The sequence below is a fragment of the Glycomyces sp. NPDC048151 genome, from assembly GCF_043202775.1.
Lineage (GTDB): Bacteria > Actinomycetota > Actinomycetes > Mycobacteriales > Micromonosporaceae > Glycomyces.
The window spans coordinates 169325-225711 of the sequence record NZ_JBIDBB010000001.1 but is presented as its reverse complement, the minus strand read 5'-3'; the positions used below and the strand labels follow the sequence as shown (position 1 = coordinate 225711).

Below are 56387 nucleotides of genomic sequence, written 5' to 3'. Positions count from 1 at the left end.
GGCGACTTCCTCACCGAGCAGGACGCCACCGTGGCCGCGACGCTCCAGGAACTGGGCCTGGCATGACCGTCGAGACCGAAGCGGCGGTCGAGGAGGTCGCGGCCCCGAAACGGGACCTGGCGCAGCTGTGGGTGTGCGGGTTCCTGACGGTGCTCGGCGTCCTCGTGATCGTCGACGCCTCCCGCCTCGGCGGGTTCTCCGCGTCGAACGACCCGATCGGCCCCAAGCCGGTGCCGATCATCCTCGGCGTGCTGCTCATCGTCGTCGCCGCCTTTTATGCGCTCGACGCGCTGCGCGGCGGCCACGGCGAGGACGAGGGCAAGCACGCGGGCGACAGGTACGACTGGAAGACCGTCGGCCTGCTGTGCGCGGTGTTCATCGCGAACGCGCTGCTCATCGACTGGCTCGGCTGGGTCATCTCCGGTTCGCTCCTGTTCTGGGGCGCGGCGATCGTGCTCGGCTCGCGCCGGTACTTCCTGACGCTCGCGGCGGCGGTCGTGCTCGGCCTGGCCACGTTCTACGGGTTCGCGATCGGCCTGGGCCTCGGCCTGCCGGCCGGCGTGCTCCAGGGAATCCTGTAGGGGGGCCGGGATGGACAACCTCAATGCGCTTATCGACGGCTTCGGGGCGATCCTGACGCCGCAGAACCTGCTCATCGCGCTCATCGGCGTCACGATCGGCACGGCCGTCTCCATGCTCCCGGGCATGGGCACGGCGATGGCGATCGCGCTGCTGCTGCCGATCACGTACGGCATGGAGCCGACCCAGGCGTTCATCATGTTCGGCGGGATCTTCTACGGCGGCATGTACGGCGGCTCGACGACGGCGATCCTGCTGAACACGCCGGGGCAGTCGTCCTCGGTGGTCACCGTGCTCGAGGGCTTCAAGATGGCGAAGAACGGGCGCGGCGGGCAGGCCCTCGCGACCGCCGCCATCGGCTCGTTCGTGGCCGGGACGATCGCGACGATCGCGCTCGTGTTCGTCACCCCGATCACCGTCGAGTTCGCGATCGGCCTCGGCGCGCCCGAGTACTTCGCGATCATGATGCTGGCGCTCATCGCGACGGCTTCGGTGCTCGGGTCCTCGCGCATCCGCGGCTTCGCGTCGCTCCTGGTCGGCCTGGTCATCGGCACCATCGGGATCGACGCGGTGACCGGCCAGCAGCGCCTCACCTACGGCGTCCCGGAGCTGGCGAACGGCATCGACGTGGTCGTGCTCGCGGTGGGCGCGTTCGCGGTCGGCGAAGCGCTGTGGACGGCCGCGCGCCGCCGCAACGGGAACGACGAGATCGTGCCCGTCGGCCGGGTGTGGATGGGCAAGAGCGACTGGAAGCGCTCGTGGGGGCCGTGGCTGCGCGGCTCCGCGCTGGGCTTCCCGTTCGGCGCGGTCCCCGCGGGCGGCGCCGAGGTGCCGACGTTCCTGTCCTATGTGACCGAACGGCGGCTCTCGAAGCACAAGGAGGAGTTCGGGAACGGCGCGATCGAGGGCGTCGCGGGCCCGGAGGCGGCGAACAACGCCTCGGCGGCCGGGACGCTCGTGCCGATGCTCGCGCTCGGCCTGCCGTGCAACGCGACGGCGGCGGTCATGCTGGCGGCGTTCCAGACGTACGGCATCCAGCCGGGCCCGCTCCTGTTCGAGAAGGAGTCGGCGCTGGTGTGGACGCTCATCGCCGGGCTCTTCGTGGGCAACGCGATGCTGCTGGTGCTGAACATGCCGCTCATCCCGATGTGGGTGAAGCTGCTGCGCATCCCCAAGCCGTACCTGTTCGCGGGCATTCTGTTCTTCGCGTCGATGGGCGCGTACGCGACCAGCGGCCAGGCGTTCGAGCTGTACGTCCTGCTCGCGCTGGGCCTGCTCGGGTTCGGCATGCGGCGCTTCGGGATCCCGATGCTGCCGATGATCGTGGGCGTGATCCTCGGCCCGATGGCCGAGCGGCAGGCGCGCATGGCGCTCCAGCTCTCCGGCGGCGACCTGTCCGGCCTCATCGGCGGGCCGGTGTCGTGGACGGTGTACGGGATCGTGGCCGTGATCGCGCTGTGGCCCTTGGTGTCGCTGCTCCGCCGCCGGGCCGCGCGGGACCGCGAGGCCGTCACTGCTTGATCGCCAGAGGGGGAGGTGCGGGCCGGGGGCTTCCGGCCCGCACCTCGTTTCGCTACTTCAGGACGGCCTTCTGCAGCATCTCGGCCGGGCCGGTCGTGAAGCGGCGCAGCCACAGGCTCGAGCCGACGAGCAGGACGGCGCTGATGCCGGACCAGAGCGCGAGGACCAGCCACGGGCTGTGGTCGAACCGCGCGGCGAGGCCGAGGCCCCAGCCGTAGCAGAGCGCCGAGGCGAGCACGTTCTGCAGGATGTACCCGCTGAGGGCGGTGCGGCCGAGGCTCTCGAAGGCGCCCATGACGGTCCCGCGCCGCACCTTCTCCACGATGAACCCGACCAGGCCGATGTAGCCGAGCATGACCACGGGCGCGGCGACGTACCGCTCCAGGAAGAACAGCCCGTCGGGCCCGGCCATGACCGCGATGTTGAGCGGGACGCCGATGCCCAGGCCCCACACCAGGAGGCGGCGGCGGATGCGGCTGCCGGTCTGGTCGCCGCCGAAGGCCCCGGCGCGGAAGAGCTTGACGCCCAGCATGAACAGGAACACCAGGAGCGGGAAGGTGACGACCGGTTCGATGCGGAACGCGAGGGCGTTGTCGATCCGGAACTGCACCTGCTCCCACCAGGTCCCGGAGGCGTAGAGCGCCTCGACCTCGGGGTCGGACTGCTGCTCCAGGCCGGGCCCGGCAGTCAACGCGGCGGTGATGAGCCCCATGATCACCAGGTGCAGGCCGAGCGCGGTCCACATGACCGCGCTCTGTGCCCGTTGCGAGCGCCGGAGCATCCAGGCGACGAGGATCGCCGTGACGGCGTAGCCCATGAGCACGTCCCACGCAAAGACGAGGACGAAGTGGACGGTGCCTTCGGCGAAGAGGAACAGGGCCCGCCAGTGGTAGCGGCCCGGCCAGCGGTTCCCGCGCTTCTCGGCCGACCGGAACTGGATGGCGAGGCCCACGCCGAAGAGGACGGTGAGCATCGACAGGAACTTGCCGTTGGTGAGCAGCTCGAAGAGCGCGCCGACGAACGAGTCGTCGGTGGTCGCCCCGGAGGAGCTGAGCAGCGGCCCCGCCTCCCCCGCGGGTGAGGCGAAGATCCAGATGTTCGTGCCGAGCGTGCCGAGGATCGCGACGCCGCGCAGGACGTCGAGCAGCGGCATGCGCTTCGAAGCGGGCTTGGTCTCGGCGGTCTGGACCGCCGCGGTAGAGGTGTGCATGTATCCAGGTTCGCGTGCGGCGGGCCCGAAAGAATCCTTCCGCAGCATGGACTTTCACCCGCCGTGGGGGCGACCGGAGAGGGAACCCCGGCCGCCCCGAAAGTGGGAGGCTCAGGCCGCCACTGCGACTTTGGTGGCAGGCGCGGCGCGCTTTCCGCGCTTGGGCTTCCGGTCGAGCCACCACTGGGCGATCATCAGGTTGACGATCCAGCTCGTCCAGATCGAGGCGACGGCCGCGTCCTCGATGAGCGCGTCCATGTCGCCGCCGTAGTAGCCGTCGAGGAACGGCATGAGCCCGAACAGGAAGACCACCAGCCACACCCGGTTGACCACAATCGACGTGCACAGGGCGAAGCTGCGGATCATCCAGCGCCGGTGCTCCTGGAAGCGCCGCCGCCGGGCCGCGACGAGACCGGCGAAGGTGCAGAGGAACCACAGCGAGGCGCCGATGAGATTGCCGATCTTCCCGGGCGGGCCGATCACCGACATGACGGCGACGATCATCGCGAAGACGCCCGAGGGCACGACGCCCGCGAACACGTAGAGGCGGCCGGAGATGCGGTGGACCTTCGGGTGGTGCTGGCGCAGCCACGGCCAGACCTGGAGTGAGCAGGTGATGATCGCGATGGAGCCGAACAGGATGTGCCCGGTGAGCATCAGGTAGTGCGTCTCGGGGAAGGCCTCCTGGAGTTCGACGAGCGAATCGCCGGTGTCGAACGTGAGGTAGCTCGGCAGCCTGGCGGCCACGAACAGGCCCACGATCACGAACAGCGGGACGATCCACGGGCGGCGGTACCACTTCGGTTTCGCCTGCGCGGGAGGGGTTTCGGGTGCGGGTGCGAGGAGGGTCGGCTCGGCCATGGGGGTGGTCTCCGATCTGGGTTTCCGATCGATGCGTATGCGATACGCTAATTAGCGTACTACATACGCAAGCCTGAGGCGTGCCGGCTTTCGGCGGCGCGACGTAGGCTCCGGTGCACGGGACGCGAGCGGAAGGAACGCACCAGTGGGGAAGACCGACTACGACCTGCTCTGGGGCGAGGCGACCCGGCCCGGACGCGGACGCCCCGCCGGGCTCAGCCGCGAGCGCATCGTCGCCGAGGCCGTCGCCATCGCCGACGCCGAAGGCCTGCAGAAGGTCTCGATGAAGCACCTCGCCGAACGCCTCGGCAGCGGCGTCATGTCCCTGTACCGCCACGTCCCCGGCAAGGACGAGCTCGTCATCCTCATGTACGACTCCCTCATGACAGGGCCGCTCGTCCTCCCCGAAGCCGACAACTGGCGGGACCTCCTGCGCCACTGGGGATTCGGCGTACGCGAGCTCTTCACCACCCACCCGTGGGCGCTCGCCGTCGCGACCTCCGAGCGGTCCATGGGCCCGGGCGAGGCCGGCTGGGTCGACGCCGTCATCGGCCGCCTCACCGCCGTCGGCCTCCCCGCCGGACTGGGGCTCATCAGCGTGCTCACCGTCGACTGCTTCATCCTCGGCGCGGTCCGCCCCGAGATCGACAACGCGACCGACGAGGACACCGAGTACTTCAAGTTCCTGGCCGACCCGGCTATGCGCGAGCGCTACCCCAACCTCGCCCGCCTCGCCGACCCCGCCGCCACCCCCGCGAGCGAGATGGCCGACCACTTCGCGTTCGGGCTCGAACGGATCCTCGACGGCCTCGAACGCCACTTCGAATCGCAGCGCTGACCCCGCCGTCCGCGACTTCCCCGCTGTTCGGGCGTGTCGGACCGGGCTTCGCCGTCGACTCCCTCAGCATTGCTGGCATGGAACCATCGATCACCAGACGTACCGCTCTGACAGCACTCGCCGCAGGCGCCGCCGCGGCGGCCGACCCCGCGGGGCTCGTCCCGGGACGGACCGCCGAGGCGGCCGGGACCGACGGCTGGGTCCTGGCCGGCGAGCCGGCGACGAGGGAAGGCGACCCGGAGGCCGACCGGCTGATCGAGTCCCTCTACGCCGACAACCAGGTCGAGCAGTTGAACGCGGCGTTCAAGACCTGGACCCGCAACGACCAGCCCGTCCCCGACGGAGCGCCCGCCGAGGCCGCCGAGTTCCTCCAGGCCCACGCCGTGCTCACCGCTGAGGAACAGGCCATCACCGACGGCTTCACCGGCAGCGAGCTCGCGAAGTTCGTGCAGGCCAACATGGAGGCGCTCAGCGTCGCCGAGGGCTGCGGCGGCCTCTTCACCGCCCTCGCCGACCCGCTGCTGGCCAAGTCCGTCTACTACGCGAAGTTCGACCTCGTCGCCGACATCGGGCGCCGCTTCTCCCGCACCTTCAACACCCTGTGGGACGGACTCGGCGACGGCAACTGGGCTCCGGAGGGGAACGCCGTCGTCAGCCTCGGCAAGCTCCGGCTCGTCCACGCCGCCGCCCGCCACATGGCACTGCGCCACGGCTGGGACGCCGAGACCGACGGGACGCCGATCAGCCAGCGGCTCAAGACCGAAGAGATCATGTACGTCACGATGTACAACGTGGGGCTCGCCGCGAAGAACGGCGTCGACATGACCCGCACCCAGATCGACGAACTCGCCTCCATGTCGTGGGTGGCCGGGCGGCTGCTCGGCATCGATCCGAAGTACAACCCGCGCACCTACGAGCAGTCCGAGGCGGTCATCGCCGACTCCCGCGCCTACCGCGGCTGGTCCGCCGAAGGCAAAGAGCTGGCGCACAACATGCTCGAGTGGATGGACCGGAAGTTCTTCCCGGGCGCGGGCGCCATCGGCGGGTCGCTCGTCAAGCACTTCGACGAAGAGGTCGCCGACATCCTGGAGATCAAGACGAACCCGGTGACCGACGCCGGGGTGCGGACCCTCGCGCCGCTCATGACCCAGTCCGCGCACCAGGTGCAACTCCAGTACCCGCTGCTCGTCCCGTTGCACGCCAAAATGTTCGACATCGCCTCGAAGATGACCGCGTGGTACGCCGTCGACTTCCGCGACTACGACCTGCAGCTCCCGACCGGCAGGCCCGCGACCGCCTCGGGCACGGCATAGCGAAACGGGGGCCGGTCCTTGTGCGGACCGGCCCCCGGTATTTCAGGAGAGAATAAAGCTTCTATGCGGGCTGCAGCGCGGGCTCGCCCTTGCGGGCGGGCTCGTCCTGGCCACCGAACGCCGACTCGGCGTCGAGCGGGACCGGCTTGGCGTCGTAGACCTCGCGGTCGAGGATCTTCTCCGACTTCGCCACGATCACCGGCACCACCATCTGCCCGGTCACGTTCGTGGCCGTGCGGATCATGTCCATGATCGGGTCGATCGCCAGCAGCAGGCCGACGCCCTCCAGCGGCAGGCCCAGCGTCGACAGCGTCAGAGTCAGCATCACGGTCGCGCCGGTCAGGCCCGCCGTCGCGGCCGAGCCGATCACCGAGACGAACGCGATGAGCAGGTAGTCCTGGATGCCCAGCGGCACGTCGTACACCTGCGCCACGAAGATCGCGGCGATCGCCGGGTAGATCGCGGCGCAACCGTCCATCTTCGTCGTCGCGCCGAACGGCGACGCGAACGCCGCGTAGTCGCGCGAGACGCCCAGGCGCTCGGTCACGATCCGCTGCGCCAGCGGCAGCGTGCCGACCGACGAGCGCGACACGAACGCGAACTGCACCGCGGGCCACGCCTTGCGGTAGAACTGCACCGGCGAGACCTTCGCGACCAGGCGCAGCAGCACCGGGTAGACCACGAGCATCACGATGAGCGCGCCCACGTAGATGTCGATGCTGAACACCGCGAGCGGCTCCAGCAGGTCCCAGCCGTACGCGAACACCGAGTTGCCGATGAGCGCCGCGGTGCCGATGGGCGCCAGGCGGATCACCCACCACAGGGCCTTCTGGATCAGAGCCAGCGCGGAGGCGTTGAACTTCAGGAACGGCTCGGCCTTGTCGCCGAGCTTCGCGGCGGCCGCGCCGACCACGATCGCGAGGAACACGATCTGGAGGACGTTGACGTTCACGAACGCGTCGACGACGTTCGTGGGGATGATCCCGGTGAGGAAGTCCGTCCACGAGCCGGTGGTCTCCGGTGCGGCGGCCGCGCTGGTGAGGGTCACGCCCTCGCCGGGGTTGGTGGTGAGGCCGATCGCGAGGCCGATGGCGACGGCGATGGCCGAGGTGAGCGCGAACCAGCCGAGGGTCTTGGCGACCAGGCGGCCGGCGTTCGCGAGGTTGCGCAGGTTCGCGATCGAGGCGACGATCGCGGTGAACACGAGGAACGGGACGATCAGGAACAGCAGCTGTACGAACAGCGTGCCGATCGTCTCGAGGGTGGTGCCGAGCCAGGCCACGGACCATTCGCGGGCGACGTACCCGAGGACGAGGCCGAGCGCGAGGCCGATCAGGAGCTGCCAGGCGAAGGAGATCTTGAAGCGCTTGCGCTGCTTCGTGTCGTTTGCTGCCGCGGTTGCGGACATGGGGAACCTCTTTTTCGAGGACAGCACGCGGCGGGCACCGCCGTGCTGCGGGAATTACCAGGGAAACGCTGGGGTGGGCTCAAGGCCAGCGGAGAAGAAGGGAGTCATCGGCGAGCCCGCCGGTGAAGAGGTTCGTGCTAACGACAGAGCACGGTCGACACGCGGCAGAAGTCGAGGTGACGCCTGCGTGTCAGGTGCTGGTTCGTGATCGTGTAGCGCATCGCCAGCCAACGGTAGCGGTTCTCGCATATCGGGCGCAAGGGTCCGTGAGGGACCGCATACGCGGCCGCGCGTGGGAATAAAGCCCCGACCTGCGACTAGATTCGGGGAGTGCCCGAGAATCCGCGTCCGCCGCTGCGCTCCATGCTTCGCGGCGTCTCCGTGCCCGCCCTGCTCGCGGTGTCGGCGGGCGGCGCGATCGGGGCGGTCGCGAGATACGGCCTCAACGTGGCCTTCCCCTTCCATCCTGGCGAGTTCGACGTAGCGACGTTCATCGCGAACACGGTGGGCGGCCTGCTCATCGGCATCCTCATGGTCACCATCACCGAGGTCGCGCCGGGCCTGAACCGGATCCGGCCGTTCGTCGGCGTGGGGATCCTCGGCGGCTTCACCACATTCTCGGCGTACATCGTCGACATCGGCCAGGCGGCGAACGCCGGGGCCACCGCGCTCGCTGTGGTGTTCGCGTTCGCCACGATGGCGGCGGCGCTGTTCGCGGCGGCTTTCGGGATGTACGCGACGCGGCGGCTGCTGGTGCGGGGCCGCTCATGACCCTGCTCCTCGTCGCCGTGGGAGCGGCGGTCGGCGCTCCGGCGCGATTCCTCACCGACCTCGTGGTCGCGCACTACGCGGGCCGGTATCTGCCGTGGGGCACGTTGGTAGTGAACGTGTTCGGCTCAGGCCTCGCGGTGTTCCTGGTGGTCGCGATCGCCGATCCGACGTGGTCGGCACTGCTCGTGACAGGCTTCTGCGGGGCGCTCACCACATACTCGACGCTCTCCTACGAAACACTCCGCCTCGTCGAGGACGGCCGCTGGCACCACGCCCTCTGGAACGTGGCCGCAAACCTCGCAGGCGGCCTGGGCGCCGGCCTACTCGGCTTCGCCCTCGCCCGCCTCGTGACCGGCTGACCGTCGCACCGCACCAGCGGCTTCGCCTTCACCCACCTCCCCATTAGCCGACCACCGAAAACTCCTCGCAAAGTTATCCACAGGCTGGCTCGCAGAGTTATCCACAGGCAGAAAAATAGTTCTTGGCAGGCGTTGCCGGACATGTGATTGTTGATAGATAAAAAACGGTCGTTCCGCCGGTGGTGGTGGAAGTGCGGAGCGGAGACCTGGTCCTGGCAGGACTGGCGGCGATGTGGGAACCCCGGGGGCCGCCCCCGAAGACCGCGCGGGAGTGCACTCCCGCGCGGCTCCTGCCAGGACACCTCGCGAGGAAGCACGCGGGCGCACCGGCACCCAGCCGATGCGCCCGACAACACACGCGAGCCAAGCGCCCACCACCCCGCGCGCACGCAGCCCGCCTCCCGCTCCGCCGCTTTATTAGTCGTCCGAACCTCCCGACCGGCTCCTTACTGGTCAGCCGCCCTCCCGCTCCGCCCCTTGCGGGTCAGCCGAACCTCCCGACCCGCCCCATGCTGACCGACCCCTTGCCGGCCGTCCGCACCTCCTGCTCCACCCCTTGCTGGTCGGCCCCACCTCCCGACCCACCCTTCCCCCTCTATATCCGGCCCTTCCCTCCGATCCCGACACGCGCCGCCGCCAAATGCGCGCTTCCAGCACGCCCATGCCCGACGATCGAGGTCCTGCCAAAGCTGCCGGTCGGGCCCGGGATCCCCCGGGCCCGGCTGGCGCGACTCGAAGGGGACCCCTGATGCCTGGCTCCCGCGTGTACGCGCGCCTCCGATCCGCCCGCTCCCGCCGCCCGGCTGCGTTCGTCGCTGCCGCCGTGGCCCTGCCGCTCCTGGCCTCCTCGGCCCCTGCGGCGCAAGCGAACCCGGACGAGGGCGCCGCGCAGGTCTGGCTCGTCGAACTCACCGAGGGCGCGGGCGCCTCGGCCCTGGACGCCGCGGCCCGTGGCCTCGACTACGAAGTGCGCCATGACTTCTCGCGTGTCTGGAACGGCGTTTCAGTCGAGACCGACCCGGCGACCGCCCGCCGCCTCGAACGCCTCGACCTCGTCGAGGACGTCTGGTCCGATGTCCTCCTCATGGGTCCCGCCACGACCACCGACGACGGTCCGCAACCCGAACTGGCCCAGGCGATCCAGACGACCCGTGCCGCCGACGCGCACGAGCGCGGCATCACCGGCGAGGGCGTCAAGGTCGGCGTCATCGACACCGGCATCGACTACACCCACCCCGACCTCGGCGGCTGTTTCGGCTCCGGCTGCCGGGTCGCGTACGGCACCGACTTCGTCGGCGACGACTTCGACTCCGACGACCCCGAGCACTCCGAGCCCGCCCCCGACGCCGACCCGGCGGACTGCGGCGGCCACGGCACGCACGTCGCGGGCATCGTGGGCGCGGACGGCCAGGTCACCGGCGTCGCGCCCGACGTCGAATTCGGGGCCTACAAGGTGTTCGGCTGCAACGGTTCCACAAGCTCCGAGGTCATCATGCAGGCGCTCGAAGCGGCGCTCGTGGACGGCATGGACGTCGTGAACCTCTCGCTCGGGCAGTCATTCCAGTGGCCCGGCTACCCGACCGCCGTCGCCGCCGACAAGCTCGTCGAAGAAGGCGTCACCGTCGTCGCGTCGATGGGCAACGACGGTGAGGCCGGGGTCTACTCCGGTTCCGCGCCGAGCCTCGGCTCCGACGTGATCGCCGTGGCCTCGACCGACAACCCGAAGCAGCGCATGGACGCCGCGTTCGTCCCGGCCCTGGACCGCAGCGTCGGCTACCGCACCATCGACGACAGCGCCGAGCCGACCGGCACGACCGACCCGCTCGTGTGGCTCGGCCGCGCCTGCGCCGACGACCCCTCCGAAGGCGATGTCGCCGGGAAGACCGCGCTCATCATCCGAGGAACCTGCACGTTCAAGGAGAAGTACGCGCGAGCGGTCGCTGAGGGCGCGACGGCGGTCGTCATCTACAACGACCGCTCGGGTCCCTTCGGCGGCAGCGGCATCGAGGACGGCCCCGTCCCGGCGCTCGCCCTCACCGACGCCGACGGCGAGGACCTGCACGACCTCGCCGCCATCGGCAAGGCCCCGACCTTGGAGTTCACGGGCGAGACCGTCCTGGTCGACCTCCCGCGCGGCGGCTTCGCGTCCTCCTTCACCGCTTACGGTCCCGCGCCGGACCTCGCGTTCAAACCGGACGTCACGGCTCCCGGCGGCGGCATCTGGTCCACGGTGCCCGTCGCGGACGGCTCGTACGAGTCCCTTTCCGGCACTTCGATGTCGTCCCCGCACGTGGCCGGAGCGGCCGCGCTCCTGCTCAACGCCGAGCCGAACCTGGGACCGCGCGACGTCCGCACTCGGCTCGCCAACTCCGCCAAGCCCGTTACCTGGGGCGAGAACCCGGACCTCGGCGAGCTCGAAGCGGCGCACCGGCAGGGGACCGGCGTCATCGACGTGATCGACGCCCTCGACGCGGAGGCATGCCTCTTCCCGACGGGCGTGAACACCGGCGACGGCACGGCTCCGCGCACTTTCGAGCTCCAGCTCAAATCGCACGACACCGAAACGCGCACGTACGAGCTCACCCATCGGTCCACGATCGCGACCACGGGCGACGACCGCGCACCTGGCTTCGTCGCGGCCGAACCGGAAGTGACCTTCGCGCCGAAGACCCTCGACCTGTACCCGGGCCAGACGGCGACAGTGCAGGTCACAGTGACGCCGAGCGCCGACCTCCCCGAGGGCAGCGTCTTCGGCGGCCGCATCACGGCCCGCCCGACCGGCGACGGCGGCGAGTCGCTGACCGCCGCCTACTCCGGCTACCAGGGCGACTACCTGGCGATTCCCGTTCTCGAACACCCCGAGTTCCCGCGCCTGGCGGCCATCGTCGGGCAGGACCCGGAGACGCACCAGTTCGACTACCGGGACCTCGAAGAGGGCGAGACCTTCAGCCTCGCCGAAGGCCCCAGCCTCGCCGCGCTCGTCTTCCTCGGCCACCAGGTGTCCGCGATGGAGGTCAGCGCCGAGAACACCGCCACCGGCGAAGTCGTCGCATGGGAACGCGAGCAGTACCTTCAGCGCTCGCCCGGACCGAACGATGCCATGGGCATCCACCTTGAAGACCTCGCCGAACAGCGGCCCGCAGCTTTCAAGCCGGGCGAGTGGACGCTTCACGTGAAGGTCCTCAAGGCCCTGGGCGACGAGTCGAACCCGGACCACTGGGAGCACTGGGACTCGCCAGCGTTCACCCTCACCGAGTAAATAGCGCCGACACGGACATGGGCGGCACCGCATCGCGGTGCCGCCCATGTCGTTTCCAGCGGGTCTACCTATCGGATGGTCCAGAGCTGGTTGCTGGCCGTGCCGCAGCTCCAGAGGATGATCTGGGTGCCGTTGGCGGTCCCCCTGGCGTTCGCGTCCAGGCACAACCCGTTGTGGGCGTTGCTGATGGTGCCGTTGGCGTTGACGTTCCAGCGCTGGTTCGCGCCGCCGGTGCAGTCCCAGACCGCCGCCTTGGTGCCATTGGCCGTGCCCCAGCCGGCCGCTTCGAGACACTTGTTGCCCACCTTCAGCTCACCCGCCGAAGTGCGAGTGAACTGCTGGTTGCCACCGCCGTTGCAGTCCCACAGCTGGGCCTGCGTCCCGTTCGCCGCCGGGCTGTTGGGCACGTCCACGCACCGGTTCGAACCGACGCCGACGATCGCGACCGTGCCGGTCGGCTGCCCGGAACCGAGGCCGCTCATGATGGCGTTGATCAGACCCGGCTGGGTCACCTGGTTCGTGCTCCGGTTGAACAGCCCGAACCCGTATTGCCCGTTGAATCCGTTGTCCCAGTAGATCGTCGCGGCCCCGTACTTCTTGGCGGTCGCGACCAGCATGCGTGCGAAGTCCTGGCGGTACTGGTTGTTCGCCGAGTCGTACGAGGTCTTGTCGATCGCCCCGTACTCGCCGACGACGACCGGGTACCCCTTGGAGACGAACGCGTCGTAGGTCAGCTTCAGCTGCGCGTCCATGTAGTCCTCCTGCCCCCAGGTCGATGTCTTCGACGGGTTGGTGGCGTTGGGGCCCCACTGCGTGATGTTGCCGTTCTCCTCGCCCGCGAAGTCCCACGGCGAGTAGTAGTGAACGGAGATCATGATGCGCTTCTCGCTACTGGGAACGACCGAGCTCCTGTAGTTGTCGCTCGGGATCACGAAGCCGTAGTTCCCCGTGGTGTAGTCGATGTTCGTGTTCCAGCCGGGCACGAGCAGCCAGCGCGAACCGTTGTTCCCACCGGTCTGGCGCACCGTGTCGACGAAGATCTGGTTGTAGGCGTTGATGTTCGAGTAGCAAGGCTGCGTCGGGGCGCCGTACTGGCCGTCGAAGTTCTCGTTCATCGACTCCAGGATCAGGCGCTGGTCGTAGTCGCGGAACCGCGTCGCGATCTGCTGCCAGGCGCTCTTGTACTTGGCCCTGATCGTGGTCTGGTCGGCCGCGTCGCAGATGAGCCACGCGCCGCCGACGCTCTTGTAGCCGTCGCCGTGCATGTTGATCACGACGTGCATGCCCCGGTCGTACGCGTAGTCGACGACCTGCTGGATCCTGTTGAGCCAGTTCGCATTGATCGTGTAGTTCGGGCCGGATCCGATGTGGTTCAGATAGGATACCGGGATCCGGATCGTGTCGAATCCAGCCGCCTGCACGCTGTCGATCAGCGCCTGCGTCACCGTGGGGTTGTTCCAGGCGGTCTCGCTCGGGACGCCGTTGCTGTTGGCCTCCAGGCTGTTGCCGAGGTTCCAGCCCGCGCCCATGTCGGCGATGATCTGCGTGGCGTTCCGCTGCGTCATCGTGTCGGCCTGTGCCGGGCTCGCGAGGCCGGTGACGGTCACCCCGACCGCCAACGCGACAGCCGCGAATACGGCCCTGAATCTTCCTGTTCTTGTCCCCACCGGCGAACCCCCAGGTAATCAGTTTGTTGGATCAACTAGAGAAACTATGATCCATCAAAACATCTAGAAATGTCAATAAAATCCTCAGGATCGCTCCAGGAGAACGGGGGTGTGCGGCCGGGCTGAGCCCGGCCGCACACGAGGTAAGCCCCTTCGTCAGCGACCGCAGGACCTGGTGATCGCGCCCCACACCCGGGCGGCATGTTCGGTGAGAGCCTGCTCGTTCGACAGAGCCCAGTCGGTGTGGAAGGGCTCAGCGATGACAAGTCTCGGGTTGGCGGTCTCGAGGTTGACGACGTGGCCGACGAGGTCCGGGTCGATGCCCTCGAAGGTCAGGCGGAAGCGGGGCTGGCCGACTACCAGGGAGAACCGCACGATCCGCTCATCGACGGTTTCGGTGGCGAGGACGGGAAGCCCGGCCAGGTCGATCGGCAGGGCGGTGTCGGGCGGATCGGTCCGGCGAACGGGGAGCGGAATGGCGTTGAGCGCCTTGATGTAGCGGGCGCGGATGCGGCGGGTGGTGTACCGGTCGGGGATCACGCCGCACCGCCGAGGATGAAGGTGGCGTTGGCGTCGAAGGCGTGTTCCCAGGTGGCCATGTAGGGACGCGGCGACGGACGCCTCGCCGCGCTGTTGCGGACGGCCCTGGCAAGGTCGTGCTCGGTGCGGGACTCGCGGGCGGCGATGACCTTGCGGGCGGCACGGGCACCGCCGACTGCGGCAGCGATCGCCGCACCGGGCCGGTACGCGGGTTCGGGAACCTTCACGGGAACCTTCACGGGGCCCGGTCCGGGATCAGGCACGGAAGGACGCGGCGGCTCGGTCACCGATCGACCGTCCCTTCGTGCCCGGGTCGTGCCCGCGGATTCGGCTCGGGACCGGAGCCCCGACCGGGCGACCAGACCTGCGCCGGGCTCAGCTGCGCGCGCCCGCGACTCGGCTTGCATCTGCGTCGGAATCGCTTGCACCGCAGCTGAATCGCTCCGAACTCGGCCCGGGTACAGCGGGGCAGGCATCGAAACGAGCCCGAGCGCGAACACCCACAACAGCCACCGCAGTCCCCAGGCGACGCGCTCTCGCAGGTAGGGCTTGTCAGGCTGGAAGTGCGCGGCCCTCAGCTGCGCGGACTGGACCATGAAGCGGTCGAAGGCGTCCTCACGGAGTTTCGAAAACCGGTACTCGCCCTCAGCGGTGCCTGCGGTCCCTGTCTGGCAGCCGCCGTATCCGCTGATCCAGCCCGTATCGCCCGGACCACCGCCGTCCGATTCGCCACGGTCCCAGGGACGTCGCGCCGAGCGAGCGTCGGCATCCGGGCTTGGGCTCTGCCGTCCCGCCCGCGCTCGCCAGGATCCTTGCGGCGTTTCAGGTTCGTCAGGCTCAGACGGCACCGGCCGTCCGCGCGAGCCCCACGGCGGCGGCCGATCGGACCCGCCCCGCTCGCCACTGCCATCCTCCGCAGCTCGTTCCTGGTCGTCTTGCGGCGCTGCGGGTTCGGGCCAATCGGCCGTGCCCGGGAACCATGCTCCCTTCGGCTGCACCCAGCCCTCGGCCGGGAGCGGGTCAGGCGTCTCATCCCTCCGGTGACGCCCCGTCCGCTCGTCCTTGTACCAGCCGGGCGACCCGAACGGGCCCGGGTCGTAAGGGTCGTGCGGCCGGTTGTTGTCGATGATCCACGTGTCACCCGGCTTGTGGCGCAGGTGCATCGGCTCGTACCGCGGGCTCCGCGGATCCGAGTCCGGCGCTTCGAGGTCGCAGCAGTCGGGGTTGTGCTGGTACCGGTACGCGCCGGGGCACATCGGGTCGGGTTCGCCGTCGGCGAGGAACAGCCGCCGCCCCGCCCAGTCGTAGTACCCGGCCTGCTCGCCCGAACCGGCGATCTCGCGCAGTGGCGCGCCTGGGCCGAGGTGATCATGCTGGTAGAACGGCTCTTGGACCAGGACCATGGCACGAGCCTGGTTCCGGACAGCCGTGAGTTGATGAGTTGCGCTACGCCTGTTTTCGCGTAGGGTGGAGTGCGCCATGGGAGGCTCGCCTTCCTTGGTTGGAAGGTGGGCCGCCACGATGTTTTGCGGCAATGGGGCGGCCCACCGACTGGATATTCACTTGGTTCTCCAACGTGCGATTCGCACGTGAGTTCAGGCTGACACAGCTTTTCGCGCATCTGCAAGCGCGACACACCCTCGTGTGCAAAAGCGTCTAGAAGCCCCCACCCTCCCCAGCGGTCTCCTGCTGTACCCACGCGTTAGGGCCGAGCCCGTTCGGACTCGGCCCTCACCTCGTTCACGCTCCTGCCGCAGCGCCTGTCAGATCATCCCGTCATATGAGCCAGGCGAGTCGAACCGCCGAGTTTCTCGCCCTGAAACGTCGAACGGCCGCAGGACCGCCTGACCGTTTCCGAACGGATCAATCGCCTCAGTGCTCTCTGATTCCTCTGGGGCGCGGAGCTCGCAGTGCTTGTGGTGATCGTTTTCTGGCAGAACCCCGCCGAGTGGCGGCCCGCAGACCGCGCTGCCTTCAGCACTGACGCACGCGACCTGTGAGTGGATGACGATCTGCCCCAGCATGTTGGAATACCAGACGTTCACACCGTCCGGGCGCGTGGCCTGCAGGTCCGCGATATTGCCGTCCGCGTCGTCTTGTTCGCCGTGGACGTCCCATCCGATCGAGGCCCAGTGGTCCTTGAGAACCGCAAAGTAGTCCACCGTCACTTGTTCGGTTCCGATCGTCTCCTCAGGGAGCGTATAGCTGATCTCGTAGGATTCACGGCCTTCCTCCGCACACTCCAACTGCAGGGTGCGACGTTCGTGAAAGCCGGGAAAGTCGGGTAGCCCGGCAATCGTCTCGGCAACGGCCTCGTCCATCCGCAGGAAGGCCTCGTCAAGGTTGAAATCAAGCTCAGGCAGGTCTGACGACATGTTGGAGCATCCTCCGAGTATCACAGCGGTCAAGGCGACAGTCACGACCGAAAAGGCCCTGGAGAGGGAACGGAAAGTCACGAGACCTCACTTCCGTTACCAGTGAAGATGAGCGCCATATTCTTCCTCGCAGGGTTGTTCTCGTCCCAGTAATTACTGTGGACGTCGACTGGATCGCCATCCATATTGTCGCTGTTGAAGGTGTTCCCCCCAAAACCATGCCAGTCCACGAACGCCCCGGCTCCTAGATCGACGTTGACACCGCTGTCGGTCGGGTCAGCTCCCAGCGCACTGGTCTCCGCAGCGAGATTGATCATGTCCAGGGGTGCGACAGTCGCGTAGAAGTTATCGGGGTCGATGCCGAGTTCGCTGGCGTTCTCCACGACCATACCGGGGCTCGCCAGGGCAACGATGTTGTCGGTTGCAAGACCATGTTCGCTAGCGGACTGACCGATGACCGTCGTCCCGTAGGAATGTCCCACAACGGTCGTATTCGTGCCATCGGGATCGGCATTGGTGGATTCAAGGCCGCTCATGAACGATGACAACGGGGCGGAGGCATCCTCGGCGTAAGACATGCTGGGAGAATTCAGAATCGGATTATCGGGGGCATCGTAGCCCAGCCACATCACTACTGCGGTTTCCCCGCTTCCTGGAATGTCGTTGGCGTCAAGCGCCATCGTCTCAGCACGATTCAGCAGGCCGCCGCTTGCGCCGTTCAAGTCGCCTCCTGTTCCCGGAACGTATACGGCGGTATTGTCTGCCGTGTCGGGGTTGCCGACAGAGACGATCGCTTTGCCGTCACCAGCGGAGTCAAAGCCCAGCAGATAGTAATCCTGACCGGTGGAGGCCGGTTCCGTGATCGCCTCCTGCAGGCTTGTCAGTCCGTCGCGACGGTCCCGTTCTGCTTCGAGCCGCTCGAGTTCATCGGTCAGCGCGTCGTACGAACTATTGAGGAATCTCGCGCCGTCGTTGAACTGATCGATCTCAGCTTGCAGCTCGGCAATATCCTCGTCAAGCGTTGGGCTGAAACGGTCGAGTTCCGCTTCCAGCAACTCCCTGTTCGCATAGTCGCGGGTGTCGGTGGGGACACCGTCTAGGCCGCCCAGCAGATCAGGATGATTCTCCAGCATGGCGATCTGCTCCTCACCACTCAAGGAGCTCCACCACTCGTTGATCTCCTCAGGAGAGGCGCCATCGTCGATAAGGCTCTGCAACGCCCCGACCTCTTCGGTCGCGAGCTGGTCAAGTGCAGCTTCCTCCACGGCGCTGAGGGTCTCCGCATACAGGGCTACAGCGGCCTTCAACGCTTCATCGGCCGCGGTCGCATCATCTAGGAGCGCCTGGATCTGCGACTGTATTCCGGAGGCGTACTCGACTGCGGCTGTGCCTTTCGCCGTGTCAGGTACGACCGAGCCGTCAGCGCTGAGACTGGCTTGCTCTTTGTCGATCATCCCTGCCAGCATGGTCAAGCCGTTCTGGCTCGCGAGGAAGACGGAACAAGCGTCCTCGATTGCGGCGGCCACGCGGCGAGCTTGGGCCGCACGTTCATCAAGGTCAGTTACGAACTCCTTGATTCGACTGCGGCCTGCTTCGGCGGAGTCACCGTCCCAGTTGTCCTCCTTGAGGTCGCCGGTGCGGTAGTCGTCGAGCGTTGCGAGATGGTCTTCGAGTTCCTTCGAGGCCTGGAGCCAAGCTTCGCTGACTGCCTGCAGCACGTTGAGGTCTGCGGCAACGAGTGCTTGATATGAGATCGGCATCAGCTTCACACCGCGATGTCGGGACCGTGCAGTGAAGGCACCGCGTCGGCTGGGTCGGGGGCGGGAAGCTCAGGGGCTGGGACACCCTCGGTGCGGGGGAACTCGTCCGCATACGCATCGAATGCCGAGGCGACATAGCCGTCCAGGTCAACCGTTTCCCTGACCGCGACTACCAGATAGCCAGCGAACTCTTCAAGCTCGAACCGGTGTTCAGGTATGAGCTCATCGCTCCATTTACTCACGGCCTCAAGCACTTCGACTACGCCAGTGAACTCGGCGGTATCGACCGCGCCGCCCAAGGCTCCAGCGCAATCTGTGACTTTCTTCATGGATCCGTGAAGATCCTCAGACAATGCGAACAAGTCCGTCGCAACCTTGTCGACCGCTTCAGGGTCGAGATTGAAGCCGCTGCTCACCGCTGCCCGCCTCGCACGACGACCCGCGCATGGACCAATGCTTCGGGAACCGCGCAAGAGAGCAGTCGGGGGCACGGGGGTAGCGCCATTTGTCGTCTCCGTGGAGTTAGGTGGGGTTTGGGATTCACGGTGACTGTATCGAACTGGAGAGTCACATGGGGTACACGGCTCGGATGTCGAGATCACGCGGCTGGCATTGCTATGTGAGCCATGCCGGAACTGGTCGCCCTGCCGCGGCGACCAGCCGGATCCCTTGCACGGCCTAGCGATCCTCCGCCAGTTCGAGTCGCTTGTTGCGCTTATTGGTTGCGGGTGACCTGGTCGCCCCACTGGCCGGGGCCGCCGGCGAGGATTACTGCGCCGGTTTCGAGGTCGGCGGTGGCGGCATCGGCTACGTGGGCGGCGAACTCTTCGACGGTGAGGAGGCTGCCTGCAGCCTCGCGGCGGTGTTCGATGGCGCCCGGTTGGGCCCGTTCGAGGAGGGTCGCGGTGATGGTGCCTTCGATCATGTCGCCGGAGACGGTCACGAAGTCGACGCCGTGCTCTGCGAAGGTCGGGACAAGCGCTTGGAGGGCCTCGCCACCGGCGTGCTTGGAGCGCGCGACGGGTGCGTAGACCGCAAGTGTCTCTTCGTAGGTGCCGTAGAAGTGCGCCTGGTGGCTGGTCACGTAGACGATGCGACCGCCGCGCGGCATGTACGTGAGTGCCTTGGTCGCGAGGTCCACTTGGGCGTCGCGGTTGAGGCGGAGCGCGTAGTCGGCGTCGACGTCCTTCTCGAGGCCGCCGGAGGCGTTGAGTACGAGTACGTCGAGGCGTTCGACGCCCGCGAGCATGGCGTCGACCTGCGCGGCGTCGGTGATGTCGGCTTGGACCGCCGTGCCCGTGGCCCCCCGCTCCTCGACGTCGGCGACGACCTTCTCGGCTCGCTTCGCCTTGTCCCTGTAGTTGACCAGGAGGTGCGCGCCCTCGTCAGCGAGGAGCCGGGCAGTGGCCGCCCCGATGCCCCTGGACGCGCCGGTGATGAGCACCGTCTTGCCTGCTAGCTGCCCCAACGACTCGCCCTTTCTCGAGGGAAATCGGGACAGCGTAATGAACCGTTCGCTTCGAGAGGCGCTGTTCGGGGCTACGAGGGAGTTCTGCCACAGCAACACCCTCTAGAAGCCCATGACCTCGACGCTTAGAAGGTAGCCACCTCAGGGTCATTCGTCGGGAAGCCCTCTGGCATCCCCCATAGGCCGAGATCATCGCTGTAAAGCGAGGCAAGGAAATCCACGACACCGACGTGGTACTCCGACCAGTCACCGTTTTCTCCCGAGACCACGATCGACCAGTCGTCAGGGGATTCCGACCAGGTTCGCCAGAAGAAGTAGTCGCCTACGTCTGACGACCCCCAGAGCAGCAGACCGCCGGGCTCCGGAAACGGCACATAATCTGCGGCGTAGCCTTCTCTGCGCCAATCATCAAGGATCACTGCGGCTCGTCGATGGTCCGTGACGAAACGCGACTCCTCACCAGGATGGGGCAGATGAAGAATAAGAAAATCCTCCAGAACGAGTGCCGGGTAAGCCTCCGCCAGAGCGCGGAAGTCAGAGGGAAGCTCTACCCCCAGCTCTTCGCGCAGTAGGTCCCAACGCACCTCACGCGGCTCGGCCGCGCGGAACTTCACCATCGCGGGGATCGCGGACTCCAAGCTCGAAATCGAACGGCTGACTCGATAAGGGGTGTTCGGCATGACTCTCCATTCAACGCATCGGCCCGGCGGATTACCGCCGGGCCGATATGTTTGCGCCGCTTAGCTCTCGCGGCGGTGGACTTGTTGGGCTCCGGTTTGGTCTCGGGGCATGATCGTGATCTGGTCGACGTTGACGTGGGCGGGTCGGGTTGCGACCCAACTGATCGTGTCGGCGATGTCGTCGGCGGTCAGGGGCGTCATGTTCGCGTAGACGGCGTCGGCGCGGGCCTGGTCGCCTTCGAAGCGGACCAGGCTGAACTCGGTCTCGACCATGCCGGGGTCGATCTCGCAGACGCGAACGGGCTGGCCGATCAGTTCGAGGCGCAGGACGCGGGTCACCGCGGCCTCGGCGTGCTTCGCGGCGTTGTAGCCGCCGCCACCCGGGTAGGGCTGGTGGGCCGCGATCGAGCCGATGACGACGACCTGGCCGTTGCCGGAGGCGACGAGCTTCGGCAAGAGCGCCTTGGTGACGCGGATGGTGCCGAGCACGTTCACGTCGTACATCTGCTGCCACAGTTCGAGGTCGGCCGTGGCGATCGAGTCGAGGCCGAGCGCGCCGCCCGCGTTGTTCACGAGCAGGTCGCAGCGGGAGACGACGGCGGCGAAGGCGGCCACCGAGTCCTCGTCGGTGACGTCCAGCGGCAGCGCGGTCCCGCCGCACTCGGCGGCGACCTCGGCGAGCTTGTCGGCCCGGCGCGCGCCCAGGATCACGTCGAACCCGGCTTTGGCGAGGGCCTTCGCGGTGGCCGCTCCGATGCCGCTGCTCGCTCCCGTGACTACTGCTACAGGTTTGGTGCTCATGGGGCCCGAGCCTACCCATTCGCGGAGCCCTCGTCCCACTCTGCGGCCTCGTCGGGGGCCCGGGCCGGTCAGCGGTCGTACCATCGGTTCCGACGCTGGTTCCGGCGCGGTGCGAACCGCTCCGGCTAAGAGGGAACCTGGTGGGAATCCAGGACTGCCCCGCAGCGGTGAGAGGGAACGAAACCCGCCATAAGCACTGGGCCCGGAACCCTGGGAAGCGGCGGGAATTAGGAGCCGGAGACGGCAGGCCCTCGAGTCCGAATACCTGCCCGCGTACCGCGCGCGACCGCGCGCGGTCCCGTTGTCGCAAGTTCGAGGGAACTGACACATGAAGACGATTTCCACCGTGCTCGGATATCCGCGTATCGGCCCGAACCGCGAGCTCAAGCGCGCGCTCGAAGGCCACTGGTCGGGCAGGCTCGACGCCGCCGGGCTGGAGGCCGCCGCGGCGGCCGTCCGCTCCGGGATGCTCGACGACCTCTCGGTGCTCGACGCGGTCCCGACCGGCACCTTCTCCTACTACGACCATGTGCTCGACACGATCTGCGCCGTCGACGCGCTCGCGCCGCGCCACCACCGCGACACCGAGCTGGCCTCGTACTTCGCCGCCGCGCGCGGGGACGAGGCCGCCGTGCCGCTCGAGATGACCAAGTGGTTCGACACGAACTACCACTACCTGGTCCCCGAGATCGGGCCTGCGACCGCGTTCGCGGCCAAGCCCGCCAAGGCCGTCGCCGAGTTCCTGGAGGCGAAGGAGCGCGGACTCGACGCCCGGCCGGTGCTCCTCGGCCCCGTCTCGTTCCTCCTGCTGGCCAAGGCGAGCGAGGACGCACCGGACGGCTTCGCACCGTTCGACCGGCTCGGCGACCTCGTCGCGGTCTATGCGGAGCTGCTTGCGGCCCTTCGGGACGCGGGGGCGGATCTCGTCCAGCTCGACGAGCCCGCGCTCTGCGGCGATCGCACCGAGGCTGAGCTGGCCGCTGTCTCCGACACCTACCGGCGTTTGAGCGCCGACACCCAGATCCTCATCGCGGGCGGTTACGGGCCGTTCGGCGAGTCGCTTCCGGTGCTCCTCGATGCCGGTGTGGAAGGTGTCGCGCTGGACCTCGTGCGAGGCCGCAGTGACCTCGATGCACTTGAGGCACTGGATGTTTCACGTGAAACATTTTTCCTGGCCGGAGTGGTCGACGGCCGCAACATCTGGCGCGCCGACCTTGCCAACGGCGCGGCCGACCTCGCACGGCTGCAGGCCATCAGCGACCGCGTCGGGGTCTCCTCGTCATCCTCGCTGCTGCACGTCCCGGTGGACTTGGACGCCGAGACCGAGCTTCCCTCGGCCCTGTTCGAGCGGCTTTCGTTCGCCCGACAGAAACTCCAGGAGATCAAGGCCATCGCCGACCCGGCAGGCTCCCGCGAGGCCCGTCCGGCGACCCCGGACGCCTGGCGCGACGAGGCCGTGCGCGAGCGCCTGGCCGCGCTCGGCGCGGACGCCGACCGCCGCGTGCCCTACGCCGACCGGCAAGCGGCCCAAGCCGAACGCGTCCCCCTGCCGCCGCTGCCGACGACCACCATCGGGTCGTTCCCGCAGACCGCCGAGCTGCGCAACGCCCGCGCCGCGCACCGCCGCGGGCTCATGATCGACGCCGACTACAAGGCCCGCATGAAGGCCGAGGTCGCGTCGGTGATCGCGGAGCAGGAGAAGCTCGGCCTTGATGTCTTGGTGCACGGCGAGCCCGAGCGCAACGACATGGTGCAGTACTTCGCCGAGCAGCTGCACGGCTTCGCGACCACCGCCGCGGGCTGGGTGCAGTCCTACGGTTCGCGCTGCGTGCGCCCGCCGGTGCTCTACGCCGACGTCACTCGCCAGGCGCCGATGACCGTCGAGTGGACCTCGTACGCGCAGTCGCTCACCGAGAAGCCGGTCAAGGGCATGCTCACCGGGCCGGTGACGATCCTCGCGTGGTCGTTCGTGCGCGACGACCAGCCGCTCGCCGACACCGCCGACCAGGTCGCGCTCGCACTGCGCGACGAGGTCGCCGACCTCGAAGCGGCCGGGACCGCGATCATCCAGGTCGACGAGCCCGCGCTGCGCGAGCTGCTGCCCGTGCGCGCCGCTTCCCGTGCGGCGTACCGGGACTGGGCGACCCGCTCGTTCCGCGTCGCCACCTCGGGCGTGCGGCCGGAGACCTCGATCCACACGCACCTGTGCTACTCAGAGTTCGGCGAGGTCATCGACGCGATCGCGGCGCTCGACGCCGACGTGACCTCGATCGAGGCGTCCCGCTCCAAGATGGAGGTCCTCGCCGACCTCGACCGCGCGAACTACCGCAGCGCGGTCGGACCGGGCGTGTGGGACATCCACTCCCCGCGCGTCCCGAAGCCCGAGGACATGGCCGAGGCGCTGCGCCTGGCCGTGGCCGCGCTCGGCCCCGAGCGCGTGTGGGCGAACCCGGACTGCGGCCTGAAGACCCGCCGGTATGAGGAAGTCCGCCCGTCGCTCGAAGGCCTGGTCGCCGCCGCCAAGTCGGTCCGCGAGCAGCTCGTCTAGAACGGGACGTGCCCGCCGCGACCCGGCTCCGGCGCTGTCGGGGGCCGGGCGCGGCGGGCACGTACCCTTGCATATGTGGCGATAGACAACTACCGCGTCCTGGCCGAACCGGAGTTCGGCACCATGTCGGGCCTGGCCAAGGCCAGCGCCGACTGGCGACGGCTCGCGCACAACATCGAGACCCTCGGTGCGATCGCCGGGGTGCCGATGATGGCGATGGTCAAGGCCGACGCGTACGGGCACGGCATGGTCCCGGCCGGGCGGGTCTCGGTCGAGGCCGGGGCGGCGAGCCTCGGGGTCGTGACCCTCAGGGAGGCATGGCAGCTCAAGCGCCTGCCGGACCTCGCGGACACCACGGTGATGGCGTTCTTCTTCGCCCCGGACCAGCCGGGCCTGGCCGAGGTGGTCGGCGCGGGGATCGAGCTCGGGGTGTCGTCGATGGCGCAGCTCGACGCGGTCGCCGCGGCGGCCGACAAGGCCGGGCGTCCGGCGCGGATCCACCTCAAGGGCGATACGGGCATGTCGCGAGGCGGCGTGGTCGAGCCCGAGTGGGCGTTCGTCGCCGAAGCGGCGGCGAAGCACCAGGCCGCGGGTTCGGTCGTCGTCGTCGGCGCGTGGAGCCACATGGCGTGCGCCGACGAGATCGGTCACCCGGCGAATATCGAGCAGAAGGCCGCGTTCGAGCGGTTCCTCGGCACGGTGGCCGCGTCGGGCCTGGAGCCGGAGGTGCGACACCTGGCGAACTCGGCGGCGCTCATCTCGGACCCGGAGACCAGGTACGACATGGTGCGTCCGGGGATCGCGTTGTACGGGTACAACCCGGTGCCGCAGTTCGCGGTCGACCTGCGGCCGGTGATCGAGGTGCGGTCGGTCGTCATGTCGGTGAAGCGCCTGCCCGCCGGTACGGGCATCTCGTACGGGCACACGGTGCACTTGGAGCGGGACGCGAACGTGGCGCTCGTGCCGCTCGGGTACGCGGACGGCGTGCCGCGGGCGGCCTCGGGCAAGGCGGAGGTGTACCTGGCGGGCAAGCGCCGCCGGGTTTTGGGCCGGATCTGCATGGACCAGTTCATGGTCGACTGCGGCGACGACGCGGTGAGGCCGGGTGAGCCGGTGGTCCTCATCGGCGCGGGCGAGCAGCATCCGGACGCGGACGACTGGTCGGCGTGGGCGGGGACGATCCCGAACGACGTGCTGACGGCGATCGGGTCGCGGGTGCCGCGCCTGTGGAACCGGGGCGTGGTTCCGCGCGGGGCCTGAGTACTGAACGCCGCGTCTACCGCGTTGCGGCGTTTGCGGGCAGAATGTCCGGGGGCTTGGTGTTCGAGAGCATTGCGAGGCCGCATGAGTGAGAAGCAGTCGCGCCGGTTGCGCGGGCTGGCCGTGGCCGGGGGCGTGACCGGCGGTGTGGCGGTCGGCGCCGCGCTGGCGTGGGGGGTGCCGCGGTATCTGGCGAGGCGGACGCGGGCGGCGTCGAACGATCCGTACGCGCATGAGCCGTTCGAGCTGCCGCCGCAGCGTTCGGTGTTCACGGTCGATTCGCACGGGGTGCCGATCCACGTGGAGACGGCCGGTCCTGAGGACGCGGATCTGACCGTGGTGTTCGTGCACGGCTATATGCAGGACATGGCGACGTTCTACTTCCAGCGGAAGGCGGTCGTCGAGGCGGAGCGGGCGGGGGTGTCGCTGCGGGCGGTGCTGTACGACCAGCCGGGGCACGGCCGCTCGGGCCCGCTTCCTCGTACAGAGTACGGAATAGCGGACCTCGCCGAGGTGCTGCACGACGTCCTGGCGGCGGTGGCCCCGCGGGGCCCGCTGGTGCTCGTCGGGCATTCCATGGGCGGCATGACGATCCAGGTGTACGCCCGCACATACGAGGCGGACTTCCGGGAGCGCGTGAAGGGCGTGGCGTTCCTCTCCTCCACTTCGGCGGGCCTGGACAAGGTGGCGACGAAGCCGATGCGGTCGCTGCAGCGGCTGCGGCGCACCGTGCTGCCGATGCTGCAGCAGGTCGCGGGGTGGACGCCGGATCTGATCGAGCGGTCGCGGCTGCTCGCGGGCGACCTGGGGTGGCTGCTGACGCGCAAGGCCGCGTTCGGGCACGTCGACCCGCCCGCGTCGCTGGTCACGCTGGTGGAGCGGATGAACCGGCGGACTTCGCTGCAGACCATCGTCGGTTACGCGCGAGCTATCCTCGATCACGACGAGACGGCGGTGTTGCCGCTGTTCGAGGGGCTTCCGGCGCTGGTGGTCGTCGGCGACGAGGACCTGCTGACGCCGCCGGAGCACTCCAGGCGGCTGGCGGCGGCGCTCGGGGGGTCGCGATTCGCGCTCATAGCCGAGGCGGCCCACTCACCGCAGCTGGAGTACCCTGGTGAGATCTCACAACTGTTGTTGGAGATGATCGACAAAGTCGTGGCTGAGATCGGCAGGGGTTCCGCCGTGTCCGCCGCCCCGGCGGCGCCGCCGTTCGCGCGCGACGCGGGACGGCAGCGCAGGTGGTCGCCGTTCTCCCGCCACCACGGGCACCGTCTCGAACCCTGACCGGGCGCCGCGCCGAGAGGCCGGCCCACCGATACGCACTTGGAGAGTGAAACGTGAGGCTCCAGCTCCAGACGGCCGCGGACACCCACGAGTTCGGGCTGCGCCTGGCCGCGGTCCTCCGCGCGGGCGACCTCGTGATCCTCACCGGCCCGCTCGGGGCCGGGAAGACGGCGCTGACGCAGGGCGTCGGCGCCGGTCTCGGCGTTGAGGGGCGGATCACCAGCCCCACGTTCGTGATCGCGCGCTCGCACCGCGCTGGTGCGGCGGGTGTGCCGCTGGTGCACGTCGACGCGTACCGGCTGGAGACCCTCGACGAGCTCGACGACCTCGACCTCGACACCGACGTGGAAGCGGCGGTGACCGTGGTGGAGTGGGGCGCGGGCCTGGCCGAGCGGCTCGCCGAGTCGCACCTGGAGATCGCGATCGAGCGGCGCGCCGACGAGGTGCGCGAGGTCGTCCTCCACGGGCGCGGCGGCGACTGGGCCGAGCGCCTGGCTTCGCTGGAGTCCCCGGTGGGTGCGGCCGCATGAGGGTCCTCGCACTCGACACGTCTACGGCCGCAGTGCAGGCCGCGCTCGTCGACCTCGACGACGACGAGCTGTTCCTGACTTCGTTCCGCCGTGAAGTGAACGCGCGCGGGCACGTGGAGAAGCTGGCGCCGTTCATCGAAGGGTGCCTGGCCGACGCGGGCCGCACCGTCAAGGACGTCGACGCGGTCGTCTCCGGGATCGGACCGGGACCGTTCACGGGACTGCGCGTGGGCATGGTCACCGCCGCGGCGTTCGCCGACGGCGCGGGCATCCCCGTCTACGGCGTCTGTTCCCTCGACGGCATCGGCGCGAACACTCGCGGCCGGGCCCTCGCGGCGACGGACGCGCGCCGCAAGGAGATCTACTGGGCCGTCTACGAAGACGGTGTGCGCGAAGGCGAACCGCAGGTGTGCAAGCCCGCGGAGCTCCCCGACACCAAGGCCGACTACGCGATCGGCGAGGGCGCGAGCCTGTACGCCGAGCAGCTGCCGATGGACGCCGAGGCCACCCCGATCTACCCTGACCTGGTGAAACTCGTCGAGCTCGCCGCTCCGCGCCTGCTCGCGGGCGCCCCGTCAGAGCAGTTGACGCCGCTGTACCTGCGCCGCCCGGACGCCCAGCCCGCCGCGAGCTAGCGTTTGCGGTGATGAACGACTTGCGGATCGACCGGCTGCGATGGTGGCACCTGCCCGCCGTCGCCGAGATGGAGACCGCGATCTTCGGGCCCGAGGCCTGGAGCGAGGGCCTGCTGTGGACCGAGCTCTCGGCCGGGAACGACTACCGCGCGGTCTTCGACGGCGACCGCGTCCTCGGCTACGCGGGCACCGCGACGCACGGGGACGAGATGTGGCTCAACAACATCGCCGTCGCCGCCGAGGCCCGCCGCCGGGGCGTCGCGCGGATGCTCATGGACGACCTGCTCGCGAGGGCGAGAGCGCACCAGGTGCAGTCGGTGTACCTGGAGGTCGCCGTCGACAACGTCCCGGCCCAGCGGCTGTACGACGGGTACGGTTTCTACGGCATCGGGGTGCGCAAGAACTACTACCAGCACACCGGCACGGATGCCGCCGTGATGAGGATGGACCTGTGAAGAACAACCCTGTGGTGATGGGCATCGAGACCTCGTGCGACGAGACCGGTGTCGGGATCGTGCGCGGCCACGAGCTGCTGGCCGACGCGGTGGCGTCGTCGGTCGACGAGCACGCCCGCTTCGGCGGCGTCGTGCCCGAGGTCGCGAGCCGCGCGCACCTTGAGGCCATGGTGCCCACGGTGCAGCGGGCCCTGGACGACGCCGGGCTGACATTGAACGACCTCGACGGCATCGCCGTCACCGCCGGTCCCGGCCTCGCCGGGGCGCTCATGGTCGGCGTCGGCGCGGCGAAGGCCTACTCGATCGCCACGGGCGTCCCGCTCTACGGCGTCAACCACCTCAGCGCGCACATCGCCGTCGACACGTTGGAGAACGGCCCGATCCCCGAGCCCGCGATCGGCCTGCTCGTCTCGGGCGGCCACTCCTCGATCTTGATGGTCGAGGACCTCGCGGGCAAGGTCACGCAGCTGGGCGCGAGCATCGACGACGCCGCGGGCGAGGCCTTCGACAAGGTCGCGCGCCTGCTCGGCCTCCCGTTCCCCGGCGGCCCGTACATCGACAAGGCCGCCAAGGAAGGCGACCGCGCGTTCGTGCGGTTCCCGCGCGGGCTCACCGCCGCGAAGGACATGGAGCGCCACCGCTACGACTTCTCCTTCTCCGGCTTGAAGACCGCCGTCGCCCGCTGGATCGAGGCGCAGCGCGCCGAAGGCAACAACGTGCCCGTCAACGACGTGGCCGCCGCGTTCCAGGAGGCGGTCTGCGACGTGCTCACCCAGAAGGCGATCCTCGCCGCCAAGGAGCACGGCGTCAACACGATCCTCCTCGGCGGCGGCGTCGCCGCGAACTCGCGCCTGCGCACCCTCGCGGTCGAACGCGCCGAGGACGCAGGCATCAACCTCCGCTACCCGCGCCCCAAGCTGTGCACCGACAACGGTGCCATGGTCGCCGCCCTCGGCTCGCACCTCGTCTCCGCCGGCGTGGCCCCTTCGATCATCGACTTCCCCGCGAGCTCCTCGATGGACGTGGAGATCGTGAGCCTCGCCAACCGGCTCTAGACCGCCTGGGCTGCAACCGGTTCGGGTGCCGCGCTGTTCGCGCGGCGGACCCCCGCGAGGTAGAGGATCGCGGCGGCGACCGCGAGGATCCAGGGGGAGACCACCAGGATCGCGGTGTTCGCCGCCGCCCAGGCCAGGAGGATCCAGCCGAGGAAGGCGGGCGGCACGAGGCCGCGGCGGTCCATCCACAGGGTCAGCAGGCCGAATGCGAGGAGGGGGACGCCGAAGCCGCCGATGCTGAGCCAGTAGGCGGACATGGCGGGGCTCATCGCGATGATGCCTTCCTCGGGGGACCACAGGCCCGCGCTGAACCAGGTGGCGGCGTGTTCCGGGGCGACCAGCGCGAGGCTGAGCACGGTGTGGCCGATGCCGAGGAAGACGAAGATCCGTCCGGCCCATTTGATCATGACGACCCCTTAATTACGGAACTGATAGTTTCAATACTCTTGGTTCCGTATCCTAAGGCCATGCCGGAAGCGAAGCAACCCGTGGGGCGGCCCCGGGACAGCCAGATCGATCACTCCATCGCCGCCGCGACGCGGGCGGTCCTGTCCGAGCGCGGATACAAGGGACTCACCGTCGACGCCGTGGCTTCGCGTGCGGGCGTGGGGAAGGCCGCGATCTACCGGCGGTTCGCGACCAAGCAGGAGATGATCTTCGCGGCCACCGTGCACGACATGGAGGAGCAGCCGCCGCCCGACTCGGGCTCGCTGCGCGGCGACCTGATAGCGATCTGCGAGGTCATCGCCGGGCAGCTCTCCACCGCGCCGCCGGACGTCCTGCACGGGCTGCTCGCCGACATCCACGGCGACAAGGGGCTCGGGGAGCGGTTCACCGGGACGTTCATCGAGCGCGAGCGGTTCGTGATCGACACGGTGCTGGCGCGGGCCGTCGAACGCGGCGAACTGGGCGCGCCGCCGGACCCCGCGATCGTTCACGCCCTGCTGCTCGGCCCGATCTTCTACTGGCTCCTCATCCTCATCGGCGACCGCCGCACCCTGCCCGAACTCGTGCGGACCACGGCGGCGGCGGTCGCCGACATCCTGACCGCTACCCGGTGAAGACCCGGCGGCCCGGCACGGCGAGCAGCAGCGCCGCCGCGACGAGCACGGCGGCGGCCCACAGCGGGCCCGTCGCGCCAGCGGCCAGCGCGAACCCCGCGAGGACCGGTCCGGCTGCGGCCCCGACGTTGAGGGCGGCGGTGGCGTAGGACCCTGCCATGGTCGGCGCGTCCGCCGCTTCGTAGAGGACGCGTGCGATCAGGGTGCTGCCGACGGCGAACGCCAACGCGCCCTGGGTGAACGCGAGCGGCAGCAGGGCGGCGGGGTGGGCGGCCCCGAGGGCGAGGGCGCACCAGCCGAGGAGCAGGAGCGGCCCTGCGATCGCGATGGTCCTGCCGGGTCGGCGGTCCGAGAACCGCCCGGCGACGGTGACGCCGGTGAACGAGCCTGCCCCGAACAGGACGAGGACGACCGGGACCCACAGTGCTCCGAGTCCGGCGGTGCCGGTGACGACGGGCGCGATGTAGGTGAACGCGCCGAACGTCGCGGCGTTCACGAGCGCGCCCAGGCACATCACGAGGATGAGGCGGGGCTGCCGCAGCGCGGTGAGCTCGGTCCGCAGTCGCGGCCCGTCCGTTTCAGGCGTGCTCGGGAGGCCCTTGAGCAGGCCGAGGGCGGCCGGGACGCAGAGCAGTGCGACGGCCCAGAACGTGGCGCGCCAGTCGGTGAGCGCGCCGAGGAGGGCGCCGCCGGGGACTCCGGCGATCGTGGCGATCGTCGTGCCGCCCAAGAGGACTGAGAGCGCGCGTCCCTTCTGGTCCTGTGCGACCAATGCGGCGGTGGCGGTGAGGGCGACGGCGAGGAACCCCGCGTTCGCGAAGGCGGCGACGATCCGGGTCGCGAACAGGACCGCGAAGTCCTCGGTGACCGCGCCCCAGACGTGCGCGGCCAGGAACAGGCTGAGGAACGCGAGCAGCGTCGGGCGGGTCGGCCAGCGCCGGGCGAGCGCGGCGGCGAGCGGCGCGCCGACGGCGAGCCCTGCGGCGAACGCGGTGGTGAGGAGGCCCGCGGTGCTGACGGGGACGCCGAGGTCTGCGGCGATGTCGGGGAGGAGTCCGGCGAGCATGAACTCCGAGGTGCCCATGGTGAAGACGGCTAGGGCGAGCAGGTAGACGGGTAGCGGCATCGGGTTTCTCCGTGGTGTCGAGCGATCTGTGGATACGTCTCGTCACCGCGGCCAGCGCCCCGGTATGCACCTGGTGGTTCAGGGGGCTGGCGGGTGACCGGCAGCCCCTGCCGTGTCCGATTCCGGATTCACCATGCGGGGACTGTATGCGCCCGGGCGCGGCGGGCGCAATCGCATTTGGCGCGGATTGTCGTGGGTGCGGTCTACGGTGAGCGGCATGGACGTGAACGAGTACTGGTGGGAGCCGCCGCTGGCGGGGACCGAGGAGGCGCACCTGGTCGGGGCGCTCGACCGGCTGCGGGTGACGTTCCGCTGGAAGGCCGACGACCTCGATTCGGCGGGGTTGAACACGCGGATCGGGGCGTCGGCGCTGACGCTGGGCGGGCTGTTGAAGCACCTTGCGCGCGTTGAGGACGTGACGTTCAACTGGAAGTTGCGCGGCCGCGCGCCGGGGCCGGAGTGGGACGAGAGCCTGTTCGACGACACGGACCGCTGGGAGTTCAGTTCGGCCGCGGAGGACTCGCCGGAGCACCTGTACGGCCTGTGGGACGGCGCGGTGGCGCGTTCGCGGGAGCGGCTCGCCGCGATCCTGGAGGAGGGCGGGCTCGACCAGCCCGCGCATCTGGAGTGGCCGGGGCGCGGGCACCTGAGCGTCCGGCGGGTGGTGTTCGACCTGGTGGAGGAGTACGGCCGCCACGCGGGTCACGCGGACCTGCTGCGCGAGGCGGTCGACGGCCGGGTGGGCGAGGACCCGCCCGCGGGCTGGAGGCCGGTGAGCGGTTCGGGCGGCTAGGCGCTCGTCGTCGGGTGTGGTTGGAACGGTCGGACGCCTGCCGGGCGACGGGAGCGGCGCATCGATCGCGGTCCTGCCGCTCGGCGAAGGACGGCGCGCTCGGTATCGGGGCATCGCCTCCGCCATGTGCTTTATCCGCTTGCTCTCGGTGCCTGCTCTCGGGATGCTGTCGGCATGACCGGCGACTCGATCTGGCCCAACGGCGAGCTTCGGCTCGACCTGCCCGTGTTCCTGGCGCGCTTCGGCCTTGAAGCCCGCGGCGGGCCGGTGCCGCTGCTCGGCGGCGAGGACAACATCAACGCGCGGGTCGCCGCCGATCGGGGGGACGTGGTCGTGCGTGAGTACGTGCGTTCCGCTCCCGCCAAGGTCGCGGCGGAACTCGACCTCGTCGCGCACCTCGCGAGCGTCGGCTTCCCGACGCCCGCGCCGTTCACGGCCGACAACGGCGAGCTGTTTGCGCTCGTGGCGGGCAAGCCGATCGCGGTGTTCCCCTTCGTCTCCGGCGAGGTCCCGCCCGCGATGACGCCGGACCTCGCGCGTCAGGCCGGGGCCCTGCTCGCGCAGATGCACACGGCCACAGCGGATTGGGCCGACGACCGCGTCCCGGTCATCGACCGTCTCGGCGTCCTCGAGACGGCGCTGACGAGCGACGTCGACCTCGAAGGGGCCGACGCCTGGCGCGAGGAGACCCGCCGCTTTCTCGGCCGCCACACCGACGACCTGACGCTCCTCGCCGCCCAGCCTGCAGGCCCGCTGCATCACGACCTCCACCGGCAGAACCTCCTCGTCGCGGGCGACCGAGTGACCGCGGTGCTCGACTTCGACGAGCTGAACCGCGGGCCGCTCGTCCTCGACATCGCCAGGCTCCTCCTGTACGCGGCCGAGGAGCAGCCGGACCGCAGGCTTCCCGACGCCGTCGCGGTGTCCGCGCTCGCGGGGTACCAGGAGGTCCGGCCGCTGTCGCTGGCCGAACTCGAGCTGCTCCCGCTCGCGTTCGACCTCGCGGGGCTCGTCGAAGCGGCCGGATTCATCGTGTGGGCGGCCCCCTACCTGGGGCTCCGCCATGTCGACGAGTGCCACAGCTGGCTCGGGTACCTCGCGAACCGGGACGTCCGCGACTAGCGACCCCTGACTTTCGTCAGGGGTAGGTTCGGACATTCGGCAGAGGTCCGGACTCCCGGAAATCCATAGCCTTCAAATATGCACCCGAAACCACCGCACCACCCCCGCCGGACACGACTCGCGAAAGGCTTCGCCGCCACCGCAGTCGCCCTCGCCGCCTTGGCATTCGCCGCCCCCGCCTCCGCAGCGCCCGCTGCCGAGGTGACCCCGGAGGCGATCGACGAGTACGTGTCCGACCTGTACGAGGCCTCCGGCGTGCCCGGGCTCTCCGTTGTCGTGACCCGAGGCGACGAGATCGTGCACGCCGCCGGGTACGGCCACGACTCCAACGGCGACGAGGTCACCGCGGACACGCCGTTCCGTGTCGCATCGGTCTCCAAGTCGTTCACCGCGATGGCCGTCATGGTCCTCGCCGAGGAGGGCGCGATCGCCCTCGACGAGCCCGTGGCCGCGCAGCTCCCCGAGTTCGCGATGGCCGACGAGCGGGCCGCCGAGATCACGGTCCGCCAGCTCCTGAACCAGACCTCCGGGTTCTCCGACACCACGATCGACATCGTCGAACTCGACGACGCCGCCTCCCTCGAGGACTACGTGTCCCGGCTCGCGGACGACCAGCTCGCCGCCGACCCCGGCACCTCCTGGGAGTACGCCAACCCGAACTTCAACGTCGCCGCGCGGCTGGTCGAAGTCGCGAGCGGCCAGCCCTTCGAGGAGTTCATGCAGGAGCGCGTCTTCGCGCCGCTCGGCATGGAGCACAGCGCCACCCGGGACGAGATCGTCGACCCCGCGCTCGGCTACAACTCATTGTTCGGCGCGTGGATCCCGCGCGAGGAGGAACCCGGATTCCTCGACAACTCGGGTTCGGGCGGCATCATCACCAGCGCCGCCGACATGGGGCAATGGCTCATCAGCCAGAACGGCCAAGGCACGCAACTGGTCTCGGAAGAGGGATTGGCGGCGATGCACACTCCCACTGAGATCCAGGACTACGGCATGGGCTGGTCCGTCGAGTCCGACGGCACCCTGGCTCACTCGGGGAACCTCAGCACCTTCAACGCCGTCGAGTGGATCGACCCCGAGACCGGCTACGGCATCGCCGCGATGACGAACGGCGCGGGCCTGACCGACATCGCATGGTCGACCCTCGAAGGGCTCTCCGCCCTGGTCGGAGGCGAGACCCCGCCCGAGCCGGGCAACGGTCGGCAGCTGTTCGAACTCGTGCTGGCGGTCCTGTCGGTCGCGGCGATCGCCTTGGGCGTCATCGCGGTCGTGCGGTCGCGCCGCTGGGCGCAGAAGCGCGCGGGCCGGCCCGCCTGGCGTATCGGCCTCCGCCTGCTCCCGGCGCTCGCCCCGGTGGCGCTGTTCCTCGCCTACCCGTCGCTCGTGTCGCTCATCTCGGGCGGTCGCACGGTCACCTGGCAGGGCACGCTGTACTTCGCCCTGCCGTTCACGGTCACGCTGTTCATCGGCGCACTGGCTGGTGCGGCGGTCGTGATCGCACGTCTCATCAGGCTGCGGTCGGTAGGCTCGGCCGCGTGATGAAAGGGATGCTGCTGGCGGCCATCGCGGTGCTGGGCCTCGTCGACGGGGTGGCGACCTTCGCTGTGCCGATGGCGAGACAAGGGGTCCTCATCCTGGTGGCCGTCGCGGCATACCTCTACGGCTGGCGACTGACCGTCCGCTACGCCTGGTGGATCCTCGGCGCGGTCGCGAGTCTCGGTGTAGTGCTCGGCTACTTCTCCGAACGCGATCCGTTCAACACCCTGCTCACGTTCGGCTTCTTCGTGGTGCTGCCGTGGCTGATCGGCCGCTTCCGGCGGCAGCAGGCCGACTTGATCGCCGCCGGCGCGGACCGCGTCAAGCGGCTCGAACGCGAACGCGAGCTCATCGCGGGCCGGGCCAGGGCGCAGGAGCGGGCCCGGATCGCCACCGACATGCACGACTCGCTCGGCCACGAGCTCGCCCTGATCGCCCTGCGCGCGGGCGCGCTCGAACTCTCGCCGGACCTGTCCGAGGAGAACCGGCAGGCGGCGGCCGCGCTGCGGCACAACGCGGTCGACGCCACCGACCGCCTCCGCGAGACGATCGGCATCCTGAGGGACGAACCGGCCCCGGCCGAGCCGCTCGACGAATCGGTCGAGGTACTGGTCGGGCGCGCCGCAGAGGCGGGCATGCGGGTCACGCTCGAAACCGACGAGACCCCGCTGCCGCCGTTGGCGGCGAAGACCGTCCACCGGGTGGTCCAGGAGTCGCTGACGAACGCCGCGAGGTACGCGCCAGGCGCTGAGGTGGCGGTCGTGGTCGGGGTCGCCGACGCGGTCGCCACGGTGTCGGTCCGCAACAGCGGCAGGCACGTCGAGGTCCAGTCCGGGAAGGGCAGCGGGCTGGTCGGTCTGGAAGAGCGGGTCCGGCTGTTGGGCGGCGCATTCCGGGCGGGCCCGGTGGAGGGCGGCTTCGAGGTGCGGGCCGAGGTGCCGTTCGAGAACGCCAAGATCGATGCGACATGGCAGGGGAACCGATGATCCGCGTACTGCTCGCCGACGACGAGGCGATGATCCGCGCCGGCGTCGCCGCCATCCTCGCAACGGATCCCGGCATCGCGATCGTGGCCGAGGCGTCCGACGGCGCCGAGGCGGTCGAACTCGCCCGCACCCACCGGCCGGACGTCGCGATGCTCGACATCCGCATGCCGAAGCTCGACGGCCTCGCGGCCGCCGCCGAGCTGCGCAGGACCATGCCCGAGGTCGCCGTGGTCATGCTGACGACGTTCGACGAGGACGCGTATGTGGCCCAAGCACTCTCGCACGGCGCGAGCGGCTTCATGCTGAAGGCCGCCGACCCGCGCGAGCTCATCATCGGCGTGAAAGCCGTCGCCGACGGCGCCGCCTACCTCTCGCCGAGAATCGCCCAGCGGGTCATCAACAAGCTCAACCACGGCCAGCTCGACCGCACCGCACCCGCCCGCGAACGCATCGAGGCCTTGACGCCTAGGGAACGAGACGTCTTGGCCCTCATAGGGAAAGGAGAATCCAACCACGACATAGCGAAACAGCTGCACCTCTCGGAGGGGACCGTGAAGGGCCACGTGAGCACGATCCTCACCCGCCTCGGCGCGAAGAACCGCGTCCAAGCGGCCATCACGGCCTACGAAGCGGGCCTCGTGGGCGACTAAGCCACGACTGAGCCAGGAGTCGGCTCGCAGGCCGGGGTCGGGTGCGCAGGCCAGGGTCGGGCACGGACCGGTGCGTAGCCTCGGGCCGGGAAGGACCGGCGCGCATCCCAAGACACCGGGCGCGGGCCGGTGCGCAGCCCGGACTCGGTATGGGTCGGTGCGCGGCCCCGGGCCGGGTACGAGTCGGTGCGCGACCCAGGGCCGGGTACAGGCCATGGGGTGCAGGCCGGGACCGGGCACGGGCCAGGACCAGGTACAGTGCGCGGCTCCAGGTCCGGGTACGGGCCAGTGCGTCCCGAATCGCACCCCGACCGCGGGTGCCGGTTCCTCAGGGAGCGAGGCTTGGCGGGACCGCAGGGACCGGTCCCGTAGGGAACGAGGCTTGGCGGGACCACGGGAGCCGGTCCTGCGAGGAGCGAGATCCAGCGCACTTGCCTCAGCTTGGCAAACTGGCGTCATGGACCCCTACGCCTCCTATAACCCCAACCCTGGTGCCCAGCCGAGCCAGCCAGGCGGTCCAAGCTATCCGCCTGCACAGCCGCCGGCGTACCCGAGCCAGCCTGGCGGCGCGGGGTATCCCCCCGCACAGCCCGACCCGTACCCCGGCACCGCGCCCGAGCCGAACGCCGCGCCGAACTTCAACTACACCCCCGGCCCGGAGACGACCCACTCCACCGGATTCCCGCCGCCCGGCCCCTACCCGACCGTCGGGGCTCCCCAGTACGGCGCCGCGCCACCTCAGTACGGCCCCATGCCGCCCCAGTACGCTCCGGTCCCGCCGCAGCAGTCGGGGATCACCGCTGTCGGCTGGGTCGGCATCGCCCTGGGGATCACGCTGGTGATCGGACTGGGAGTCGTCGGACTCGTCTACGGCCTCGGCGGCAACGACGACTCCGGCGGCTCGGACAACTCCGCGACCAGCACCGGCGGCGACGCCGAGACCGACACCGCCACCGACTCCTCCGACCCCACCGAGGCCGCCGTGGCGGACCCGGTGGCCGACGCCGTGGTGGGCGACTGCTTCTACGACTACGGCGACGAGACCACCCCCGACCTCGAGGCCACCACCTGCGGTGCGGGCACCTTCGAGACGATCGAGATCGTCGAAGGCACCTCGGACCTGACTTCCTGCGACAACCTCCCGCTCGCGAGCAGCGCAGTCTCGTCCACCGCGGCCAACCGGGTGCTCTGCCTGAGCTACACCGCGATCGTGGGCGACGACGCCTACCACGCCCAGGTCGACGAATGCGTCTACGGTTCATCCACACCGGACAGTCCCTGGAACATCATCGACTGCCAGGACGGCGCGTTCAGAGTCATCGAACGCCTCGAGTCCGAATCGAGCACCGGCGCGTGCAGCGACTCCACCTACTACTCCTACGGCCTCGCCTACACCACAAGCCAGACCTACCTGGACGTGACGCTGTGCCTCTCGATCATCTACCCCGGCGGCGACGCAGGCTACGCCGAGATCGACGACTGCATGTCGATGAACAGCGACTACACGTACTTCGAGTTCGTGTCCGACTGCGATGACGGCAACGTCTACATCACCGGGCGAACCAATGAGATCCTCGACGACCCCGAAAGCTGGTGCAACGGCTGGGGTTGGCACTACCAGGAGATGCCGGACTTCCCTGAACTCTCCTACACGATCTGCTGGGGCTGGCTCTAGCAGGCGAGCGGCTCGTCGCCGACCCCGGCGCGGCCGAACCGTCGCGCCCGGTAGGCGTCTGTGTCCGGGACCGGTCCCGAACGCAGACGCCTACCGTCGCAGCATGTCCCGCATCGACCCGCGCTACCGGCGCTTCCCAGCCGCACTGCTCACCGCGCTCGCGCTGACCGGCTGCGCCACCGAGCCGGACGGGCCCGACTCCCCGAGCGACCCGGCAAGCAGCGAGAACGGAGCCGCCGCCAGCACTGCCGCACCGTCCCTGACCGAGGAACCGCCGCCCGTGGCCGCCGACGGCACCGACTACCAGAACTGCACCAGCCGTTGCGAAGTCGAAGTCACCGATGGAACCGTCTTCGAGTACGACGATTTCACCTTGACCATCACGGACGTGACCGAAGACGGCATCGAGGTCTCCCGCGAAGACGACTCGGGCGGCACCGGCACGACCTCGATCTCGGGCGGCTACTGCGTCTCCTACATGTCGGCGAACAGCTCCAGCTCGTCCTGCTACGGCGGCTTCGACGGCGAACCGCCCGGACCGGAACCAGCGGACGGCGAGCTCGCCCTCGAACTTCTTTATGTCGCCGACGGCACGGCGATCATCCGCCTGACCATGGGCTGATGCGGCAAGGACATCGCGATCGGCGCGCGCCTGCGGGCGGCTGCGATGCCGGGGCCCGCACCGGCAGCTTCAGGCCGCTCACGCATCCCCTGATACCGGCCCCCTTCGGAGCGGCGGTCGGGTCAGTCGGTTTCGGCGAGGACGTCGGCGATCATCCTGTGCCCTTGGGCTTCGAAGTCCTCGGCACGCACCGAGTAGGCCCAGCAGGCCGTGCTGATCGCGGAGCGGACGCGCTGGCGGAACCAGGCGCCGGGTCGCCGCGGGTCGGTGCCGTAGCCGGTGAGGAACGCGTCCTCCGTGCCCGGATGCCAGCGGAACTCCTGGACCGCCAAGCGCGCGAAGTCCTCGATCGCCGGACGCAAGTCGGTTCGGCCGAAGTCGATGACGCGGACGATCCCGTTGTCATTGAGCCAGTTGCGGGTCTGCCAGTCGCCGTGGGTCGGAACGCAGGTCACCGGTTCAGGCGACCAGGACCGGACCATGGCGCGCAGCTGCTCGGTGGTCTCGGGCTCGATCCGGTGCGTGCCGTCAAGCCAGGCCAGCGCCTTGGCGTCCATGCGCGCCTCGTAGTCGGGGTCGTCGACGGCCGCTTGGTCGTGGAAGACGCGCAGGAGTTCACCGGCCTGCGCGTAGAGGGCCGGATCAGCGGCTGCGGGGGTGTCGCGCACCAGGGTGCCGGGGAGGTACTCGGTGACGATGAGTCGGGCACCGGGGTCGGCGTGCAGCAGGCGCGGGGCGCGGCCGGTGCGGGTCCACGGCCCGGTCCATTCGCGGTGCGCGTGGATCTCCCGCAGCAGGTGAGGATCGTCGGGGCCCGCCGCCTTGACGACGACGAGCCGGTCGCCCGCCTTGGCCCGCAGGACGACGGTGCCGACGAGGTCCCAGCTCATGTCGGCTTCGATCGCGATGTCGGGGAGCCAGGCCGCGAGGAGTGATCGCTGGCGCTGGTCGAGGGCGTCGAGTGGGTCCTTCATCCGTGCGAGCTTAGGGCGCGCCGGAGCCGGGTGCACCCCGATTCCCGCTCGGGTACGTTGGGGCGCTGAGCTGTTCCCAAGGAGGTTCCTTGTCCTTCGTCCGGACGTATCGCCTGGTGAGCGGTCAGTGCGGAACGGATGTCGCACCCACCGGCTAGCATCGCGGCAGCAGGCCGCCCGCCCCGCAAGGAGGACCCGTGAGTGACGCCTACTCGCCCGTTCCAGAGCTCAACCGGCTCAAGGCGTTCCAGGACCGGATCGGCCGGTTCTACTACTCGGACGGGTTCGAGCTGATCGACTACGGCGCGGACGTCGGGCTCGCCACCTGGTCCGAGGACCCCGGGTTCACGAGCCGGTTCATCCCGTTCGCGCAGGCCACCGGCAGCGGCTCCAGCTACGCGTTCTGGCGGTGCGACGACCGGGCCGACCTGGCCGCCCTGCCCGTCGCGTTCATCGGCGACGAAGGCGACCTCTTCATCGTCGCGCAGCACTTGCGCGAGCTGTTCCAGCTGCTCACCATCGACAATGAAATGCTCGAACCGGATTTCGTGGAGCGGCACAGCGACGCCCACGACGAGTACGTCGCCTGGCTCGACCAGACCTTCGGGCTGCGGCCGCCGCAAGACGTTCCCGCGCTCCGCGCCGCATCCAAAGAGGACGATCGACGGTTCCAGGAGTGGTTGAAACAGATGGGCATCGAGTAGCGTCGGTCAATTCGGTTGCCGTGGAGCAGGACCGGGTCTTAGCCTGCGGTCATGTGGAAACCCCGGATCGACGCCGCCTCGGCCCGCGAACGGATCGCCGAGGAAATCGGCGCGGTCACCGAATGGGAGGCCATCACCGAGGGCGAGAACTCGCAGGCCTACCGGGCCGTCGCCGACGGGCGGCAGGTCGTGGTCCGCGTGAACCTGCGCCGGGAGGGTTTCGACCTGGACGCGTGGGCCGCGAAAATCCTGCCGGGCCAAGGCGTCACGGTTCCCGAGGTCGTCGCTGTCGGCGCGATCGGCGAGGCCTGGTTCTGCGTGAGCACGCGGCTCGAAGGCGAGCGGCTCTGCGACCTGGACGGCCCGGCGGTCGCAGCAGCGGCTCCGGCCGTCGCCGAGGCGCTGCGGCGGATCAACGCGACGCCCTTGGGCGGCACCGAAGGCTATGGCGGGATCGACCCGGCCACCGGTAACGGCCGGGGCCCGACCTGGTCGAGCGCGGTCGCCTGGGGCGTCCCGCGCACCTGGGACGCAGTCGCGGAGCAGGCCGACCGCGAGTTCCTCGAGACCGCGTCAGCGGCGGTGCTCGCCGAGGCCGACGCGCTCCCCGACTTCGGGCGGCTCGTGCACGGCGACTACAGCGCCGACAACCTGATCGTCTCGGCGACAGGCGAAGTCGGCGTCATCGACTGGGAGGGCGCCATGATCGGCGACCCGCTCTGGGACGTCGCCTACCAGCTGTTCTGGAGCGCCGCCTGGCCCGTCATGCTCCCGCAGGCCCGGGCCGCCCTGCCGGTCGAGCCCTCGCCGGAGGAGCTCGAGCGGCTGCGGTGCTACATGGTCGTCGCCGGTCTGCGCTCGGCGTCCTTCTACGTCAGCGGGTCGCGCAAGCCCGAACTCGACCTCATGCTCGACCGCCTCCGGGCCATGCCCGAAGCGCCTGCGACGGCCGCCGAGCTCCTTTCCCTCGATCAGTAGCAGCTCCACGAGAACTCGACCCGGTCGAAGCGGCGTGCCGCCAGGTCGTCGCGCCCGATGGTCCACTCCGCACTGCCGCAGTCGCCCCAGCCCATCCCGGCGTCGGGGTCGTAGTCCATGCGGGCCAAGAGGATCGGCAGGTCGAGCGCTTCCGGGTCCGGAGTGCCGGGAAGGTCCGGGAGCGTCGAGGTCGGCGCGCAGGGGAAGTCGTACTGGATGCCGAACGCGTGGTGGCCGCCGATGCGGTGGTCGCCTTCGTTCGGCGGTTCCGGATGGTCGATCTCGGTGGCGAGGACCTTGTCGAGGCCCGCGAAGTGGCCCTCCGGCCAAGCGGTGAGGTACGGGTGGTCCGACCCCGGCCGGCTCGGCTCGATCACGGCCATGAGGTCGATCCGCTCCCGTGTCGTCCGCTCGAAGTCCTCCGGGCAGTCCCGGAGCTGGTGACCGCCGGTGTCCTCGAAGTGCATGACGACCGGGGCCTCGTGCTCGTCGTCGATGAAGAACAGCAGCGCGCCCTTGCCCGGCAGGTCGATGCCGATGCGCGGCAGCGCCGCCAGGTCCAAAGCCATCAGGTACTGCAGCGGCCGCTCGTATTCGTCGCGCGGCCACTCGACCTCCGGGGGAAGCGCGGGCCGTCCTGCCACTGAGGCCACGACCGGGGACCGGCCGTCGGCGCGCCGCAGCGCGATCGAATCGCGCCAGAGAGCGCGCCACTCGTCAAACCGGTCCGATTGCAACGCAAGCTCCTCGCGGGTGTCGGGGTCGGCGGCCAGGGTAATGGCAGCGGGCCAGTAGGCTCCCGGCGCATGAGTGAAGACACTGTGGCCCTCATGGCGGTCGAGCGGGACGACGAGCCGGCGGCGGCGAAGACGCCGTGGTACCGGCGGCGGTGGCTGCGCGTCCTGTCCTGGCTCGGGACGGCCGGGGTCGTCACGTACGGGGCGGTCCGCCTCTTCGGCCTCGAGACCGGGTTCCTGCTGGTCACCACGGTGGCGTTCGTGCCGTACTTCGTGGTCGCCGCGATCGTCGGCGCCGGTGTGCAGGCCGTCGTCCGGCACTGGCTCGCCGCCGGGATCACCGCCGCGACTGCTATTGCGCTCGCGGCCGTGCTCGTGCCCAGGGCCGTCGCCGACGACCAGCCAACCGCTGGCGGCGCCGAGCTCACGGTCATGTCCGTCAACCTCTATGTGGGCAACGCGAACTTCGACTACATCATGGAACTGGTCGAGGAGCACCAGCCCGACCTGCTCAGCGTCCAGGAGCTGACCCCCGGCTCCCCCGACGCGTTCACCGAGCGCGGCCTGGACGAGATCATGCCCTACTCGATCCTCGAACCGGACGACCTCGCGATCGGGACCGGCCTGTACTCGCGCTACCCGCTCGAGCGCATCGAGACCGTGGGGCGCGACGCGATCTTCTACCAGATCGCCGCCGAAATCGACATGCCCGAAGGCACCGACATCCGCTTCATGGCCGCCCACCCGGCCGCGCCCGCCTCAGCCGAGCGCATCCCCTTGTGGGAGGAGGACTTCGAGCAGCTGCCGCGCCCCGACGGCGGCCTGCCGTGGGTCATCGCCGGAGACTTCAACGCCACCCTCGACCACGAGAACATGCGCGAACTGCTCGACTCGGGGTACACCGACGCCGCCGAGGCCATGGGCGAAGGGCTCGACGCCACCTGGCAGCCGACCGGCGGCTACCTGAACGGCCTGGTCAAGATCCCCGCCGTCACGCTCGACCACGTCATCGCCGAGGAGGGCATCGAAGTGCTCGACTGGGAGGTCCTCGACGACGCGGGCAGCGACCACGCCCCGGTCGTGGCCCGCCTCCGGCTCCAGTAGCGGACCGGAAAGTTTTTTCGCGCTTGCGATGAATCCCGCCGGGACGCCTCGTCATAGTGAGTGGAAGCAACAAGCGTTCACTGAAGGAAGGCCCGCATCATGCGCCAGCTCATCGTCACCGCGTTCGTCTCCCTCGACGGCGTCATGGAGGCCCCCGGCGGGGAGGCCGGGTACCGCAACACCGGCTGGACGTTCAAGGACATCGAGTTCCTGCCCGAGGCCTACGAGCTGAAGGAGCGCGAGCAGAACGAGGCCGGGGCGCTGCTGCTCGGCCGCAGGTCCTACGAGGCGTTCGCGCCCGTGTGGCCCACCATGGTCGACGAGTTCGCCGGGTACAACGCGATGCCCCGGTACGTCGTGTCGACGACCCTGGAGGAGCAGGACGAGCGCTGGCCCGCCACGATCCTCCGCTCGCTCGACGACGTCGCCGCGCTGAAGGAGACCGAGGGCGGCCCCATCTCGGTGCACGGCAGCGCCGAGCTCGGGCACGGCCTCGCCGACGCCGGGCTCGTCGACCGCTACCACCTGCTGGTCTTCCCCAAGCTCCTCGGGGCCGGGAAGCGTCTGTTCAGCACCGCCGACAAGGACGCCACGCTGCTCGACCTCGTCGAGCACGAGGTGTACAAGAACGGCATCCAGAAGCAGGTCTTCGACGTCATCAAGTAGTGCATGAAGTGCCATGGGCCGGAAGCGATTCCGGCCCATAACGCTGCCCGGGCTCAGTCGTCGGGGCGGTGGTCCTTCGGGAGGGTCAGCCGCGCGCACGGCAGTTCGGCGCCGCCGATCGTCTCGGTCTTGCGCTCGCCGTCGGGGACGAAGCCGTACCGCGTGTAGAAGCGGTGGCTGACCGGGTTCCCTTCGAGCTCCCACACCCGCACCGGCAACAGCCCCTGCTCGGCGAGCCAGCGCTCCCCTTCGCGCATGAGGGCCCGGCCCGCGCCCCGGCTCCAGTGGTCGGGGTGGACGTAGAGCATCCGCACCTCGCCGGGGACGCCGGGACCGGCGTCCTCGTCGGTCGCCTCGGTTCGGTCCCAAGTGAACACGCCGAACCCGATGACGTACGGGCCCTTCTCGGCCACGAGCGTCAGTTCGAGGTCGCGGTGCTCGGCGAGGTGGCGCACGTAGCGTTCGGAGGCCTCTTCGGGGAGCCCTGCGAGCACTTCGGCGTCGACCAGGCCGGCGTAGGCCGCACGCCAAGCGGCGGTGCGGGCTTGAACCATCTCATCGGCGTCTGCGGGGGTTGCCGTTCGGATCCTCATGTCTACCAACCGTGCCCGAAGGTCCACAGGAAATCAACCATTGACGCGCGGTGAATTGCCGGAGCAACCCGTCTGTGCAAGAACCGTCTAGTCGACCGGGGACTCCAGGAGCCGCAGGGTGCGGGCGGTGGCGTCGACCTCGGCGAGCGTCCCGATAGGCATAGGCAGGTTGGGACCGGTATGTCCGAAGTCGACTCCCGCGAGGACTGGGAAACGGTAGTCGCCGAGGACGTCGAGCACGATGTCCTTCACGTTCGCGGTCGTGCCGTCCGGCAGGTCGCGGTCGGAGATCTGCGAGGGGATGCCCACCACCATCGCGCCGACCCGGTCGAAGACCCCCTGCATGCGCAGGACGTGCAGCTGGTTCCACACGTGGCCGATGTTGCGGCCCACGTCCTCCCAGAAGAACACCGCGCGGTCCCAGGCCTCGGGCGCGAGCGCGTACGGGGAGGCCTGGACGTTGATGAGCCGGTCGAGCAGGCCGCCCAGGAGGGGCCCGGTCGCCTTGCCGGGCTTCCATGTCTCCCAGTCGGTCTCGGCCGGGAGGTCGGCCTCGGGGAGCTCGCCGGTGAGCAGGCCCCGGTAGAGCGCCCGGAGCGCGTCGCGGCGTTCGGGGGCGGCGGTCCCCCAGGTCTCGCCGAAGCCGATCGCGGCGAAGTCGGCGTGGAAGCCGACGAGACCGGTCTGCGAGTGGATCGCCAGGTGGAGGGCGGTGATGTCGCTGAAGCCGAGGAGCGGCTTAGGGTCGCGGCGGACGGCGTCGTAGTCGATGCGGTCGAGGTAGGCGGTGGTGGCGTTCCCGCCTGAGAACGGGACGATCGCGCGCACCTCGGGGTCGTTGAGCAGGCCATTCAGCTCGGCGGCCTGCACCTCCGGCGGGGCCGAGCGCCAGAAGTGGAAGTCGCCGGCCTCGACGAGCTTGGAGAGCCGCACCTTGAAGCCCATCGCCTCGATCTCGGCGACGGCCCGGTCGAGCTGGCCGCGCCGCTGCGGCAGCGCCGGGCCCGAGGGGGCGGCGATCGCGACGGTGTCGCCGGGGTGGAGTCGCTTGGGGCGCAAGGTTTCCATGTGGTCTGCCTCCAACGGGACGGGTGCGGGGCCGCCCACAGCCTACGGCTGGGACGGCCCCGGTGCAATGCCTGAGTGCAAGCGTTATCGGATCTGGAGCGCGGGCTCGGGGAGCTCGGCGGCGTCGACGGCCGGAGCTGCGTTGCGGGCCTTGCGGACCGCCAGCGCGATCCCGGCGGCCGCGAGGAGGACCGAGGCGGCGTATCCGGCGAGGGAGGCCGCGTCGGGAGCGACGAACGACTGGCCGCGGACCGCCTGGACGACGGCGGTCGCGAAGACCCCCAGGTAGCCGAGGGCGAGCCAGCGGACGACGGCGGCGCGGACCCGCTCGTCGCGCAGCCAGGCGCGGCGGACCGCGAGGAACCCGAGGAGCATCGCGACGCCGATGAGGACCTGGATGCCGTGCAGGCCGATGAAGTGCGGGACGCGCATGTCGCCGCCCGTGGTGGACCAGCCGGTGAGGAACATGCCGTTGCCGTCGAGGTCGCCGACGCCGTGCCCGGCGTTGAGCGGGACCTCGTTCCCGTTGGCGTCCACGGCGGTGCGCTGGCCCTGGCCGCCGACGGTGACGATGAAGAACGCGGCGAACATCCCGAGCGACGACAGCAGCAGGCCCCAGCGGACGACCGCCGTGACGGCCTTGTCGCCGATGCGCTGGAACAGGACGATCACCGCGATGACCAGGTTCGCGAGGAACATGACCGGCACGAACTGGAACGCGAGCTGCACGACCTGGTTGAACGCGTCCTCGGAGGCGTTGAAGTGGCTGTACTCGCCGCGGGCGGCCGCGGCGACGATCACGGCGACCTCGGCGGCGCTGATGACGGCGAAGAGGGTCCCGAAGGCCCAGCCGGTGCGGCGCAGCTTCGTCATGTGGGAGAGCAGCCAGGCCAGGCTCAGGCAGTAGGTGAAGAAGGAGAAGCCGAACTTGAAGGCTTTGATCCAGACGTTCTCGCCCTGGATGGTGCGGTCGTCGAAGGGGATCGCGAGGAGCGAGGCGAGGGCGACGACGCCGCATGCGATGCCGAGGACCAGGAGCGGGCGGTGCCAGCGGCGGCCGCCGGCGGTGAGGGCGGCGCCGGACGCGGCGGCTTGCGCGGTCAGGGAGGCGCGGCGGTGGCGCGCGGCGGGGCTGACCGGGGCGTTCACGGGGGTCTCGTTCATGGATACGACGTTATGGCGAACCGCGTTGCGGCACATTGACGTTGGCCGCCGAATAAAAGGTGGGGCCAGCCTTACCCCCGCCGCTACGCTGCGACGATGGGAATCGTGTACGTGGTGCAGCACGGCGAGAAGGAGCGGGCGCCGGGCGATCCGGGCCTGACGGCGCGGGGCCGGGAGCAGGCGGCGCTGGCGGCGCAGTGGCTGCGGGACAAGGGGTTGCGGGCGGTGTACGCGAGTCCGCAGCTGCGGGCGCGGGAGACCGCCGCGCCGGTCGCGGCGGCGGCGGGCCTGCCGGTGCTGGTCGACGCCCGGGTGAGGGAGCGGATGAACTGGGACGGGAGCGTGTCGGCGGAGGCGTTCTTCGCCGACTGGGTGCGGGCGAGCGCGGACCGGGACTTCACGCCGGTCTGCGGCGACTCGTCGCGGGCGGCCGGTGCCAGGTTCCGGGAGTTCCTGGTCGAGCGGGAGGCGGAGAGCGCGGCTGCGACTGGAGCCGGGGCGGGCGGGCCGGTCGCGGTGGCCTGCCACGGCGGCGTGACGGTGGACCTGCTGCGGACGCTCCTGGGCGACGCGGCGGTGCCGGAGGAGCTGATCCGGGAAGGGGTGCCCTCGGGCGCGATCACGGTGATCCAGGATCTGCGCCCTACAGCGATCGCCCTGACCGGGCACTTGGCGGGCCTGGAGACCGACCACCGGCCCGGTTAGCGACTCATGTTTCGCGTTGCGCAGCAGCGAATTTTAGACGAAGTGCACGTCTACGCTTGCGCGTTCATCCAGCTGTAACGAGGATGTGACGCATGACATCTAATCTCGGTCGCATATTGGACTCAGTAGACCCCTTCATCGGCACCGAACCGGCCGATCTGCCCGCGGCGCAGGGGCTGGCCGCCGCTTGGTGGTGGCCGAAAGCCCAGGTCGGCAACACCCACCCCGGCGCCTGCTACCCGCTCGGGATGGTCTCGGCCTGCGCGTGCTCCGGGGCCTACCCCACCGGCTACGGCCGCTACGGCATGTCGACCGAGGGCGCCCCCGCGCCCCTCTACGACGACTACCTCGCCAGCGGCTTCACCCACTTCCAGCAGTCCGGGACCGGCGCGATCCGCAAGTACTACAACTACTTCCGGGTCACGCCGATGATCGAGCCGCTCGACGCGCTCGGCACCCGCTGGAAGCTCCAGGACGAGACCGCCGAGCCCGGCTACTACGCCGCGACCTTGGAGAACGGCATCCGCTGCGAGCTCACCGTCGGCGAGAAGACCGCCGTGCACCGCTACACCTTCCCCGAGGCGTCCTCGGCGCGCGTCGTCCTCGACTTCTCGTACGGCGGGCTCGCGATCGAGCACGGCACCACCGTCCCCCTCCGCGCCGGGCTCGAGAGCCTCGGCCAGGGCTGCGCGCAGGGCACGGTGGTCATGGAGGGCATCCCGCTCTCGGTCTACATCGACTCGGACACGCCGAAGGCCTGGCGCCAGCTCGTCTGGTACGACCGCCGCCGCGTCGACGGCGGCACCCGCCTCGACTTCGACTACATCCGCCGCACCACGCTGCGCCCGTTCGGCCTCATGTTCATGGGCCCGGCCCGCGCGGGCCAGACCGTCGAGATCCGCATGGGCTTCTCGATGCGCGGCACCGACCAGGCCCGCCGCAACCTGGAGGCCAACCTGCCCGGCGGGTTCGAGAACGGCTTCGAGCGGGTGCGCGCCCAGACCCACGACGCCTGGGCCGGGTACGCCTCGCAGGTCGAAGTGGACGGCGGCACGCCCGAACGCCGCACCGTGTTCGCCACGGGCCTCTACCACTCGCTGATCAAGCCGTGCTTCGCCGAGGACGAGAGCCCGTTCTGGCCTTCCAAGGGCCCCTTCGTGTTCGACATTGCGACGATGTGGGACATGTACAAGACCCAGTTCCCGCTGCTCACCGCCCTCGACCCCGCCAAAGGTGCGGCGATGCTCGAGTCGCTGGTGAAGATCGCCGAGGAGGAGGGGAACCTCCCCATCGGCTACCGCATGTCGCGCGGCTCCGACCGGTTCTTCCGGCAGGCCTCGGCCCTCGCCCACACCGTGCTCGCCGACGGCTACCAGCTGGGCCTCGAAGGCCTGGAATGGGACTGGGCGCTCGTCCACATGCAGGACGACCTGCGGCGCGGCTACGGCGAGGACTACACCGACCGGGGCCTCGTGCACCCGATCAGCCACACCCTCGACCTCGCCACCGGCTACTGGTGCACGGCGATCGTCGCGCGCGGCCTGGGCGACCACCGGCTCGCCGACGAGCTGGAGGCGAAGGCCCTCAACTGGGTCAACGCGTTCGGCAGCGACGGCCTCCTGCGCGACTCGAGCTTCTACGAGGGCGGGCGCTGGAACTACTCGTTCCGGCTCCTGCACGACATGGCCGCCCGCATCAAGCTCGCGGGCGGCGACAAGGCGTTCACCGCGATCCTCGACCGGTTCTTCGGCTTCGGCGCGGGCCCGGTCATGCAGCTGGGCGTGCCGCCGTTCGGCTCCGAGTTCGCGATCGGCCAGGACCTCAACCGATTCGAGGGCCTGAACAACGAACCGGACATGGAGGCCCCCTGGGCCTACCACTACGCGGGGCGGCCCGACCGCACCGCCGAGGTCGTGCACGCCGCGCTCTCCTACCAGTTCGGGACGGGCCGCGGCGGCCTGCCCGGCAACGACGACTCCGGGGCGCTCTCGTCCTGGTACGTATGGGCGTCACTGGGGCTCTTCCCGGTCGCGGGCCAGAACCTGTTCCTGGTCAACGCGCCCGCGTTCAGCGGCGCCGCACTCCGCTTCGGCGGCAACGGGTTCGAGCTGGTGACCAACGGCCACGTCGAGTCCGGGATCGGCGAGGACGCCGCCGGGTCGCGACCGCAGTACGTCCAGTCGGCGCGCTTCAACGGCAAGCCGCTGGACCACGGGTTCCTCACCGGCAACCAGCTGCACGGCGGCGGGCGGCTGGAGATCGAGCTCGGACCCGAACCTTCCGACTGGGCCACGAAGATGCGCCCGCCGTCCGCCTCCGACCGGCGCCCCGAATGGGCCGGCGGGGCCCGACTCCAGGAGTTCCTACCGTGATCGCACAGCCCCGCGGCCCGCAGCGCCGCCTCGTCATCGTGGTCCGCGCGGACCCGGTCATCTGCGGCCACGCCACCGAGGCGCGCGGCCTCGCCGAAGTCGCCCTCACTCGCGGCTTCGACGACGTGCGCATCGTGACCTGGCCGATCGAGGCGCTGCGGGCGGCGGGGCTGCCGCTCAAACCGCTCGGGGAACTCCTGCCGTACTCGGAGGGGATCACCGTGGAGCGGCCGGGTCCCGTGGGGGACTACCGGGTCCCCACGGGCCGCCACCTGCTCGGCCTGGCCGGGCGGCTGTTCGAGCTCTTCACCGACGGCGTGCCCACGGTGTGCATGTCGATGTACCTGACGCCGCACGCGAACGCGGTCGCCGAGGCGCTGCGGTCGGTGCGCGCCTCGGGGCTCGACGCGGACGTCACGACGATCGCCGAGGCCGTCGGCTCGGACATCACGAACGTGGTCCGCTCGTGCATCGCCGAGGGCGCGATCGGCGCGGCCGCGTCCCTGTTCACCGCATACCTGTCGCATGACAGGTGCGTGGCCGTCTCGGCGTACACGCGCGACCTCATCCTCGAGTCGGCCGCGCAGGTCGACCTCGCGTGCGGCACGAGGTTCAGGGACGAGGTCGCCGACCGCGTCGAGGTCTCCTACCCGGCCGTGGACGCGGGCGCCTACCTCGACCTCGACCCGCTGAAAGTCGAGAACGCCCTGGCCGCAAGGGGACTGACCCGCGACGGCTACGTCCTCTTCCTCTCCCGTGTCGCCGCCGCGAAGGGCGCGGACGACCTCATCGCCGCCTACCGCGCTTCGGGCGCGTCGCGCACGCACCGGCTCGTGATCGCCGGGAACGGCCCCGCGCACGCCGAGACGAGGGCCCTCGCCGGGGACGACGAGCGGATCCTGTTCCTCACCGACGTCGGCGACGAGGAGAAGCCGCTGCTCATGAACGGCTGCGCCGCGTACGCGCTGCCGTCGAAGCCGCGCCCGGAGTTCGTCGAGACGTTCGGGATCGCGCTCGTGGAGAAGATGCTCGCGGGCGGCGGACCGGTGATCACCACCCGCACCGGCGGCATCCCCGAAGCCGTGGGGGACACCGCGATCGAGGTCCCGCACTCCGACCCGGCGGCGCTCGCGGCCGCCCTCGACCGCGCGCTCGCCATGAGCCCGGCCGAACGCGGGGCCGCGGCCGAGCGGGCCCGCGCGTACGCGCTGCGGTTCGACCGCGCCGCCGTCTTCGACAACCTCTTCGCCGGGCTCCTCGACGACCCGGCCGCGCGCCCGGTCGGCGCGCACGTCACCTTCTCTTAAGGCGCATCACCTCCCTGACCTGTGGTTCCACTGCCGGGCCGAAGTTCTTCAAAAAATCTTCGGATTTCGCGGCAACCTTCGGGGCGCCCGCGGCAACCACATGACGGTGCGGCAACCCGGCTCCGCCGCACCCACCAACCACAATCAGGGAAAGGGCGTCATGTCCTCACCGAATAGCAAGAAGCGCAGGACGCGTACGGCGATCGCGGCAGCGGTCGCCGTCGCGGCGGGCGTGGCAGGGATCGGCCTCCAGTACGGCTTCGGCGCGAACGAGGCGGCCGCGGCCACCGACGTCGTCGTCGACACGAACGCCGAACTCGAAGCGGCCGTGAAGAACGCGAAGGCGGGCACGGTCATCCGCGTCAAGGCGGGCACCTACTACCCGTCCGCGACATTGAAATCGCAGAACTCGGGCACCGCCTCCGCGCGGATCACCCTGGAACCGTACGGGAACGGCGCCGTCACCGTCGACGGCTCGAACCTCCCCGACGGCGACTGGCTCGCCGGCATCTACGGCTCCTACTGGTACGTGCACGACATGACGTTCCAGAACTCCCCGGCGCACGGCGTCGTCGTCACCTCCTCCACCGGAGGCGTGTTCGACAACCTCGTGACCCGCTACAACGGCGACACCGGGTTCAACCTCCGCGGCGAGAACACCGTGAACAATCTGGTCGAGGACCTCGACTCGTACGGGAACTACGACGCGGCCGCGAACGGCGAGAACGCCGACGGCATCGCCGTCAAGTTTGGCTCCGGCTCCGGCAATGTCATCCGCGGCGCCCGGCTCTACGAGAACGCCGACGACGGCCTCGACTTCTGGTCCTTCTCCTCGCCCGTGCGCGTGGAGTCGAACTGGGCGTGGGGCAACGGCTTCAACCGCTGGGACGACCCGGACTGGCAGGGCGACGGCAACGGCTTCAAGCTCGGCGGCGACGATGAGGCGGTCTCGCACGTCGTGGCGAACAACGCCGCCTGGTCCAACAACGCCAACGGGTTCACCGAGAACTCCAACACCGGCAAGATGCAGGTCTACAAGAACACGGCCTGGTCGAACGAGGGCTCCGGCTTCTGGTTCCAGACCGGCTCGGCGCGGCTCGCCCGCAACCTCTCGGTCGACGGCGGCTCCGCCGACAAGCTCGGCTCGCGCACCGTCTCGGCCGCGAACAGCTGGGACTCCGGCGTGAGCGTCCCGCAATTCAAGTCGACCGACGCGGCGCAGCCGACGAAGGCGCGCGGCTCCAGCGGCAAACTCCCGAGCGTCAGCTTCCTGACGACCGGATCGACCGCGATCGGCGCGACCATGACATACCTGTAGGCGACATACAGGTATAAGGAAGGGCTTTCCTGCCATGGGAAACAACGGGCTCGGACACCGGGGGTGTCCGAGCCCGCCCTCTTTCCGTGCGGTACTTCTGAAAGCGAGGGCACCGTGGTCAGACTGCTAGACTCTCCGCCTCCCCGAATTCGACCCGCGACCGGAGGCCCCCCGTTGGACGTCCCCGCCCAGCTGGAAGAGGACGCGTTCCGCGCCTTCTTCGAGCGGCACCACGCCGAGCTGGCGCGCTTCGCGTGGCTGCTCATCGGCGAGAGCGGGACGGCAGAGGACATCGCGGCGGACGCGATGCTCGCGGTGTGGCGCCAGTGGGACCAGGCCCGGCGGGCCAGGTCGCAGATCGCGTACGCGCGCGGTATCGTCGCCAACCTCGCCAAGACCCGCATCCGCGCCGCCGTGCGCGAGCGGCGCCGCAACACGCTGTTCTGGCAGCGCCCGGGCGAGACGCACGACGGCCCCGACTCGGCCGCCGTCGTCGACGTGCGCAAAGCGCTCGAACGGCTGCCGCTGCGACGGCGCGCGTGCGTCGTGCTCCGGCACTCGCTGGAGCTCTCCGAACGCGAGACCGCCGACGCGCTCGGCATCTCGGTCGGCACGGTCAAGAGCCAGACCTCGAAGGGCCTGGCCGAACTGCGGCGCATCCTCGGACCCCAGGCGGGATCGGCCTGGGCTTCGATCGGAAAGGGGGAGCAGCGGTGAACGACGACGTCAACGACCGGCTCCGAGTCCACGCCGAGGAGTACGAACCGGACCGCGACCGCATGTGGGCGCGCGTGTCCGAGGGCATGCGCGAGCCGCGCGTGCGCGCCGAGCCGGTGCGCACCGGCTGGCGGATCCCGCAGCTGGGACTGGCGACCGGTGCGGCGCTGGCGCTCATCGGCGCGATCGTGTTCGCGGGGCAGTTCCTGGGCTTCGGCCCGGTGATCGGCCCTGCCCCCGAACCTCCCGCGGCCGACCCCGGCACTCGGACCGCGGAGGCCTCGGACCCGGAGAGCAGCGGCGACGCCCCGACTACCGGTGAGGCGACGCCTTCGGAGGTCGAGTCGTCCGAGGACGGCGCGACCGACGACGCCTCCAGCCCGGATCCGGGCGGCGAGGCGCCCGAGTGGCTCTGGACGGACGGCTCGGTCGGCAGCAGCCAGGAGTTCTGGTCGCAGGCGGACCTGACGCTCAAGAACGAGCAGCCGCTCGCCGAGCTCACGGTGGTACTGCGCGTCGCCGAGGGCGAGGGCCTCGACTCGACCGGGTCGTGGACGACCGGCGACGGCTGGTTCAAGACCGCGGTGGTGACCGAGGAGGACGGCTTCCTCGTCTACACCTGGACCCTCCAGGACGGCAAGGTCCTCCCGGCCGGGGAGTACACGCTCGCGGGCCAGTTCAACCACAGCGGCGGCCCGCGCAGCGCCGACGACGACCGCTACTCGTTCGAGGCCGTGACCGAATCCGGGGACACCGGGACGGTCGAGGGCGACTTCGAATAGCTCCGCGCACAACTGACTCCGCCGCGCCTCCACGGCGCGGCAACCCCAGAGCGAGAACGGGGGCCGGGCGAATGCCCGGCCCCCGTTCCGCGAATATGAAACCGCCGCGATCCCGAAATAAGCGGATAAATCCCCCCTAAGGGACCCCTGGCGCAAAAGTACTCCCCGGGTCCGACAAGAAACGCCCGAACGTCCGATCTCGGCAATGATCGATTCATGGAAGCCGAGGAGATTCGGCTCGGGTGTCAGAAACTGATCAGCTCGAACGTGGTCGCGTAGCGCGTGCCGAACCGCTCGCCCGCGCCTTCGGCGAAGCCGGTGAGGAAGCCGCGCACGTACGTCTCGGGGTCCTCGTCGGTGAGCGCGGTGATGTACGCGCGGTGCTCCAGGAGCGAGGCGATGCCGGTCTCCATGGTGTCGGTGACGTCGACGGCGTGCGTCGACTCCGGCGAAGCCGCGAGCGCGACCCAGCGGACGCCGCCCCAGGGTTCGAGGCCTTCGTCGGCGAGCTCGGGGAAGATCCAGCGGTTGCCCGCGTCGTTCGCGGCGTCGAGCACGGATTCGGCGACGGCGCGGTGGTCGGCACTGTTCCAGTGGCCGGGCATGAAGTGGTCGCGCCGGTTCAGGGTGATGACGAGTTCGGGCTTGTGGCGGCGGATCGCGGCGGCGAGGTCGCGGCGGAGGGCGACGCCGGATTCGATGACGCCGTCGCGGTGGTCGAGGAACTCGACGGAGGAGACGCCGACGACGGCGGCTGAGGCGCGCTGCTCGGCGTCCCGCACGGGCGCGCACTCCTCGGGGGACATGGTGTCGATGCCCGCTTCGCCGCGGCTGACCATGAGGTAGGCGACGTCGCGGCCGCCGCCGGTCCAGCGGGCGACGGCCGCAGCGGCGCCGTACTCCATGTCGTCGGGGTGGGCCACGATGGCCAGTGCTTTCGTCCAGTCCTCTGGCATCGCAAGGAGTTCGCTCATGCGTCGATTATGACCCGCTTCAGCAGTCGCAGGAGACGCCGCTCGAAGGGGCGGTGAGCGGGTCGGGCTTGCCGCGCTCGACGCCGGCCGCGGTCTCGACCGGGAGTCCTTCGCGCACCCAGTACTCGAAGCCGCCCATCATGTACTTGACCTGGTAGCCGAGCTTCGCGAACTCGACGGCGGCGCGGTAGGCGCCGTTGCAGCCGGGGCCCCAGCAGTAGACGACGACGGGCTTGTCGGCAGCGACGAGTTCGCTTGCGCGGGACGCGATGTCGTCGGTGGGGAGGTGGACGGCGCCGGGGACGCGGCCCTGGAACCAGGCGGCGTCGCCGCGGGTGTCGACGAGGGTGAACCCGAAGTCGTCGGCCTGGGACGCGGCGTAGACGTCGGAGACGTCGGTGCTGTAGGTCATGAGGCCGGCGAAGTAGGCGAGGGCGTCCGCGGGGGAGGCGGGGGCGACGCGCAGGACGGGGTTCGAGGTCGTTTCCATGCCCTGAAATCTATGTGCTGATACAAAAATACGAGCACTTGGCACAATGTTGGCCATGATGTGGGAACGCCCGGTGAACGCGGGTGTTTCGCCCCGTTTCACGGGTACTCGGGCGGCGGTAGCGTAGACGACGCCCCTCGCAACCGCCTTCCAACGGCGCCGCCCCCGGCGGCGCCACCGATCAGAGAGGCTTCCTCCATGGCACCCACCGCACCGACCGTCGAACTCGCGCACGGCGCGGCCATGCCGTTGCTTGGCCTGGGCACGTGGCCGATGGACGACGCCGAGGCCGAACGCGTGGTCGCCGAGGCGATCGGGCTCGGCTACCGGCTCGTCGACACCGCCGAGAACTACCGGAACGAACGCGGCGTCGGCCTGGGGCTCAAGGCTTCCGGCGTCGCCCGCGAGGACCTGTTCGTGACCACGAAGTTCAACCGGGAGTGGCACGGCGTCGACCTGGCGGCCGACGCCTGCGAGCGGAGCCTCGACCGGCTCGGGCTCGACTACCTCGACCTGCTGCTCATCCACTGGCCGAACCCGCAGCACGGCAAGTACACCGAGGCCTGGGAGGGCCTGGTGCGGCTGCTGGAGTCGAAGCGGGTCAAGGCGATCGGCACGTCGAACTTCAAACCGGCGCACCTGGACCGGATCATCGAGGCCACCGGCGTGATCCCGGACGTGAACCAGATCCAGTTGAGCCCGTTGACGACCCGGCTGGAAGCGCGGGCGTACCACAAGGAGCGCGGGATCGTGACCCAGTCGTGGTCCCCGATCGGCGGCCAGGGCGGCGAGGTGCGGAGCGAGCCGAAGGTGCTGCAGCTGGCCGAGAAGTACGGGAAGACGCCCGTGCAGGTGGTGCTGCGCTGGCACTTGGACTCGGGACTCGCGGTGGTCCCGAAGTCGAGTGACCCGCAGCGCCTGGCGCAGAACCTGGACGTGTTCGACTTCGAGCTTGCCCCGGAGGACGTGATGGCGCTGGCGGCGCT

General features: G+C 69.7%; 55 protein-coding genes and 1 riboswitch (2 of these 56 running past the window's edge). Of the genes, 34 read left to right on the top strand and 21 right to left on the bottom strand.

Annotated features, from left to right (window positions below):
* The 3 genes in view from ACGGCP_RS01070 to ACGGCP_RS01060 are tightly spaced (at most 10 nt apart) and all read left to right on the top strand, a layout consistent with a single transcriptional unit that may run on beyond the window.
* Positions 1–66, top strand: the end of a protein-coding gene (locus tag ACGGCP_RS01070) for a Bug family tripartite tricarboxylate transporter substrate binding protein (protein ID WP_392959290.1). It extends 933 nt beyond the left edge of the window; only the last 66 of its 999 coding nucleotides appear in the window; the start codon falls outside the window, past its left edge; the stop codon is at positions 64–66.
* Positions 63–581 carry a tripartite tricarboxylate transporter TctB family protein gene (locus ACGGCP_RS01065; protein WP_392959287.1) on the top strand — a complete coding sequence of 173 codons (519 nt, stop codon included), beginning with the start codon at positions 63–65 and terminating at the stop codon, positions 579–581. Before ACGGCP_RS01070 ends, ACGGCP_RS01065 begins: the two co-directional genes overlap by 4 nt.
* Positions 582–591: 10 nt before the next feature.
* Entirely contained in the window at positions 592–2100 is a 1509-nt protein-coding gene (locus ACGGCP_RS01060) for a tripartite tricarboxylate transporter permease (protein WP_392959284.1), read from the top strand.
* A 52-nt stretch (positions 2101–2152) separates the two neighbouring features.
* On the opposite strand, the gene ACGGCP_RS01055 is transcribed toward ACGGCP_RS01060, so the two are convergent.
* Positions 2153–3310: a DUF418 domain-containing protein gene (locus ACGGCP_RS01055; RefSeq protein WP_392959282.1), complete on the bottom strand. Its 1158-nt coding sequence runs from the start codon at positions 3308–3310 to the stop codon at positions 2153–2155.
* A gap of 111 nt (positions 3311–3421) precedes the next feature.
* Entirely contained in the window at positions 3422–4171 is a 750-nt protein-coding gene (locus tag ACGGCP_RS01050; RefSeq protein WP_392959279.1) for a DUF2306 domain-containing protein, read from the bottom strand.
* A 145-nt stretch (positions 4172–4316) separates the two neighbouring features.
* Here ACGGCP_RS01050 and ACGGCP_RS01045 point away from each other — a divergent pair, with 145 nt between their 5' ends.
* Both ACGGCP_RS01045 and ACGGCP_RS01040 read left to right on the top strand, forming a co-directional pair.
* The gene (locus ACGGCP_RS01045) at positions 4317–5009 is read left to right on the top strand and encodes a TetR/AcrR family transcriptional regulator (protein WP_392959277.1); all 693 of its coding nucleotides are present in this window, start codon (positions 4317–4319) and stop codon (positions 5007–5009) included.
* A 77-nt stretch (positions 5010–5086) separates the two neighbouring features.
* On the top strand, positions 5087–6322 hold the full coding sequence (locus ACGGCP_RS01040) for an oxygenase MpaB family protein (protein WP_392959274.1): 1236 nt from the start codon (positions 5087–5089) through the stop codon (positions 6320–6322).
* Between the two features lie 61 nt (positions 6323–6383).
* Here the strand turns inward: ACGGCP_RS01040 and ACGGCP_RS01035 are convergent, their stop codons facing one another.
* Positions 6384–7730, bottom strand: a complete 1347-nt coding sequence (locus tag ACGGCP_RS01035) for a dicarboxylate/amino acid:cation symporter (protein ID WP_392959271.1) — start codon at positions 7728–7730, stop codon at positions 6384–6386.
* A gap of 330 nt (positions 7731–8060) precedes the next feature.
* Between ACGGCP_RS01035 and ACGGCP_RS01030 the strand changes: the two genes are divergently transcribed.
* The 3 genes from ACGGCP_RS01030 to ACGGCP_RS01020 all read left to right on the top strand — a co-directional run bounded on the left by ACGGCP_RS01030 (position 8061) and on the right by ACGGCP_RS01020 (position 12119).
* Entirely contained in the window at positions 8061–8501 is a 441-nt protein-coding gene (locus ACGGCP_RS01030; RefSeq protein WP_392959268.1) for a fluoride efflux transporter FluC, read from the top strand.
* Positions 8498–8860 carry a fluoride efflux transporter CrcB gene (crcB, locus tag ACGGCP_RS01025; protein WP_392959265.1) on the top strand — a complete coding sequence of 121 codons (363 nt, stop codon included), beginning with the start codon at positions 8498–8500 and terminating at the stop codon, positions 8858–8860. Before ACGGCP_RS01030 ends, crcB begins: the two co-directional genes overlap by 4 nt.
* A gap of 748 nt (positions 8861–9608) precedes the next feature.
* A complete protein-coding gene (locus ACGGCP_RS01020; RefSeq protein WP_392959263.1) occupies positions 9609–12119 on the top strand; it encodes a S8 family serine peptidase in 2511 nt (836 codons plus the stop codon).
* Positions 12120–12187: 68 nt separating this feature from the next.
* On the opposite strand, the gene ACGGCP_RS01015 is transcribed toward ACGGCP_RS01020, so the two are convergent.
* From ACGGCP_RS01015 to ACGGCP_RS00975, 9 genes are all read right to left on the bottom strand, one after another.
* Positions 12188–13726, bottom strand: coding sequence for a cellulase family glycosylhydrolase (locus ACGGCP_RS01015; protein ID WP_392959261.1), 1539 nt, complete (start codon positions 13724–13726; stop codon positions 12188–12190).
* Positions 13727–13942: 216 nt separating this feature from the next.
* On the bottom strand, positions 13943–14326 hold the full coding sequence (locus ACGGCP_RS01010) for a hypothetical protein (RefSeq protein ID WP_392959259.1): 384 nt from the start codon (positions 14324–14326) through the stop codon (positions 13943–13945).
* Positions 14323–15807 (bottom strand): hypothetical protein, encoded by a 1485-nt coding sequence (locus ACGGCP_RS01005; protein ID WP_392959257.1) that lies wholly within the window; start codon positions 15805–15807, stop codon positions 14323–14325. The genes ACGGCP_RS01010 and ACGGCP_RS01005 overlap by 4 nt, the downstream gene beginning before the upstream one ends.
* Before the next feature lie 282 nt (positions 15808–16089).
* Positions 16090–16701, bottom strand: a complete 612-nt coding sequence (locus ACGGCP_RS01000; protein ID WP_392959255.1) for a hypothetical protein — start codon at positions 16699–16701, stop codon at positions 16090–16092.
* 77 nt (positions 16702–16778) lie between these two features.
* Entirely contained in the window at positions 16779–18461 is a 1683-nt protein-coding gene (locus tag ACGGCP_RS00995) for an alpha/beta hydrolase (RefSeq protein ID WP_392960408.1), read from the bottom strand.
* A 5-nt stretch (positions 18462–18466) separates the two neighbouring features.
* Positions 18467–18877 carry a hypothetical protein gene (locus ACGGCP_RS00990; protein ID WP_392959253.1) on the bottom strand — a complete coding sequence of 137 codons (411 nt, stop codon included), beginning with the start codon at positions 18875–18877 and terminating at the stop codon, positions 18467–18469.
* A gap of 299 nt (positions 18878–19176) precedes the next feature.
* A complete protein-coding gene (locus ACGGCP_RS00985) occupies positions 19177–19929 on the bottom strand; it encodes an SDR family oxidoreductase (RefSeq protein ID WP_392959251.1) in 753 nt (250 codons plus the stop codon).
* A gap of 125 nt (positions 19930–20054) precedes the next feature.
* Entirely contained in the window at positions 20055–20609 is a 555-nt protein-coding gene (locus ACGGCP_RS00980) for a hypothetical protein (protein WP_392959249.1), read from the bottom strand.
* 60 nt (positions 20610–20669) lie between these two features.
* A complete protein-coding gene (locus tag ACGGCP_RS00975; RefSeq protein WP_392959247.1) occupies positions 20670–21410 on the bottom strand; it encodes an SDR family NAD(P)-dependent oxidoreductase in 741 nt (246 codons plus the stop codon).
* A gap of 79 nt (positions 21411–21489) precedes the next feature.
* Positions 21490–21698: riboswitch (cobalamin riboswitch) on the top strand.
* A gap of 40 nt (positions 21699–21738) precedes the next feature.
* Between ACGGCP_RS00975 and metE the strand changes: the two genes are divergently transcribed.
* The 7 genes from metE to tsaD all read left to right on the top strand — a co-directional run bounded on the left by metE (position 21739) and on the right by tsaD (position 29177).
* On the top strand, positions 21739–23958 hold the full coding sequence (gene metE / locus ACGGCP_RS00970; protein ID WP_392959244.1) for a 5-methyltetrahydropteroyltriglutamate--homocysteine S-methyltransferase: 2220 nt from the start codon (positions 21739–21741) through the stop codon (positions 23956–23958).
* 75 nt (positions 23959–24033) lie between these two features.
* Positions 24034–25218 carry an alanine racemase gene (gene alr / locus ACGGCP_RS00965; protein ID WP_392959241.1) on the top strand — a complete coding sequence of 395 codons (1185 nt, stop codon included), beginning with the start codon at positions 24034–24036 and terminating at the stop codon, positions 25216–25218.
* A gap of 84 nt (positions 25219–25302) precedes the next feature.
* Positions 25303–26502, top strand: coding sequence for an alpha/beta fold hydrolase (locus tag ACGGCP_RS00960; protein ID WP_392959238.1), 1200 nt, complete (start codon positions 25303–25305; stop codon positions 26500–26502).
* Positions 26503–26555: 53 nt separating this feature from the next.
* A complete protein-coding gene (gene tsaE, locus ACGGCP_RS00955) occupies positions 26556–27032 on the top strand; it encodes a tRNA (adenosine(37)-N6)-threonylcarbamoyltransferase complex ATPase subunit type 1 TsaE (protein ID WP_392959235.1) in 477 nt (158 codons plus the stop codon).
* Positions 27029–27667, top strand: coding sequence for a tRNA (adenosine(37)-N6)-threonylcarbamoyltransferase complex dimerization subunit type 1 TsaB (gene tsaB, locus ACGGCP_RS00950; RefSeq protein ID WP_392959233.1), 639 nt, complete (start codon positions 27029–27031; stop codon positions 27665–27667). Before tsaE ends, tsaB begins: the two co-directional genes overlap by 4 nt.
* Before the next feature lie 11 nt (positions 27668–27678).
* Positions 27679–28122: a ribosomal protein S18-alanine N-acetyltransferase gene (gene rimI, locus ACGGCP_RS00945; protein ID WP_392959230.1), complete on the top strand. Its 444-nt coding sequence runs from the start codon at positions 27679–27681 to the stop codon at positions 28120–28122.
* Positions 28119–29177 carry a tRNA (adenosine(37)-N6)-threonylcarbamoyltransferase complex transferase subunit TsaD gene (tsaD, locus tag ACGGCP_RS00940; RefSeq protein ID WP_392959228.1) on the top strand — a complete coding sequence of 353 codons (1059 nt, stop codon included), beginning with the start codon at positions 28119–28121 and terminating at the stop codon, positions 29175–29177. Before rimI ends, tsaD begins: the two co-directional genes overlap by 4 nt.
* On the opposite strand, the gene ACGGCP_RS00935 is transcribed toward tsaD, so the two are convergent.
* On the bottom strand, positions 29174–29584 hold the full coding sequence (locus tag ACGGCP_RS00935; protein ID WP_392959225.1) for a DUF6463 family protein: 411 nt from the start codon (positions 29582–29584) through the stop codon (positions 29174–29176). The two genes, tsaD and ACGGCP_RS00935, sit on opposite strands and share 4 nt — an antisense overlap.
* A gap of 60 nt (positions 29585–29644) precedes the next feature.
* On the opposite strand from ACGGCP_RS00935, the gene ACGGCP_RS00930 reads away from it, so the two are divergent.
* The gene (locus ACGGCP_RS00930; protein ID WP_392959222.1) at positions 29645–30238 is read left to right on the top strand and encodes a TetR/AcrR family transcriptional regulator; all 594 of its coding nucleotides are present in this window, start codon (positions 29645–29647) and stop codon (positions 30236–30238) included.
* Here ACGGCP_RS00930 and ACGGCP_RS00925 read toward each other — a convergent pair.
* Positions 30228–31364: a Cmx/CmrA family chloramphenicol efflux MFS transporter gene (locus ACGGCP_RS00925; RefSeq protein WP_392959219.1), complete on the bottom strand. Its 1137-nt coding sequence runs from the start codon at positions 31362–31364 to the stop codon at positions 30228–30230. The two genes, ACGGCP_RS00930 and ACGGCP_RS00925, sit on opposite strands and share 11 nt — an antisense overlap.
* 217 nt (positions 31365–31581) lie before the next feature.
* On the opposite strand from ACGGCP_RS00925, the gene ACGGCP_RS00920 reads away from it, so the two are divergent.
* The 7 genes from ACGGCP_RS00920 to ACGGCP_RS00890 all read left to right on the top strand — a co-directional run bounded on the left by ACGGCP_RS00920 (position 31582) and on the right by ACGGCP_RS00890 (position 38748).
* Positions 31582–32157: a DUF664 domain-containing protein gene (locus ACGGCP_RS00920; protein ID WP_392959217.1), complete on the top strand. Its 576-nt coding sequence runs from the start codon at positions 31582–31584 to the stop codon at positions 32155–32157.
* Between the two features lie 174 nt (positions 32158–32331).
* The gene (locus tag ACGGCP_RS00915) at positions 32332–33279 is read left to right on the top strand and encodes a phosphotransferase (RefSeq protein WP_392959214.1); all 948 of its coding nucleotides are present in this window, start codon (positions 32332–32334) and stop codon (positions 33277–33279) included.
* 78 nt (positions 33280–33357) lie between these two features.
* Entirely contained in the window at positions 33358–34818 is a 1461-nt protein-coding gene (locus tag ACGGCP_RS00910; protein ID WP_392959212.1) for a serine hydrolase domain-containing protein, read from the top strand.
* The gene (locus ACGGCP_RS00905) at positions 34818–35801 is read left to right on the top strand and encodes a sensor histidine kinase (protein WP_392960406.1); all 984 of its coding nucleotides are present in this window, start codon (positions 34818–34820) and stop codon (positions 35799–35801) included. The genes ACGGCP_RS00910 and ACGGCP_RS00905 overlap by 1 nt, the downstream gene beginning before the upstream one ends.
* Positions 35798–36451, top strand: a complete 654-nt coding sequence (locus ACGGCP_RS00900; RefSeq protein ID WP_392959209.1) for a response regulator — start codon at positions 35798–35800, stop codon at positions 36449–36451. Before ACGGCP_RS00905 ends, ACGGCP_RS00900 begins: the two co-directional genes overlap by 4 nt.
* Positions 36452–36908: 457 nt before the next feature.
* Positions 36909–38126, top strand: a complete 1218-nt coding sequence (locus ACGGCP_RS00895; RefSeq protein WP_392959206.1) for a hypothetical protein — start codon at positions 36909–36911, stop codon at positions 38124–38126.
* 103 nt (positions 38127–38229) lie between these two features.
* A complete protein-coding gene (locus ACGGCP_RS00890; RefSeq protein WP_392959204.1) occupies positions 38230–38748 on the top strand; it encodes a hypothetical protein in 519 nt (172 codons plus the stop codon).
* Between the two features lie 122 nt (positions 38749–38870).
* Here ACGGCP_RS00890 and ACGGCP_RS00885 read toward each other — a convergent pair whose 3' ends face one another.
* The gene (locus tag ACGGCP_RS00885) at positions 38871–39722 is read right to left on the bottom strand and encodes a phosphotransferase family protein (protein ID WP_392959201.1); all 852 of its coding nucleotides are present in this window, start codon (positions 39720–39722) and stop codon (positions 38871–38873) included.
* Between the two features lie 197 nt (positions 39723–39919).
* Here ACGGCP_RS00885 and ACGGCP_RS00880 point away from each other — a divergent pair, with 197 nt between their 5' ends.
* Complete coding sequence (locus ACGGCP_RS00880) at positions 39920–40426, top strand: hypothetical protein (protein ID WP_392959199.1); 507 nt, start codon at positions 39920–39922, stop codon at positions 40424–40426.
* Positions 40427–40477: 51 nt separating this feature from the next.
* Positions 40478–41404 carry a phosphotransferase family protein gene (locus tag ACGGCP_RS00875; RefSeq protein ID WP_392959196.1) on the top strand — a complete coding sequence of 309 codons (927 nt, stop codon included), beginning with the start codon at positions 40478–40480 and terminating at the stop codon, positions 41402–41404.
* On the opposite strand, the gene ACGGCP_RS00870 is transcribed toward ACGGCP_RS00875, so the two are convergent.
* The gene (locus ACGGCP_RS00870; RefSeq protein ID WP_392959193.1) at positions 41398–42141 is read right to left on the bottom strand and encodes a DUF1963 domain-containing protein; all 744 of its coding nucleotides are present in this window, start codon (positions 42139–42141) and stop codon (positions 41398–41400) included. The genes ACGGCP_RS00875 and ACGGCP_RS00870 overlap by 7 nt on opposite strands.
* A gap of 69 nt (positions 42142–42210) precedes the next feature.
* Between ACGGCP_RS00870 and ACGGCP_RS00865 the strand changes: the two genes are divergently transcribed.
* Entirely contained in the window at positions 42211–43245 is a 1035-nt protein-coding gene (locus tag ACGGCP_RS00865) for an endonuclease/exonuclease/phosphatase family protein (protein ID WP_392959190.1), read from the top strand.
* A gap of 99 nt (positions 43246–43344) precedes the next feature.
* The gene (locus ACGGCP_RS00860; protein WP_392959187.1) at positions 43345–43911 is read left to right on the top strand and encodes a dihydrofolate reductase family protein; all 567 of its coding nucleotides are present in this window, start codon (positions 43345–43347) and stop codon (positions 43909–43911) included.
* A gap of 53 nt (positions 43912–43964) precedes the next feature.
* On the opposite strand, the gene ACGGCP_RS00855 is transcribed toward ACGGCP_RS00860, so the two are convergent.
* From ACGGCP_RS00855 to ACGGCP_RS00845, 3 genes are all read right to left on the bottom strand, one after another.
* Positions 43965–44504: a GNAT family N-acetyltransferase gene (locus ACGGCP_RS00855; RefSeq protein ID WP_392959184.1), complete on the bottom strand. Its 540-nt coding sequence runs from the start codon at positions 44502–44504 to the stop codon at positions 43965–43967.
* A gap of 87 nt (positions 44505–44591) precedes the next feature.
* Positions 44592–45572, bottom strand: coding sequence for an LD-carboxypeptidase (locus ACGGCP_RS00850; protein ID WP_392959181.1), 981 nt, complete (start codon positions 45570–45572; stop codon positions 44592–44594).
* Between the two features lie 84 nt (positions 45573–45656).
* Positions 45657–46736 carry a hypothetical protein gene (locus ACGGCP_RS00845; protein WP_392959178.1) on the bottom strand — a complete coding sequence of 360 codons (1080 nt, stop codon included), beginning with the start codon at positions 46734–46736 and terminating at the stop codon, positions 45657–45659.
* Positions 46737–46832: 96 nt separating this feature from the next.
* Here ACGGCP_RS00845 and ACGGCP_RS00840 point away from each other — a divergent pair, with 96 nt between their 5' ends.
* From ACGGCP_RS00840 to ACGGCP_RS00815, 6 genes are all read left to right on the top strand, one after another.
* On the top strand, positions 46833–47441 hold the full coding sequence (locus tag ACGGCP_RS00840; RefSeq protein WP_392959175.1) for a histidine phosphatase family protein: 609 nt from the start codon (positions 46833–46835) through the stop codon (positions 47439–47441).
* Positions 47442–47554: 113 nt separating this feature from the next.
* The gene (locus ACGGCP_RS00835) at positions 47555–49813 is read left to right on the top strand and encodes a glycoside hydrolase domain-containing protein (protein WP_392960404.1); all 2259 of its coding nucleotides are present in this window, start codon (positions 47555–47557) and stop codon (positions 49811–49813) included.
* Positions 49810–51120: a glycosyltransferase gene (locus tag ACGGCP_RS00830; RefSeq protein WP_392959172.1), complete on the top strand. Its 1311-nt coding sequence runs from the start codon at positions 49810–49812 to the stop codon at positions 51118–51120. The genes ACGGCP_RS00835 and ACGGCP_RS00830 overlap by 4 nt, the downstream gene beginning before the upstream one ends.
* Positions 51121–51280: 160 nt before the next feature.
* Entirely contained in the window at positions 51281–52438 is a 1158-nt protein-coding gene (locus ACGGCP_RS00825; protein WP_392959170.1) for a right-handed parallel beta-helix repeat-containing protein, read from the top strand.
* A 174-nt stretch (positions 52439–52612) separates the two neighbouring features.
* Positions 52613–53155: a SigE family RNA polymerase sigma factor gene (locus tag ACGGCP_RS00820; protein ID WP_392959167.1), complete on the top strand. Its 543-nt coding sequence runs from the start codon at positions 52613–52615 to the stop codon at positions 53153–53155.
* Entirely contained in the window at positions 53152–53937 is a 786-nt protein-coding gene (locus ACGGCP_RS00815) for a hypothetical protein (RefSeq protein ID WP_392959164.1), read from the top strand. Before ACGGCP_RS00820 ends, ACGGCP_RS00815 begins: the two co-directional genes overlap by 4 nt.
* 245 nt (positions 53938–54182) lie before the next feature.
* Here the strand turns inward: ACGGCP_RS00815 and ACGGCP_RS00810 are convergent, their stop codons facing one another.
* Both ACGGCP_RS00810 and ACGGCP_RS00805 read right to left on the bottom strand, forming a co-directional pair.
* Positions 54183–54911, bottom strand: coding sequence for a PIG-L deacetylase family protein (locus tag ACGGCP_RS00810; RefSeq protein ID WP_392959161.1), 729 nt, complete (start codon positions 54909–54911; stop codon positions 54183–54185).
* 19 nt (positions 54912–54930) lie between these two features.
* Complete coding sequence (locus ACGGCP_RS00805; protein ID WP_392959158.1) at positions 54931–55401, bottom strand: rhodanese-like domain-containing protein; 471 nt, start codon at positions 55399–55401, stop codon at positions 54931–54933.
* Positions 55402–55599: 198 nt separating this feature from the next.
* Here ACGGCP_RS00805 and ACGGCP_RS00800 point away from each other — a divergent pair, with 198 nt between their 5' ends.
* Positions 55600–56387, top strand: the 5' portion of a protein-coding gene (locus ACGGCP_RS00800; protein WP_392959155.1) for an aldo/keto reductase. The gene runs 49 nt beyond the window's last position; 788 of the gene's 837 nt are visible here — the first part of the coding sequence; its start codon is at positions 55600–55602; the stop codon falls past the right edge of the window.

Coding starts and splice junctions, on each gene's coding strand:
- ACGGCP_RS01065 (WP_392959287.1), top strand. CDS start 63: ATGACCGTCGAGACCGAAGCGGCGGTCGAGGAGGTCGCGGCCCCGAAA.
- ACGGCP_RS01060 (WP_392959284.1), top strand. CDS start 592: ATGGACAACCTCAATGCGCTTATCGACGGCTTCGGGGCGATCCTGACG.
- ACGGCP_RS01055 (WP_392959282.1), bottom strand. CDS start 3,310: ATGCACACCTCTACCGCGGCGGTCCAGACCGCCGAGACCAAGCCCGCT.
- ACGGCP_RS01050 (WP_392959279.1), bottom strand. CDS start 4,171: ATGGCCGAGCCGACCCTCCTCGCACCCGCACCCGAAACCCCTCCCGCG.
- ACGGCP_RS01040 (WP_392959274.1), top strand. CDS start 5,087: ATGGAACCATCGATCACCAGACGTACCGCTCTGACAGCACTCGCCGCA.
- ACGGCP_RS01035 (WP_392959271.1), bottom strand. CDS start 7,730: ATGTCCGCAACCGCGGCAGCAAACGACACGAAGCAGCGCAAGCGCTTC.
- crcB (WP_392959265.1), top strand. CDS start 8,498: ATGACCCTGCTCCTCGTCGCCGTGGGAGCGGCGGTCGGCGCTCCGGCG.
- ACGGCP_RS01020 (WP_392959263.1), top strand. CDS start 9,609: ATGCCTGGCTCCCGCGTGTACGCGCGCCTCCGATCCGCCCGCTCCCGC.
- ACGGCP_RS01005 (WP_392959257.1), bottom strand. CDS start 15,807: ATGGCGCACTCCACCCTACGCGAAAACAGGCGTAGCGCAACTCATCAA.
- ACGGCP_RS01000 (WP_392959255.1), bottom strand. CDS start 16,701: ATGTCGTCAGACCTGCCTGAGCTTGATTTCAACCTTGACGAGGCCTTC.
- ACGGCP_RS00995 (WP_392960408.1), bottom strand. CDS start 18,461: ATGCCGATCTCATATCAAGCACTCGTTGCCGCAGACCTCAACGTGCTG.
- ACGGCP_RS00980 (WP_392959249.1), bottom strand. CDS start 20,609: ATGCCGAACACCCCTTATCGAGTCAGCCGTTCGATTTCGAGCTTGGAG.
- ACGGCP_RS00975 (WP_392959247.1), bottom strand. CDS start 21,410: ATGAGCACCAAACCTGTAGCAGTAGTCACGGGAGCGAGCAGCGGCATC.
- metE (WP_392959244.1), top strand. CDS start 21,739: ATGAAGACGATTTCCACCGTGCTCGGATATCCGCGTATCGGCCCGAAC.
- ACGGCP_RS00960 (WP_392959238.1), top strand. CDS start 25,303: ATGAGTGAGAAGCAGTCGCGCCGGTTGCGCGGGCTGGCCGTGGCCGGG.
- tsaB (WP_392959233.1), top strand. CDS start 27,029: ATGAGGGTCCTCGCACTCGACACGTCTACGGCCGCAGTGCAGGCCGCG.
- rimI (WP_392959230.1), top strand. CDS start 27,679: ATGAACGACTTGCGGATCGACCGGCTGCGATGGTGGCACCTGCCCGCC.
- ACGGCP_RS00935 (WP_392959225.1), bottom strand. CDS start 29,584: ATGATCAAATGGGCCGGACGGATCTTCGTCTTCCTCGGCATCGGCCAC.
- ACGGCP_RS00930 (WP_392959222.1), top strand. CDS start 29,645: ATGCCGGAAGCGAAGCAACCCGTGGGGCGGCCCCGGGACAGCCAGATC.
- ACGGCP_RS00925 (WP_392959219.1), bottom strand. CDS start 31,364: ATGCCGCTACCCGTCTACCTGCTCGCCCTAGCCGTCTTCACCATGGGC.
- ACGGCP_RS00920 (WP_392959217.1), top strand. CDS start 31,582: ATGGACGTGAACGAGTACTGGTGGGAGCCGCCGCTGGCGGGGACCGAG.
- ACGGCP_RS00915 (WP_392959214.1), top strand. CDS start 32,332: ATGACCGGCGACTCGATCTGGCCCAACGGCGAGCTTCGGCTCGACCTG.
- ACGGCP_RS00910 (WP_392959212.1), top strand. CDS start 33,358: ATGCACCCGAAACCACCGCACCACCCCCGCCGGACACGACTCGCGAAA.
- ACGGCP_RS00905 (WP_392960406.1), top strand. CDS start 34,818: ATGAAAGGGATGCTGCTGGCGGCCATCGCGGTGCTGGGCCTCGTCGAC.
- ACGGCP_RS00900 (WP_392959209.1), top strand. CDS start 35,798: ATGATCCGCGTACTGCTCGCCGACGACGAGGCGATGATCCGCGCCGGC.
- ACGGCP_RS00895 (WP_392959206.1), top strand. CDS start 36,909: ATGGACCCCTACGCCTCCTATAACCCCAACCCTGGTGCCCAGCCGAGC.
- ACGGCP_RS00890 (WP_392959204.1), top strand. CDS start 38,230: ATGTCCCGCATCGACCCGCGCTACCGGCGCTTCCCAGCCGCACTGCTC.
- ACGGCP_RS00885 (WP_392959201.1), bottom strand. CDS start 39,722: ATGAAGGACCCACTCGACGCCCTCGACCAGCGCCAGCGATCACTCCTC.
- ACGGCP_RS00875 (WP_392959196.1), top strand. CDS start 40,478: ATGTGGAAACCCCGGATCGACGCCGCCTCGGCCCGCGAACGGATCGCC.
- ACGGCP_RS00865 (WP_392959190.1), top strand. CDS start 42,211: ATGAGTGAAGACACTGTGGCCCTCATGGCGGTCGAGCGGGACGACGAG.
- ACGGCP_RS00860 (WP_392959187.1), top strand. CDS start 43,345: ATGCGCCAGCTCATCGTCACCGCGTTCGTCTCCCTCGACGGCGTCATG.
- ACGGCP_RS00855 (WP_392959184.1), bottom strand. CDS start 44,504: ATGAGGATCCGAACGGCAACCCCCGCAGACGCCGATGAGATGGTTCAA.
- ACGGCP_RS00850 (WP_392959181.1), bottom strand. CDS start 45,572: ATGGAAACCTTGCGCCCCAAGCGACTCCACCCCGGCGACACCGTCGCG.
- ACGGCP_RS00845 (WP_392959178.1), bottom strand. CDS start 46,736: ATGAACGAGACCCCCGTGAACGCCCCGGTCAGCCCCGCCGCGCGCCAC.
- ACGGCP_RS00840 (WP_392959175.1), top strand. CDS start 46,833: ATGGGAATCGTGTACGTGGTGCAGCACGGCGAGAAGGAGCGGGCGCCG.
- ACGGCP_RS00825 (WP_392959170.1), top strand. CDS start 51,281: ATGTCCTCACCGAATAGCAAGAAGCGCAGGACGCGTACGGCGATCGCG.
- ACGGCP_RS00810 (WP_392959161.1), bottom strand. CDS start 54,911: ATGAGCGAACTCCTTGCGATGCCAGAGGACTGGACGAAAGCACTGGCC.
- ACGGCP_RS00805 (WP_392959158.1), bottom strand. CDS start 55,401: ATGGAAACGACCTCGAACCCCGTCCTGCGCGTCGCCCCCGCCTCCCCC.